The following is a 56168-nucleotide window of genomic DNA, read 5'->3' on the forward strand; positions in this document are numbered from 1 at the left end:
TCGTGTGTGCCCAGTCCATGCGCATCGAACTCGCCGATGCGGTGAAATCTGTCCGTGGCGTCATAGATGCCGATCATGCCACGATTGCCGTCAAAGTCGTTTTCGCTGGCGTAAAGGCGTGAACCATCCGGCGAAAAATGGCCGTGACCGTAAAAGTGCCGGCCTTCCGGGGCGGTGATGATGATCGGCTCGCTTTGAGGCGAGGCATCAAAAGTCATCGCAAACGTGCCGGGGCGGCGTGCGAAGGCGACCGTGCGGCCGGTGGCGGTGCTATGCGCCAGTCCGTGGGCGCGGGCGGGCAGGGCAACACGCTCGATGATTTCGCCGCGTTCGGAAACGGTGGCGATGCCGAAAGAACCGTCGGCTGCGCGAAAACCGGAGGCATAAACCGCATCGGCGCGCTCAAGCGCCCGTAACGAGCCGGGCGTCAGCGTGGCAGTGAAGGCCAAGCCGGCAGCCTTCAGGAATGCCCGTCGGTCGATCGTTTCGCCGCGCCAGACCATGGATCAGTCGCCGTCAGCGAAGGAAAAACCGGAGCTGAGGCCGATCGCGCCACCATAACCGTCGTTCAGCCTGGAGATCACATCCTTGCCCTCGGCCAGCAGCGTGTCGAGCTTTCTGCGCTCGCTCTCATCAGCCACGGCCTTTTCGAGGTCCGGCGTCACACTGCCGGCTGTTGCAGCCATGGCTGTCAGCTGCGCGTCGATCGCAGCCACGACCGGCTTGTCCTTCTCCGGCAGCAGATCGACCATGCTTGAGGTGGAGAGCAATGTTTTTAGCCCCTCGATATTGGCAATGACCGAAGGCCATGTGGTCTGCGATCGCCAGAACAGCGCCTGTTTTGGAAATTTTGCCTTGTCCGGGCCTTTGTAAAACGTCTCGATGCGCTGGTCGCGTACGGCTTCCGCGCCATGCACGAGAATGCCGAGCAGCGCCGTCATCGCCTCGCCGCCGGTGCGGAAGGCGGGGTTGTCCGGTCCCGGCTGCTCCCAGGACTTCTGGATACCATCCGGCGCATCCCAGATGGCGGAGACTTCCTCCGCCACGTTGGCGATATTGCCGGCAACGGCGGCAGCATAACGGCAACGGAAATTGTCTTTCTCCGCGGACGCCAGCATTTGCGCATCCGTGCCGAACAGCAGATATTCGAGTGCGCCAAGCCCCTGTGTCGCCACGCTCTTGGTGCCGAGCGTTTTCGGATCGGTGGCGGTCTCATCGGATTTGGAAAGCACGGCCTGCACCTGTTTCAGGCCGGTGCTCTTGCGGTCGGGGTAAAACAGGATGCGCTCGAAGCGGTTCTGCTCGATGATCGGGCCGGTACGGACTATCTCGATATGCGCCCAGCTTTTTGCCGTGTCGCGAAACGCACTTTGTGCTGCCTTGTAATTGGCCTCGGAGGGTGCATCACACAGCGTGCCGACCACCTTGGTTGTCGATACGGCGGATGTGGCAAAAGCATCGTAACCCGGCTTGATGAACCCATCGACTGCCGCCGCCATCACGGCCTTCACCTTGGCTTCCGGCAGTGTCACCGCCATTGCAGGTTCCTGCGCCCATGTTGTGGCCGGCATCAGAAGGGTAAGGCCGGCGATGAGGATTTTGCACATTTTATAGCGACTCCAGGAAGGTGATGAGGGCTTGTCTGTCGTCTTTCGGCAGGCCGGCAAAAGCATCGCGCGCAGCTTGCGCTTCTCCGCCATGCCAGAGCACCGCCTCGGTCAGATTGCGGGCGCGACCGTCATGCAGGAAGAACGTGTGGTTATTGACGGTTTTCGTCAAGCCGATGCCCCAGAGCGGCTGGGTGCGCCATTCCTGGCCGTCGGCATCGCCCACCTGCTGGCCATCGGCCAGACCTTCGCCCATGTCGTGCAGCAGGAAATCGGAATAGGGCCAGATCAGCTGAAACGCCTGCGCCTTGTTGCCGGCATCGCGCCGCGTCACGAATTTTGGCGTGTGGCAGCTGGTGCAGCCCGATGTGTAGAACATTTCCTTGCCGCGCAGCACGCTCGGATTGTCGATGTCGCGGCGAGCCGGCACGGCCAGATTTTCGGAATAGAAGGTGACGAGATCCATCACCGGATCCGGCGCTTCGGTCGGTCCCAGTCGCTCCTGCACGCCGGTCGGCAGTGACAGGCATTTGGTCTGCGCTGGCGTGCAGTCACCGAAATCGCGCGGCGCATCGGGCGTCGAAATGCCGAGATCGCCGGCGAAGGCGGATGAACTCTGGTCGCGGATCGTCGCATTTTGCGCTTTGAAGCCAAACCGCCCGAGTTTCAGCTCGCCGGTGCGGTGATCACGCACAAAAGCCGGCTTGCCGGAAATGCCGTCCTCGTTTTTGTCGTCCGGATCGGCGTTCGCCAGAATATCGGCCTCGTGGATCGCCTGAACCAGTCCAAGCCCGATCATCGGTGGCGAAACGCGCGGAGACAGCGTCGTGTCGGGATGCATCGGCCCATAACCGAGATCGGAGACGGAATAGGTCGGCTTGCGCAGCGATACCGTTTCGCCGTCTGCCAGCTCTACTGGGACTTCCTCGTAAGTGACCGCCATCCGGCCCTCTATGGGCAAATCCTGTACGGCGAGATCCTGCAGCTGCTCGCCATAAACCGGATCGGGAAAATTCAGCACCTTGCGCTCGGCAATGTCTGCCTTTTCAGCCTCGGTCTTGGCCGGCCGCGCCAGCCGTAGAAACATCGAGGTCGCATCAGGCGCACCTTCGGGTGGATGGCCGCGGCCATCCTTCAGGTGACAGCTCTGACAGCCGCGGGCATTGAACAGCGGCCCCAGTCCATCCGAGGCTTGCGTGGAGGACGGTGCTGCCACCCAGAGCTTTGTGAACAGCGCATTGCCCAGCTTGAAAGTCTCCTCCTCCTGAAAGGTCAGGTTGGTGGAGAAATGCGAAAAGATATTGCCGTTGACGGTGGCCTTGGTGGTCGCCGCTCCACCCTGCATGGTTTCGAATTGTTCAGGCTTGGAAAAATCATCGGTCGGACGCGTCACGCTTTGCACGCGCTTGGCATCTTTTGGGGTGAGATCGGTGCGGTCCTCCGGCATGACGGTGGCCTGGGTCGCGATGGCGACGGCAGGCGTGTCCTGCGCCGAAACGATCGAGGTGATCAGCGGCAATACCAGAACGGGCGCACCCGCCAGAACCGGCAGCACCAGAAGCAATGCCCTCGACGTCTTCATGGAACGAAACTCACATAACGGGGTGGATCGCGTGACAGTGCGCATGGCGGCGAACAATTCGCCTCATGCGGACACGATCCGACATTTTCATGGCATCCGCGACAAGCATCTTGTCGCGGATGCCGGGTTGTTTTCGGCCTATTTGAACACTGCGTCCGGGTTGTCGAGGCTGTCGGAGCCTTCGAGCGAAACCGAGCCGAGGTCGAGTGCGGTGATGACACGCTCGATCGTCTTGGTCTGGTCGATCAAACCGTCGATCGCCTTCTGCACGACGGCGTTGCCTTCCTTGTTGCCGTCGCCGATCATCTGGTCATAGGCCTCGCCCTTCTTGGCGCGGTCTGCCATGGCGTTCATGGCCACCAGTGTCGCGTCCAGCTTGCCGGTCATCTCTGTGTCGAGCTTGGCGTCCTTGGCCTTGACCAGGTCGGAAAGCGACGGGCCGGTCATCTTGGTGCCGTCGGCGCGGGTATAGTTGCCGGTATAGGCGGCTGCGATGCCGACTGCGTCGTTCAGGTGCGAGGCATGGGTGTTGTCGGAGAAGCAGTCATGCTCCTCTTCCGGATCATGCAGCAGCAGGCCGAGCTTCATGCGCTCACCGGCCAGTTCGCCGTAGGACAGCGAGCCCATGCCGGTAAGGATGGCGGTCAGGCCCGCCTTCGGATCGGCTTCCACCGTTTTGGTGGCTTCGGCGCCCGGTGCCCAGGCATCGACCATTTCCTGCAGATCCTTGAGCAGCAGGGTCGAAGCCGCCTTCAGATAGTCGCCGCGACGATCGCAATTGCCATTGGTGCAATTGGCCTTGTCATAGTCGGTATAGGGACGCTCGCCGGCGCCGGCTTCGGTGCCATGCAGGTCCTGGCCCCACAGCAAAAATTCGATGGCGTGGTAGCCGGTCGCCACATTGGCTTCCACCTCGCCGGCTTCCTGCAGGCTTTCCAGCAGTTCCGGCGTGATCTTCTTGGCATCAATGGTCTCACCGTTCACAGTCAGCGTCGGGTGGCCGATGATGTTGGCGGTGTAATAGGCGTTGGAATCGCTTTCGGTACCGTAGGAGGCGTCGACATAGTCGATCAGCCCTTCGTCCAGCGGCCAGGCATTCACCTTGCCTTCCCAATCGTCGACGATCGGGTTGCCGAAACGATAGACTTCGCTCTGCTGGTAAGGCACGCGGGCAGCAATCCATGCCGTCCGTGCGGCCTTCAGCGTGTCGGCGCTCGGCTTGGCCAGCAGGGCGTCGATCGCGGCATCGAGTGCCTTGGCCGTCGTCAGGGAGTCTTCGTATTTCGCATGCGCCACGTCGGCGTAATGCTTGATCACAGCCGCGGGCTCAGTCGCGGCAAAGGCGGCGGAAGCGGAAAGCAGCGCAAAGGTGGCGCCGAACAAGGTCTTGCGGATCATCGTCCCTCCTGGTGCAGCCGTTGTCCTCAAGGCTGCGAGACGGATTTCATCGCGCTTTTGATAACTGGTGTCAAACAATCTAGTTTGGAGTATTTCCAAACAACAGCATGTTCTTGAACGGCCTGTATTATCGGCCGTTCAAGCGATGTTGGAGGGCGAGAAAATCAACCGTTGCGGCGCATGCGGCAGAAGAAGAAACCATCCGTGTCGGTCGAAGCCGGGGTCAGCGTCAGCGTGGCGCCGTCGCGCGAATGCGGGCGCGCTGCGTTGCCGCTGAACAGCGTCTCCCAGGCCGGACCTGCCGGTTCGATGACAAAATCCGGGTGGGTTTGTGCAAACCGTTTGGCCTGGCTGTCGTTTTCTTCCGGCAGAACCGAACAGGTGACATAGACCAGCGTGCCGCCCGGCTTGACGAAGGCTGCTGCCTCGCCAAGAGCCTCTTGCTGCTGCTCCATCCGTTCCTCGATATTCTTCTGGGTCAGCCGCCATTTGGTGTCAGGACGGCGGCGCCATGTGCCCGTGCCCGTGCAGGGCGCATCGACCAGCACGATATCAAGCTTCTCACGGAGGCTTTCCATGCGCCGTATATCGTCATGAACCTGCACGTTGCGTGCACCGGCGCGTTTCAGGCGCTCGATGATCGGCGCCAGCCGTTTGCGGTCGGTGTCAAAGGCGTGGATCTGGCCCTTGTTGTGCATGGCAGCCGACATGGCGAGCGTCTTGCCGCCACCGCCGGCGCAATAGTCCAGCACCTGCGCGCCGTCCGTCGGCATCACCAGATCGGCGACGATCTGCGATCCTTCGTCCTGAACCTCGAACCAGCCCTTCTGGAACGAAAGCTCGGCGGTGACGTTGGGTAGACGTGACGGGCCTTCGCCGGCGGCAATGCGCACACCGTTTCGGGCGATCGGAGATGCGGCAGCTCCAGAGCGATCGAGCGCCTTGACGACCTTGTCGCGTGAGGCCTTCAGCGTGTTGGCACGCAGATCGAGCGTCGGGCGGCCGGCCAATGCCTTGGCCTCGTTAAGCCAGTCCTCGCCGAAACCGGCTTCGAAGGATGGCTGCACCCAGTCGGGGATATCGCCTTGCACATGAAGCGGTGCGTCAGCGAGGTCGCGATTGGCAAAGGCTTCGAAGGAAGGCAGCACCGGCGCGAACTTGTCGTCTTCCAGTTCAGCCGCAAGCGTTTCGGGCGTAAAGCCCCATTGGCGGATCAGAACGGCGAAGGCAAGTGCGGTTGGGCTGTCGTCTTCCATCAGCCAGGCATGCGACAGGCGCATGCGTAGCGCGTCATATACGATGTTGCCGATCGCGGCGCGGTCGCCCGATCCGGCAAACCGATGGGCAAGGCCCCAGTCTTTGAGAGCATCGGCGACAGGACGCCTGCGCGCCTCGATGTCTGCCAGTACCTCGATTGCTCCGGCTACTCGTCCGCCCAGTCGCATCTCAAACTCCGTATCGGTTGAACCCGTATGGCCGGGGTCCTATCGGGGTTTGGGCTGCAGGGCAAGGGGTGGCCGAAAGGGCGTCCGATGGATCAGCCTTCCTTGGCGCCTCTGCCGGCGACCTTCTGGTTGCCGCCATCGACGACCTGGTAGCAGACCTGTGCGGTGCCGGAAGACACCATGCCGATGTTCTTTGCAGCGGCCTTGGAAACGTCGATGATGCGGCCGCGAATGAATGGGCCACGGTCGTTGATGCGCACGACAACGCTTTTGCCGTTGCGCTTGTTGGTCACCAGAACCTTGGTGCCGAAGGGTAGCGAACGATGGGCTGCGGTCATCAGGCTGGCGTTCATCCGTTCACCGGATGCGGTTTTGGACGTGAGCGCATACCAGGATGCGTGGCCACAACCGGGCGCGGCATTTGCCTGCGCGGCACCGAGACAGCTGAAAGCAGCCACGGCAGCTGCGATGGAAAGTGAGCGTCGGACGAAGTTCAAATCGGAGTATCCCCAGTGGTCGAAGAGCCGCTGTTGCGGTGGGCGACGCTAAGGCAGGGGCAAAAAAGGCGAAAAAGTGGGCCTTTTGATCACGGAATGTTACATCGCGTAACATACGTGATGAATCTGCAGGTTGCTAAATCGTTAACAGACACGCAAGAATCGCAGTAAAAACAGTAGGAAAACGGAAAACCATTCCGCCTGTCATGCGGTTGTCACATCGATCACAAAAATCGCGAAAATAATTTTGCGCGGCAGTGATTTTTACTGCCCAATTTGCGGAATTTTTGTGAGACGCTGCCCATATTATTAAGAATTTATGACCTGAGAGATGCCGTTGGTAGGAAATTTCATCCGTTTTTGTGGCTTTTACGGAGTAGTTTCAGGTCTGCCGGATCAGCTTCTCCAGCGTCCAGACGACCAGAGTTCTACCAGCGATGTACGGTAATCTCGATAAGTGAATTGAAATCCAAGGTTGCGTATGGCGGCGTTTGAAATACGCTTGTTATCGCCGTAGAAAGAGCGTGCCATTGGCCGCATTTCTGCGGTCTCGAAGGCCTGTTCCGGCGGTGGCTCCACGCCCATCAGGCAGGCGGCCTCGGTCACCACGTCCTGTGGCGGTGCCGGCTCGTTGTCGGTGATGTTGAAGATGCCGCCGGTGCCGGAAGACGCAAGAAACAGGGTTGCGCCTGCGATATCCTCCACACGGATGCGGTTAAAAACCTGATCCTTCTTGATGATGCGATGCGCCGTGCCGCGCGCGAGATTGACGAAGGCATTGCGGCCGGGACCATAAATGCCGGCCAGCCGCAAAATGGCGACCGGAATGCCGGCCGCTTCTCCCGCCTGCATCCATGCCCGCTCGGCGGCGACGCGCTCCAGCGCGCGCGCCGATTTCGGATGGCACGGCGTCTGCTCATCCACCCAGGCGCCGTCGTGATTGCCATAGACGCCGACAGTCGACAGATAACCGATCCATTCAAGGGCGGGAAACCATTGCCTGAGTTCGCGATTTGTCAGCCGCAAAAGGCTGTCACCTTCAGCACCGGGCGGGATCGACTGGACGAGATGCGTGGTCGTGCTCATTGCACGGCGCAGTTCGGGCGAAAAACTTTCGCCGCTATATATATAAGGAGAGATGCCGCGGCTTCCGAGTTCGGCAAGCTTGTCGGCGCTTCGGGTCGTGCCGGCCACGGCCTTGCCTCTGGCCAGGGTCTCCGTGCCGATCGCCTGCCCGGAATATCCCGCACCAAAGATCAGCACCTGCATCACGCCACTCCTGCCATTGCCCATTCCGCTTCGACCTCGTCATCCTCGTCGATAACGCGGGCGGAGGCAAACCGTTCGAATTCGTCTTTTGTCATCAATCTGGAAAGCGCCCATACCGCCATGCCGCGCACGGCAGCGGACGGATCGGCAGCCAGTCCCTTGCAGGCTTCGATAAAGCCGCGATCTCCCGAATTGCCCACGGCAATCAGCACGTTGCGCACAAACCTGTCGCGGCCGATGCGTTTGACCGGTGAGCCGCTGAAAAAGGTGCGAAACTGTGCATCCTCCAGCGTCAGCAGAAAGGCGAGCGACGGCTCTTTCAGGTCCTCGCGGGCCTGCAGTTTCATCTCGCTGGCGCTTGCCGCAAACTTGTTCCATGGGCAGGCGGCCAGACAATCGTCGCAGCCATAGATGCGGTTGCCGATCAGCGGCCGGAATTCATGGGCGATCGGCCCCTTGTGCTCGATTGTCAGGTAGGAAATGCAGCGCCGCGCATCGATCTGGTAGGGCGCCGGAAAGGCGGACGTCGGACAGGCGTCGAGGCAGGCGCGGCATTTGCCGCAATGATCGCGCTCGGCCTCGTCGAAATCCAGATCGGCAGTGGTGAAAAGGCTGCCGAGAAACAGCCAGGAACCATGCGTGCGGCTGACGAGATTGGTGTGCTTGCCCTGCCAGCCGAGGCCGGCGGCAGCTGCCAGCGGCTTTTCCATCACCGGCGCGGTATCGACGAACACTTTCACATCGACACCGGCGCGGGCTGCAAAACGCGTGGCGATTTCCTTCAGCCGCCCCTTGATAACGTCGTGGTAATCGCGATTGCGGGCATAAACGGAGATGTTGCCCTTGTCCGGCTTGGACAGCAGGCCGCGCGGATCCTCGTCCGGACCATAATTCATGCCGAACATCACGATCGAGCGCACATCGCTCCACAGCACTTTGGGATCGCCACGACGCTCGCGCGTTTCTTCCATCCACGCCATCGTGCCGTGCCGTCCGGCCTCGACAAATTCGATGAGACGGGCAGGGGCGTGCGGAATGCTGTCGGGCGGGGTGATGCGACAGAGATCGAAGCCTTGGGCTTCAGCTTCCGTGCGAATGAGTGCGGTCAGTTTGCTGGCGCGAAGACGGTCCTTTTCCGAGCGGCCATCGTGCCGCGACGGAGCATCTGCCCGCGCAGCCTCGGGCTTTGTCTCAGAAGTCGAGATCCGCATAATGGGACACCGGTGTTAGGCCGCGGACACGTTCCGCCAGAAGCGGCCGGAAAGACGGCCGCGATTTCAGCCTCTGATACCATTCCTTGGCAATCGGTGTCTCCTGCCAATCGATCTCGCCGAGATAGTCGAGCACGGAGATCGAGGCGGCGGCGGCCAGATCGGCGTAGGACAGCCGTTCACCGGCAAGCCATGGCCGGGAGCCGGCAAGCCACGAAAGATATTTCATATGCTGGCGGATGTTGGCGCGCGAGGTGCGCAGAACCTTGCTGTCCGGTGCGCCGCCGCCCTGTGCTGCCGTCATCTGCAGCTTGTAGGCACGTTCGCGCGTCAAGGGCAGCGTCACATCGCGTTCCATTTTCAGCAGGAACCATTCCGTCAGCCGGCGGATTTCGGCCCGCTGAAAGGGATCTTCCGCCAGAAGCCGGCGTTCGCGCTTCAACACGCCATGGGTTTCGTCGAGGAATTCGAGCAGCACGTTGGGGCCGCTCAACACCCGCATATTGTCGTCGACATAGACGGGAAGCGTGCCGGCCGGGTTGAGGGCCAGGAATTCCCGGCGCTTTTCCCAGGTCTGCTCTTCCACGAGATCGGTCTGAAAGCCGTATTCGGCCAGGATGAGCCGCACGAACCGGGAGGCCGAAGACATGGGGTGATGATAGAGCGTGGGCATCGATACTCGATTGTTGGTACTGCAATTATCAGCGGAAGTCGGAGATGACCTCCAAGTCCCGAATGTGGCTGACATAAGGCGATGCAGCCTAATTACCAGACCAAACGGCCAGAACGACAATTCTCGCCATTTTAAGTTAATTTTTCTAACAAATGATCAAGAAAACGGATGCGCCGTTAACGCCCGGAATCTAAGGGCAAAAGAAAAGGGTGAGCGGCATGCCACTCACCCTCAATCTTCAAAAATGGTCTTGTCGGCTCAGCGAGCAATCGAACCCGTGCTGCAGGGGTCGACGCCGTATGCCGGAGCGCAGGAACCCTTGTTGGCAGCAACCGTGCCGGGCGCCAGGAACGAGCCTGCGAGAATGATCAGTGCCGCACACGCAAAAAACAGTGCGATGGACTTGCCCATGGAATTTGGCCTTTCGGAGGAAGGTACGTCTGTCACGGTGGGAATGTCTTTCCTGAAATCCTGTGCCCGCGGTTTATTGGCCGGATTTCAAAGATACAATAGGGAATTCTACTGAATCTGCGGTTAACGCGACGCTATTTCACAATGCGATTTTTGTGTCACACTGTCCCACATCACAAATGTGTAAAGCGCGGGCATTCTTTTCCCGCGCTCATTATTTGGCCGTATTTTTAGAAGTCTCAGGCGGCCTTGCCGGTATTCGTGAACTGACCTTGCGGGCGATAGTGCACGACATAATGCTGCAGCACGTTGGTCAGAAGTGTCGGCTGGATGCCGAGGCCGGAAAGCGTACGATCTTCCTTCGCAGCGTTGTCGGAAACCACGGTGTCGGTCCTCAGCAGTGTCACCTGGTCCGACGTCAGCGGCGGAGTGATCAACGGAACCGACTGCGCGATCTTGCCGATCAGCGAAGCGATGCCGAAGGGCAGAGAAACAAAACTGCGCTTGCGACAGGTCACGCGCAAAATGGTCTCAAGACAGTTGCGGAAGGTCATGACTTCCGGGCCGCCGAGTTCATATGTGGTGCCGGTTGCCACCTTGCCATCGACCGAGCGGGCCACGGCTTCCGCGACATCACCGACGAAAACCGGCTGGAATCTGGTCTTGCCGCCGCCGATCAGCGGCAGGAAGGGAAGGTTACGGGCCATGGCGGCAAATTTGTTGAAGAAATTGTCTTCCTTGCCGAACACGATCGAAGGGCGAAGGATGACCGCATCCGGCAGGGCGGCCAGAATGGCCTGTTCACCGCGGCCCTTGGAACGGGCGTAGGAGGAGGCGGATTTCACATCGGCGCCGATCGCGGAAATATGGGTCAGCTTGGCGCCGGCCGCAGCGGTTGCTTCAGCGATCGCCTTGGCGCCAAGATCCTGCACGGCATCGAACTTGTTCTTGCCGCTCTCGAACAGGATGCCGACGCAGTTGACCACATGCGAAGCACCGGCAACGGCGCGATCGACCGATTGGCGGTTGCGCAGGTTGGCCTGCATCAGTGCGATCTGGCCGGGATAACCGTCGGGACGCAGGAAACCGGCAAGATCAGGCCGGCGAACAGCGACGCGAATGCGGTAGCCGCGCTTGGCCAAAGCCCGCACCACATATCGTCCGACAAACCCAGAACCTCCAAAGACGGTAACGAGCGGCGGAAGATTGGACACGGTCATGGCATGCTCCGGGAATGGGCCTGTGGCGGGTTGTCGCACTCTCTTAGCCGAAACGCGACGATACGTGAAGTGGTTGCGTGGCAATGACGAGCGCAATGTCCGCCACGAAAGAGACGATGCATATAGGATGAGGCTGCGCCTTGATCCTGAACAAAAGCGCCGCTGCGGTGCGCGGCAAAAACCGTTCGGTCAGACGCCTTCGACGACCAGCATGTCGGCATCGGCCACTTCCTGGCGGATTTTGGCAGCGGCCTGGTATTCCGGCGAATTGTAGCAGTCGATGGCCGCCTGAACGGACGGGAACTCGATCACCACATTGCGGCTGCGCGCCTCGCCCTCCAGATGGCTGACAGGGCCGCCGCGGGCCAGGAAATTCGCGCCAAAACGCTCAAAGGCCGGCTTGGCCGTCGCCACATAATCCTTGTAGCGCTCGGCATCGCGCACATCGACGCGCGCAATCCAATATCCTTTTGGCATGTTTTCTCCTCCCCGGTTCGACGCTCAGGCGTCGTTTGCAGGCCACAGTGCCTGTCGCATCTCTTCCAGAATGGCGTCCGCCGCCTGTTTCGGCTCAGCCGCCTTGACGATCGGGCGGGCGACCACGAGATGGGTCGAACCGGCCTTCAGCGCATCGTAGGGTGTGACGACACGTTTCTGGTCGCCGGCGTCAGTGCCTTTGGGGCGAATACCGGGCGTGACGATCGCCATGCCGGAATCGCCGAGTATGTCGCGAACAACAGAGGATTCTTCCGCCGAGCAGACGATGCCGCCCATGCCGGCTTCGCGCGCCTGTGTTGCGCGAATGCGCACCAGTTCTTCCGGCGAGTGGGCATAACCGGCTTCCGTCAGGTCGGCCGCATCCATCGAGGTCAGCACCGTCACGCCGAGAAGGCAGAGGTTGGAGCCCTTCGCGGCTTCCACGGCGGCGCGCATCGCCTTCGGATAGGCATGCAGCGTCAGCATGGTCATGCCCATGCCGGCAATCGCCTCGACGCCCTTCGCCACCGTGTTGTCGATGTCGAGCAGCTTCATGTCGAGGAAGACTTTTTTACCGTCTTTTGCCAGATCGCGCGCCAGTTCCAGGCCGCCGATAAAGGCCAGCTGGTGGCCGATCTTGTAGAAGGAAACGCTGTCGCCGAGTGTGGCAACCATGGCTTCGGCTTCTGCAATGGTGGGAATATCCAGGCCTACGATCAGTCGGTCACGTGCGCTCATGGTTCAAACTCCCTGCCAGATATCGATAGGGGTCCAGTCGCATGAGATGGCGCGGTTCGCAAGATCAAAGCAGAAGAGATTGCCGCCGCCAGCAGGTTGATCGCCATCGCGGGAAATCGGCTTTCCGGCCAGATGGCATTTCAGAAGCGTCCCGACGCCGCCATGGCCAACGAAGGCGATCGGCATGTCGGGATTGTGGTCGGACAGAATACGCTCCACCGCCGAGACGATCCGCGACTGCGCGTCGATGGCGCGTTCCCATCCTTCAAAACTGTCGTGCGGATGGGAAAAGAACCAGTCGGCCGCCTTTTCGAATTCCGGCGGGCTCAAAAATCCGGTCGCCGAGCGGTCGTTTTCATGGCTGTCCGGCGCGATCATGATCGGGATGTCATTGGCGGCCGCCAGTATCTCGGCCGTCTCGATCGCCTTGGTCTCGTCGCTGGAAACGATCCGCCCCAGCTGTTTCGCCCAGCCGGAGAGTGCGGCCTGTTGCGCGCGTGCCCGCCCGATATCGGAAAGGCCCCAAAGCGGCACCGGCGCGGCCGGATCGATCCGCACCTGCGGGTGGGTGATATAAAGACCGCGGCTCACGACCGTCAGCCGCGGGTATAGACCCACAACTGCGCCGGCGGGATATTGCGTACGACAAAATCGTAATGCTTGATCTTGTAACGATCAGGCTTGGCGATCACCGGCGAGATCGGACCATAGGTGATCTGCATGAATGGGCGTCCGGCGGGCATGCGGTCGAGCGCGCTTTCCAGAAGCGCGATGCGGCGCTCCATCGGGAAGCTCAAAAGCGGAATGGCGGAGATCACGCTGTCGAAAATCACGCCGCTCTTGTCGCCAAGCGTCTTGTCGAGATCGAAAGCGTCGCCGTTGACGAAATGGACGCCCGGATAGGCTTTGACGAGGTTCTGGTAGAAGTCGGTGGAATATTCGATCGAGACCAGATTGTCCGGCGCGACGCCGCGCTCAAGAATGGCCTTGGTGATGACACCGGTGCCGGGACCGAGTTCGAGAACCGGCAGGCCGGAAGCCGGATTGATGACGCTGGCCATGCGTTTGGCGGTAATGGACGAGGTCGGGCAGATTGCGCCGACGCTTTTCGGGCCATCCATCCAGCCCTTGAAGAAACGGATCTCCTCGTCAAACTTGCGGCCGAGCCGTTCCTTCAAACGTAGTTCCATCCGTCCGTCTCCTGGTTATTTGGCAGCGTTTTATGTGGGCGCAAATGTCGCCAAAACAAGGCAAAATGTCGCTCATGGAAAATACGATAAAAAAAGGCGGTCATCGCTGACCGCCCTGATCAATCCTAGACGCGCATCGGCATCAGAACATAGAGCGCATCGTCTCCCGCAGTATCGCGAACCAGCGTCGGAGAGCCGGCATCAGCCAGCATGAAGATCGCATCCTCACCCGAAAGCTGGGCGGTGATGTCCAGCAAGTACTTGGCGTTGAAACCGATTTCCATCGGATCGTTCTCGTAGGCGACAGCCACTTCTTCCGTCGCGCTGCCCGAATCCGGGTTGTTGACGGTCAGCGTCAGTTGGCCTTCGGTCAGCGCCAGCTTTACGGCACGGCCACGCTCGGACGAGATGGTCGAAACGCGGTCGACGGCGCGTGTAAAGCTCTGGCAATCGACGCGCATTTCCTTGTCGTTGCCGGTCGGGATGACGCGCTGGTAATCCGGGAACGTGCCGTCGATCAGCTTTGACGTCATGATGATCTCGCCGATCGTCAGGCGGATCTTTGCGTCCGACAGTTCGACGGTCACGACGACTTCCGGGTTGTCGACCAGCTTCTGCAGTTCACCGACCGTCTTGCGCGGGATGATGATGCCCGGCATGCCTTCCGAACCGGACGGTGCTTCCACGTCGGCGCGGGCCAGACGGTGACCGTCGGTGGCGACGGCGCGCAGCTTCAGCGCACCACCGGCTTCGATCGTGTGGAAGAAGATGCCGTTCAGGTAATACCGGGTCTCTTCGGTCGAGATCGCAAACTGGGTGCGCTCGATCAGCATTTTCAGATCAGTCGCCTTCAGCTTGAACGTATGGCTGAACGTGCCGGCGGTGAGGTCCGGGAAATCCGATTCCGGCAGGCACTGCAGCGAGAACTTTGAACGACCGGACTGCACGGTCATGGAGCCGCCATCCGGCGTGGTCGCCAGCATCACTTCCGAACCATCCGGCAGCTTGCGGACGATTTCATAGAGAAGATGGGCCGGAACCGTGGTGGCGCCTGCCTGCTCGACCATGGCCGGAACGCCCTCGGTGATTTCGAGATCGAGGTCGGTTGCCTTCAGTTCGAGGTTGGCGCCGGAAGCGCGCATCAGAACGTTCGACAGGATCGGGATCGTATTCCGGCGCTCGACCACGCGGTGAACGTGGTTCAGCGACTTCAGAAGGTTGGATCGCTCAAGAGTAATACGCATGGACGCTATCGCTTTCGACCGTGCCGGACCGGAGACCGGACCGTATGTTATTGTCGTCCGCCGGTGAGGCGGATGGATGTGGACGGGCAAAATGGCAGACATTTGCTCGCAAACGCAAGAGGGTGAAGGCACCTGCCATACCAATTCGGTCCTGCGCTCCGACAATGCGCACAGAAAAGCGCCGACCCCGAGGCCTTGCTGTGGCTTGCCGAACAGCGGAGCCTCGCCCATAAAGGCGGCCAATGCATGAAAAAGAGAGAATACCAGTGACGGAAGAGACGAAGACGCCCATGCTCGGTTACCGGGTCGCAAACACGTTTGTGCCGGCCCGGCCGCTGGAGCCTGCGCTCTATCTGGTCGCAACCCCGATCGGCAATCTTGGCGATATCACGCTGCGGGCACTGGAAACGCTTGCCGGTGCCGATGTTCTGGCCTGCGAGGACACGCGTGTCACCCGCGTGCTGCTCGACCGTTTCGGTATCGTCAACAAGCCCTATGCCTATCACGAGCACAATGCCGATGAGGTCGGGCCAAAACTGCTGGCGGCGCTGGAAGGCGGCAAGTCGGTGGCACTGGTCTCGGATGCCGGCACGCCTCTGGTGTCGGATCCCGGTTACCGTCTCGGCCAGCTGGCGATTACTGCCGGCTTTCGCGTTGTGCCCATTCCGGGCGCCTCGGCGCCGCTTGCAGCTCTGGTCGGTTCCGGCCAGCCCTCGGATGCGTTTCTGTTTGCCGGTTTCCTGCCGGTCAAGGAAAAGGGACGCCGCGACCGTCTCGCGGAATTGTCCAAGATCCCGTCGACGCTGATCTTTTTCGAAAGCCCGCACCGCATTGCCGCAACGCTCACCTCGGCGGCGGATGTGCTGGGCCGGGAGCGCGAAGCCTGCGTCTGCCGCGAACTCACCAAGACGTTTGAGGAGTTTCGACGTGGCACGCTCGGTGAACTGGCGGATTACTATAATGAGGATGGGCGCACGGTGAAGGGCGAGATCGTCCTTGTTGTCGGCCCGCCGGATTATGATGACGTGCCGGGTGCGGTCGAGGTGGATGTGCTTTTGCGCGAGCTTGCCAGCACCATGCAGACCTCGAAGGCGGCAGCCGAGGCGGCTCGTCTTACCGGCCTGTCTAAAAAGGATCTGTATCAGCGCCTTATTGCCCTGAAGGGAGAGGATGAGCCCGGCCAGCCAGAAAGCTGATCGACGGGAAAGTCGCCGTCGCGCCGAACGCCGGGGCCATTGGTCCGAATATCTGGCGGCGGTCTTTCTGTTGCTGAAGGGCTACCGCATCCTCAGCCTGCGCTACAAAGCAAAGAGCGGCGAGATCGATATCATCGTCCGCAAACGTGATCTGGTTGCCTTTGTCGAGGTCAAGGCGCGGCGGGCGGAAGGGCTTGCGATCGATGCCGTTGGCTACGAAACGCAGAAACGCATCCGTGCCGCTTCCGACCAATGGCTGTCACGCAGGCGTGATGCGCATCTCCTGACGCTTCGATATGATGTCGTCGCGGTGCTGCCGGGCCGTTTTCCCAAGCATTTTCAGGACGCTTTCTGAAGGAATTGCAATGCTGTGCAAAGAGCTTAAGGCCTTGTAATCGTTCTGTCATAAATTCGTAGCTTTACCGTCACACAAGGGCACTATCCCTCCCTCACCATTAACTGGCGGAGAGGGGTCTACTCCCATGATGAAGAAGCTTGTTCTGACTGCTGCCGCAGTCGCGCTGTCTGCAACCACGTCGTTGGCTGCGACCGAAGTCACCTGGTGGCACGCCATGGGTGGCGAGCTTGGCAAGAAGCTCGAGGAAGTTGCTCAGAAGTTCAACGAAAGCCAGAGCGAATACAAGGTCGTTCCGGTCTTCAAGGGTACCTATCCGGAAACCCTGACGGCTGCCATCGCCGCTTTCCGCGCCGGTCAGCAGCCTGCCATCGTGCAGGTCTTCGAAGTCGGTACGGGCACCATGATGGCCGCCAAGGGCGCCGTCTACCCGGTCTATCAGGTCATGAAGGACGCCGGTGAGCCTTGGGATACCAAGGGCTTCCTCGCTCCGGTTACCGGTTATTATTCGGACGCCAGCGGCAACATCCTGTCGATGCCGTTCAATTCGTCGACGCCGATCATGTATTACAACAAGGACGTCTTCAAGAAGGCTGGCCTTGATCCGGAAGTCGCGCCGAAGACCTGGGCTGAACTTGCCACCATGGGCAAGAAGATCGTCGACAGTGGCGCTGCCACCTGCGGCTTCACGCTGAGCTATGCTGCCACCTGGGTTGGTCTCGAAAACTACTCTGCCATTCAGGACCTGCCTTTCGGCACCCTGCAGAACGGTTTTGGCGGCACCAAGACCGAATTCACCTTCAACGGCCCGAACCAGGCCAAGTTCTGGGACGGCCTGAAGAAGGCTCAGGACGACAAGGTCTTCAAGTACGGTGGTCCGGGCGGCGCGGCTGAATCGGCTCCGATGTTCTATTCGCAGCAATGCGCCGTCTATATGGGTTCGTCCGCTTCGCGCGCCGGCGTCATCAACAACGCCAAGGGCTTCCAGGTCGGCTTCGCGCCGATGCCTTACGACGATACCGTCACCAAGGAGCCGAAGAACTCGATCATCGGCGGCGCCACCCTGTGGACGCTGAACGGCCAGAAGGACAAGAACGTCTACAAGGGCGTTGCCAAGTTCTTTACCTACCTGTCGAAGCCGGAAGTCCAGGCCGACTGGCACCAGTTCACCGGTTACCTGCCGATCACCAACGCTGCTTACGAACTCGGCCAGTCCCAGGGCTACTACGCCAAGAACCCGGGTTCCGACATCGCCATCAAGCAGATCATGCGCGGCACGCCGTCCGACAACTCCAAGGGTGTTCGTTTCGGCAACCTGACGCAGATCCGCGATCTGGTCGACCAGCAGTTCGAAGCTGTCCTGTCCGGCAAGAAGACCGGCCAGCAGGCTCTCGATGAAGCAGCCAAGCAGGGCAATGCCATCCTGCGCGAATTCGAAGCTGCAAACTCGAACTAAGCTTCGTCCAACGTCACGAAACCCTCCCCGCCAGCGGGGAGGGTCTTTTATTGGGGCCTGTTTTCGGGCCTGTCTTGATCGGGATCGTCATGCAGACAAAGCGCACTGTCTTCCAGGCTCGGCTGCTGCCCTACGCGCTGCTCGCGCCGCAGCTCATCATCACATTGATCTTCTTCGTCTGGCCGGCCCTGCAGGCCGTTCGACAGTCATTCATGCGTGAAGATCCGTTCGGCCTCAGCGAAAAATTCGTCTGGTTTCAGAATTACACGCGCCTGATCGGCGATGCTTCTTACCTCAATTCGCTCAGCGTCACTTTCGTGTTCGCTGCCGGCGTCACCGCCGTGTCGATGACCGTGTCGCTGCTGTTTGCCGTCTGCGTCAATCGCGCCATCAAGTCGGGCCGTTTCTACACGACCATGCTGGTCTGGCCTTATGCGCTGGCGCCGGCTGCCTCCGGTCTTCTCTGGTGGTTCATGTTCAACCCCAGCGTCGGCCTCATTCCCTATGTGCTGAACATGGTCGGTTATGACTGGAACCATCGCCTGCACGAGGGCGATGCCATGATCCTGATCATCATCGCCGCGTCCTGGAAGCAGATTTCCTACAATTTCCTGTTCTTTGTTGCCGGCCTGCAGTCCGTGCCGCATTCTTTGACGGAAGCGGCCGCGATCGATGGTGCCGGCCCGGTCAAGCGTTTCTGGACGGTGGTTTTCCCGCTTTTGTCGCCGACCGCCTTCTTCCTGGCCGTCATCAACATCACCTATGCGATGTTCGATACGCTGCCGATCATCGATGCCGTCACCACCGGCGGCCCGTCGCAGTCCACCAACATTCTCGTTTACAAGGTTTATGCCGATGGCTTCATCGGTCTCAGCCTCGGCCCGTCCGCCGCGCAATCCGTCGTCCTGATGCTGATCGTGGTCCTTCTCACCGTCGTCCAGTTCCGCTGGGTCGAGCGCAAAGTCCAGTATTGAGGCGCCGCAGATGGTCGAAAATCGTCCCTTCCTTTCCTTCCTCACCCATCTCGTGCTGATCGTCGGCGTGCTGATCGTGGTCTTCCCGGTCTATCTCGCCTTCATCGCCTCGACGCATGGCCCGACCGACTTCATGAGCGGCCTCGTGCCGCTGCTGCCGGGCGATCAGATGGTCGCCAATTACGGCTATCTGCTCGGTTCCGGTGAATCGACGGCCGGTGCGCCGCCGTTTACGCTGATGCTGCTCAACAGCCTGTGGATGGCGCTGCTGATCGCCTTCGGCAAGATTTCCATCTCCATCCTGTCGGCCTTCGCCATCGTCTATTTCCGCTTTCCGCTGAGAACGGTCGCCTTCTGGGTGATCTTCATGACGCTGATGCTGCCGATCGAGGTACGCATCCTGCCGACCTACAAGGTGGTCGCCGATCTGGGCATGCTGAATTCCTATTCCGGCCTCGTCATTCCGGTCATTGCCTCGGCCACCGCAACCTTCCTGTTCCGCCAGTTCTTTCTGACTGTGCCGGAAGAATTGATGGAAGCCGCCCGCGTCGATGGTGCCGGCCCGATGAAATTTTTCCGCGACATCCTGCTTCCGCTGTCGCGCACCAATATCGCCGCTCTCTTCATCATCATGTTCATCTACGGATGGAACCAGTATCTCTGGCCGATGCTGATCACCACGGAGCCGCACTATTACACCGTCGTCATGGGCATCAAGCGTCTCGCCAACGTGCTCGACGGCGACAATCAATGGAACCTCGTGATGACGGGCGTCATCCTGGCGGGCCTGCCGCCGGTTCTCGTCATCATCTTCATGCAGCGCCTTTTCGTCAAAGGCCTGGTTGAAACGGAGAAATGATCATGGCTTCGATCGATATCGAAAGCGTCGGCAAGGTTTATACGGGCGATGTACGCGCCGTCACCGACATCAATCTGACCATCCAGGATGGCGAATTCATCGTTCTGGTTGGCCCATCCGGCTGCGGCAAGTCCACGCTTCTGCGCATGCTTGCCGGCCTCGAAACCATCTCAGAGGGCAACGTCAAGATCGGCCCGCGTGTCGTCAATCAGGTCGAGCCGGCCGATCGCGACATCGCCATGGTGTTCCAGAATTATGCGCTCTATCCGCATATGACCGTGCGCCAGAACCTGGAATACGGTCTGAAAAACCGCAAGACGCCGAAGGCAGAGATCGATACGCGTGTTGCTGAAGCCGCCCGCATGCTGGAAATCACCCAGTATCTCGATCGCAAGCCGCGTGCACTGTCCGGTGGCCAGCGCCAGCGTGTGGCCATGGGGCGTGCCATCGTGCGCAAGCCTTCGGTCTTCCTGTTCGACGAGCCGCTTTCCAACCTCGATGCCAAACTGCGTGTTTCCATGCGCGGCGAGATCAAGCGCCTGCAGCGTCGCCTTGGCACGACCTCGATCTACGTCACCCACGATCAGCTGGAAGCGATGACGCTTGCCGACCGCCTCGTTGTCCTCAATGGCGGCAAGATCGAACAGGTCGGCTCGCCGCTGGAAGTCTACCACACACCGGCATCCACCTTCGTTGCCAGCTTCATCGGCTCGCCGGCCATGAACCTGGTGAAGGCCGAGTGCCAGGGCGACAAGCTGACGATTGGCTCTGCGGTCCTTTCGTTAAATGGCTACATGCCAACCTCGGGTCCCGTCACGGTCGGTCTGCGCGCCGAAGACCTGCATGTCGTTTCGGGCGATGAAGGCATGCAGTTCGCCGTCGATTATGTCGAGGAACTGGGCTCGCAGCGTCTCGTGCACGGTCTCGTCGGTGATCAGTCGATAACCATCGCGCTTGCCGGCGAAAGCGAAATCCCTGCAACCATGCGCATCGGCATCGATCCGGCACGACTGCATTTCTTTGCAGCCGAAGATGGCAAGCGGATCACGACTGCCGATCGCACTGCAGCCGCAATCGATGTGCCGAGCCCGGTGCCGGTCGGCTAAATCGAAACAAAAAACGCGCGGTTGCTGCAATTTTAACGATTGTTGCAACCGTTGCATTACCCTTTCTGGATATCGTTCTCTGCGGTTAGGACAAGGGGATCGATATGGCCTTGCATTATCTCGGGCTTGCAATCGCGGCCGTCGGCATTCGCAACAGGGCTCAGACGCCTTTTGCCAACCAGCTTTCACCATTTATCGGCGGTTGTTCCACGGCTGCCGAGATGAAGTCTCATCCTATCGAACCGACCTGGGTTCTGTCAGGTGATCCGCAGGCGCGTTTTGCCGCCCACTCCGAGGCTGCCGACAAGTTCGCCTCCACGGGTGTGTGGGATTGCACGGCCGGCAGCTTCCGCTGGTTTTTCGGCTGGGACGAAACGGTCGTCATCCTTGAAGGTGAAGTACATGTGACCGCAGAGGACGGCAGCGAACGCACGCTGCGCGCCGGCGATGTCGGTTATTTCCGCGGCGGCACCTGGGCCACCTGGCATATCGACAACTACGTCAAGAAGATCGCCTTCATCCGCAAGCCGCTGCCCATGCCGCTGTCTTATGCGTTTCGCGCCTGGGCGAAGTTCGGCCCCAAGCGCAAGGGTGGTCTCGCAGCCTGAAAAGGCAGTAACGATAAGCCTGCCGAAGCAGTTGCCATTGAGCGCCCGCCGTCCTACATCAGGCGGGCATTTTCAAAGGGTGGCTTATGGCGAAGATCAAGACAGTCGCGTTCCAGATGGATCATGTTTCCGGCATTAATATTGCCGGAGATTCAACCTTTGCCATGGCGTTGGAAGCGCAGACCCGCGGCTACCAGGTCTTTCATTACACGCCCGACCGGCTGACCATGCGTGACGGCAGGATATTTGCCGGTCTCGAGCCCATGGAACTGCGCGACGTCAAAGGCGATCACTATACGCTTGGCGAAAAGGAACGTGTCGACCTCTCCACCATCGACGTCGTCCACCTGCGTCAGGATCCGCCCTTCGACATGGGCTACATCACCTCGACGCATCTTCTCGAGCGCATTCATCCCAAAACGCTGGTCGTCAATGATCCGGCCTGGGTGCGCAACTCACCGGAAAAGATCTTTGTCACCGAATTCGCGGACCTGATGCCGCCGACGCTGATCTCGCGCGATCCTGCTGAAATTGCCGCTTTCCGTCAGGAACTCGGCGATATCATCCTCAAGCCGCTTTACGGCAATGGCGGCGCCGGCGTGTTCCACTCGGCCCGCGACGACCGCAACTTCACCTCGCTTCTGGAAATGTTCGGACAGCTTTATCGCGGCGAGCCCTATATTGCCCAAGGCTACCTGAAAGAGGTGCGCAAAGGCGACAAGCGCATCCTGCTGGTCGATGGCGAGCCCGTGGGTGCCATCAACCGCGTGCCGGCCGAAACCGACAGCCGTTCCAACATGCATGTCGGCGGTCGCGCCGAACCGACCGAACTGACGGCGCGGGAACGGGAAATCTGCGCCCGCATCGGCCCCGCCTTGCGCGAGCGCGGTTTCCTGTTCGTCGGCATCGACGTCATCGGCGATTACATGACGGAGATCAACGTCACCTCGCCGACCGGCATTCGCGAAGTCAAGAAATTCGGCGGTGCCGATGTCGCCAGCCTGCTCTGGGACGCGATCGAAGCCAAGCGCAACGCCTGAACACATCACCAAAGCTGATGGACGGCCCGCTCTTGACCAGCGGGCCGTGCTCGTTCGTTCCCGTCCCTTTTAGCCTTTGTTCTCCGATTGCAACCGGCCTCAACTGAAATGAACGTTATGCGCGAATTTGTTCTGCAATCGTTCTTGTTTGGCGTGCGTTTCTGTGCTTGATTGCAATCCGGGGTGGCGCATGGCGTGTATTTGCCCCGCATCTGCAGGTTGGGGGCGGTGGCAATGGTGGCGCGTGTCAGTACGGTTGCATTCCAGGGCATAGAGGGCGTTCCGGTCGATGTGCAGGTCATGATCGGGCCGGGCAAGATAAACATGCATATCGTCGGCCTGCCGGACAAGGCGGTGGCCGAAAGCCGCGAGCGGGTGCAGGCAGCATTGCACGCTTCGGGCCTTGCTCTACCGGCCAAGAAGATCACCATCAATCTGGCGCCGGCCGACCTGCCCAAGGAAGGCTCGCATTTCGACCTGCCGATCGCGCTCGGGCTGATGGCGGTGCTCGGCGCCATTCCCGCCGATGCGCTTGCCGGTTATGTCGTCCTCGGAGAACTCAATCTCGATGGCACGCTGGCGCCTGTTGCCGGAGCCTTGCCGGCTGCAATCGGTGCCAGCGGTCTGGGCAAGGGGCTAATCTGCCCGGCAGATAGTGGTACCGAAGCCGCGTGGGCCGGCAATGATCTCGATATTCTGGCGCCCCGCAGCCTGATCGCGCTCGCCAACCATTTTCGCGGTACGCAGGTTCTGTCGCGGCCGCAGCCGGCCATCCGCGCGCCGGTGGGTGACCTGCCGGACCTCGCCGATATCAAGGGCCAGGAAAGCGCCAAACGGGCACTGGAAGTGGCAGCGGCCGGTGGCCATAACTTGCTGATGATCGGGCCACCCGGTTCGGGAAAATCCATGCTGGCCGCGCGTCTTCCGTCCATCCTGCCACCGTTGACGGCGCCGGAACTGCTGGAAGTATCGATGATCCATTCGATCGCCGGCCAGTTGTCCGGCGGCAAACTGTCGGATCGCCGGCCATATCGTGCGCCGCATCACTCCGCCACCATGGCGGCTTTGGTCGGTGGTGGCCTGCGTGCCAAACCGGGGGAGGCGTCGCTTGCTCATCATGGCGTGCTTTTTCTCGACGAGTTTCCCGAATTTTCGCCGCAGGTTCTGGATGCGCTGCGCCAGCCGCTGGAAACTGCCGAATGTGTGATCGCCCGGGCCAATCACCGCGTCTCCTATCCGGCCGGCATCCAGCTTGTTGCCGCCATGAACCCGTGCCGCTGCGGCATGGCGGGCGAACCCGGCCATACCTGCGCTCGCGGTCCACGCTGTGCGGCCGACTATCAGGCGCGCATTTCCGGCCCGCTGATGGATCGGATCGATATCCGCATCGAGGTGCCTGCCGTCTCGGCGGTTGATCTGATCCGCCCGGCTGCCTCTGAAACCAGTGCCGATGTCGCTCGCCGTGTTGCCCGCGCCCGTGCGCGTCAGCAGGAGCGTTTCGAGGCGGCCGGGCAGCGCGGCATCACCACCAATGCTCGTTGCTCCACGTCGATGATCGAGGCCTTTGCCGCGCCGGATGCAAGCGGACTGCAATTGCTGCGGGATGCGGCGGAGAAACTGAGATTTTCCGCGCGCGGTTACCATCGGGTGCTGAAGGTTGCCCGCACCCTGGCCGATCTGGATGACAAGGATATGGTCGGCCGTATCCATCTGGCCGAGGCTATTTCCTACCGGATGGCCGGGGAGAGAACGGCGATGGCGCCTGCCTGAACATCCGTATTCCTCTCTTTCGAAGAGGCGGATATGCTTGACCGTCCTGGGATGAGAGACGGCACGGCACGGATCGCCATGGGAGGTCGCGATGGATGATGCGAAGACAAACCCGAAAGTGGACGCCTATTTCGACCGGCAAAAGAACTGGCGGGCGGAATCGCAGGCACTGCGTGCGATCGTGCTGGCCTGCGGGCTGACGGAGGAGCTGAAATGGGGAGAACCCTGCTACACGGTCGATAATGCCAATGCGATCATCATCCACGGTTTCAAGGAATATTGTGCCCTGCTGTTCTTCAAGGGGGCCTTGATGAAGGACCCGGATGGCATCCTCATTCGCCAGACGGAAAACGTGCAGGGTGCGCGACAGATACGGTTCACCGATGCGGCCGAGATCGAGCGGATGAAGGACGTTCTGGCTGCTTATGTTCTGGATGCGGTTGCGATCGAAAAAGCCGGGCTGAAGGTCGAATACCGCAAGACCGAGGAATTTCCGGTTCCGCAAGAGTTTCAGGACAGGCTGAACGCGGAAGCCGCACTGAAATCCGCCTTCGAGGCACTGACGCCCGGTCGGCAGCGCGCCTACCTTCTTTATTTCGCAGCGCCCAAACAGGTGAAAACGCGCGAGGCAAGGATCGAAAAATGCGTGCCACGCATTCTGGAGGCCAAAGGCCTCAACGACTGAAAGGTAGCGATGGGGACGCGATTTTCACCGCGCCCCGCTTTGTCTCTTGTGTGGCGAGCTTAGCCGCCAAGCCCTTCGAACAGCGCGGTGGAAAGATAACGCTCTGCGAAGGAAGGGATGATCACCACGATGTTTTTGCCGGCATTTTCCGGCCGGCTGCCTATCTCGATGGCTGCCTTCAGCGCGGCACCGGAAGAAATGCCGACTGGCACGCCTTCCAGCCGCGCCACATGGCGGGCGGTTTCCAGAGCGTCGGCGCTGGCAACGGTGATGATCTCGTCATAGATTTCCGTATCGAGAATTTTCGGGGCAAAACCGGCGCCGATGCCCTGGATCTTGTGCGGGCCGGGTTCGCCGCCGGAAAGCACCGGCGATTCCTTCGGCTCGACAGCGATCACCTTGACGTTCGGATTGCGTGCCTTCAGCACCTGGCCGACGCCGGTAATCGTGCCGCCGGTGCCGATGCCGGCAACAAAGATGTCGACCTTGCCCTCGGTGTCGTTCCAGATCTCTTCCGCCGTCGTCTTGCGGTGGATTTCCGGGTTGGCCGGGTTTTCGAATTGTTGGGGAATGACGGCATCCGGCGTGGAGGCCGCCAGCTCCTCGGCCTTGGCGATGGCGCCCTTCATGCCCTTGGCGCCTTCGGTCAGCACCAGTTCGGCGCCCAGAAGCGCCAGCATCTTGCGGCGCTCGATCGACATCGTTTCCGGCATGGTGAGGATCAGCCGGTAACCCTTGGCGGCGGCGGCAAAGGCGAGCGCAATGCCGGTATTGCCCGATGTCGGCTCGATCAGCGTCGTCTTGCCGGGCGCGATGCGGCCAGCGGCTTCGGCCGCTTCCAGCATGGCAACGCCGATACGGTCCTTCACGGAAGCGATCGGGTTGAAAAATTCCAGCTTGCCCAGAATATTGGCTTTGACGCCCTTTTCGCGTGCCAGCTTGTCGAGCCGCACCAGCGGCGTATCGCCGATCGTCTCTGTAATGGAGGAATAGATGCGGCCGCGGCCGGGCTTCTTGTCGGACATTGTTTTCTCCGTTCAGGCGTATGAAGGCAAAATAGGATTTCTTGAAGGCCTATGCGAGAACAGTCTGTCGGTCGCCATGGGTTGGCGGAGAAAAAAACTCTGTTTTTGCGTTGTTCTGGATTAAACCTTTCGCCGCAGCAAAGCACATTGACAAACAACAGCTTGACCACCGGAGTTGCCAGTGACCACAGCCCTCGTGATTATCGATGTTCAAAACGCCATCCTGTCAGGGCTCGGCACGCCGGATCGCCAGCCGGCAATCGATGATGCACTGGATGCGCTTTGCGCGCGTCTTGGCAAACTCAAGCAGGCGGCGCATGTCGCCGACATCCCGGTCGTTCTCGTGCAGCATGACGGCAGCGAAAAGCATAGGCTGGCGGAAGGATCACAGGGTTGGGAGTTACGGCCGGAAATTGCTGCCGGCGACGGTGATGTGATCGTTCGAAAACGCGCCTGCGACAGCTTTTTCGAAACCGATCTCGACGAGCGCCTGCGCGAGCGCGGCATCACTAGGCTGGTCGTTGGCGGCTGCATGACGCAGTTCTGCGTCGATACCACCGTGCGCCGCGCCGTCTCCATGGGTTATGACGTGACGCTGTTGGCCGATGGCCACATGACGGCGGATATGGGCCGCCTGTGCTTCGAGGATGTCATTGCCCACCACAATATGGTGCTGGACGATTTCGATGCGGGTGACCATGCCGTCACAGTGCGTGCGGCATCCGAAATCCGTTTCTGAAAGTCAGAAATGTGCCAGTTCCGGCAGCCGGATCGGCCCTGCGGGTCGCAGATGCGCCGGTCCGCGCATCATCAGCACCAGAGGGTCGTCATCCATTGCCGCCGTAGCATTGCAGGCAAGCAGGTCTGGCACGAAATCGACGGCGATACGGCCCGTTGTGAGGTTGAGCCCGGCCTGGATGTCGCCAAGCGTCGGTATCGTTGTTGCAACGATATCGAGAAGCTCGACCATGTCGCCTTCACCCTGCCGCCAGGCAATGATGGCATCCAGCGTTTGAAGGTAGTCGAGGCGCACGTCGTCTGAAAGCCAGGTGTTGAGCAGGAACATCTCGCTTTGCCTTGCTACCGCAAATCGGTCGGAAACCGGTTTTCGCCTCGCCAGCATTTTTTTGATCAGCGCAAGATCGTCGGGGTCGCCGAAATCCATCCGCCGCGGCGGTGGAATGGCGCTGCCGGCCACGCAGGTTTCGGCCAGAAAACGACTTTGCGGCAACACCACAAATCCGTGCTTCTCATAAAGCCCTGGCTTGTCGGTATAGAGCAGGACGGCTTCGAAGCCTTGATCATCGTACCATGTCAAAGCTTTTTCTATCAAATCGCGAAACAGTCCGAGCCCACGAAACTCCGGCCGCACCGCCCCGGATTGCAGTCCCGCTGCACGTACCGCCCGGCCATCGATTGCCATTGGCAGAGCAAAAGCGGTCAGATTTGCTGCAAGCCAGCTATCCTTGCCGAACCAGCTGAATGCCATGCTGCTGGGGTCCGGGCCGCCCATGCGGTCCAGCGCCGTAACATCGAAATCGAAAATGTCGGCAAGCAGCTTTGAGATGGCCGCCCAGGAGGGAGGATGGCTGAGATCGCCCTGCCGGAATGTCAGGCCTTTGGGCTGCAAAGCGTCCGTTTCCTTGTTGCTCGGCTTAGACGCCGGTCGAGCCAAACCCGCCAGCGCCGCGTCCCGTCTCGGATGTTTCGGAAATCTCGGCGATACGCACCTGCGTCACCGGCGCCACCACCATCTGGGCGATGCGCATGCCGCGGGTGATGACAAAGTCCTCTTCGCCGAGGTTCACCAGCAGCACCTTCACTTCACCGCGGTAATCGCTGTCGATCGTGCCGGGTGTGTTGAGGCAGGTGATGCCGTTCTTGAAGGCAAGGCCTGAACGCGGGCGGATCTGGGCCTCGAAACCCTGCGGGATTTCGAAAATGAAGCCGGTTGGCACAAGCGTGCGTTTGCCGGGCGCGAGCGTCATGGCATCGCCATCGGCCACGGCGGCGCGCAGGTCCATGCCGGCAGCACCGGCTGTTTCATAGGAAGGCAGGTCCAGTCCGTCGCCGTTCGGCAGGCGGATAAGGTTGAGTTTGGGCGAGGAGGGGGCGTGAACGTTCATAAGGCATTACTTTGCCGTGCCGACCCGCAGGTCAATTGCAATGAGATGCTTTAGCCGCTAGAACCCGCGGCAATTCACAGGATTCCAAAAAATGGCCGAAACACTGGCAGAGGCGGTTTCCCGCCGCCGCACTTTTGCGATCATCGCCCACCCGGACGCCGGCAAGACCACGCTCACCGAAAAGCTGCTGCTGTTCGGCGGTGCCATTCAGCTTGCCGGTGAGGTCAAGGCCAAGAAGGATCGCATCCAGACGCGCTCCGACTGGATGAAGATCGAGCGCGAACGCGGCATCTCGGTCGTCACCTCGGTGATGACCTTCGAATATGCCGACAAGGTCTTCAACATCCTCGATACGCCCGGTCACGAAGACTTTGCCGACGATACTTATCGCACGCTGACGGCGGTGGATGCGGCGATCATGGTCATCGATGCCGCCAAAGGTATCGAGCCGCGGACGCTAAAGCTGTTCGAAGTCTGCCGTATGCGCGACATTCCGATCATCACCTTCATCAACAAGATGGACCGCGAAAGCCGCGACATTTTCGAAATTCTCGATGAAGTCGAGGAAAAGCTGGCGCTCGACACCGCTCCGATCACCTGGCCGATCGGCCGTTCCAAAAGTTTTTGCGGGTCTTATCAGCTGGCGACAAACAAGGTGCGCGGTCCGGATAGCGAAGAGGCTGTGGCCGTCAACGGCCCGCAGGCCGTGGCCGACCGTCTGCCGGAAAACGAACGCGCCGCTTTCGTGGATGAAGTGGAACTGGCAAGGGAAGCTTGCCGTCCTTTCGACAGGCAGGCCTTTCTCGAAGGCCATATGACACCGGTGTTTTTTGGCTCGGCTTTGCGCAATTTCGGTGTGCGCGACCTAATCAATGCGCTCGCCGACTTTGCGCCTCCGCCGCGCGATCAGGTGGCCGATATTCGCACGGTGCATGCCGCCGAGGAAAAGATGACCGCCTTCGTCTTCAAGATTCAGGCGAACATGGACCCCAACCACCGCGACCGCATCGCCTTTGCCCGCATCTGCTCCGGCAAGCTGGAGCGTGGCATGAAGGCGCGTCTGGCGCGCACCGGCAAACAGCTCGGCCTCACTGCGCCGCAGTTCTTCTTCGCCTCGCAGCGTCATATCGCAGATACGGCCTTTGCCGGTGATGTCGTCGGCATCCCGAACCACGGGACCTTGCGCATCGGTGACACGCTGACCGAAGGCGAAGCGCTGGTGTTTCAGGGCGTTCCGAACTTCTCGCCGGAAATTTTGCGCCGCGTGCGTCTCGAAGATGCGATGAAGGCGAAGAAACTCAAGGAAGCGCTGCAGCAGATGGCCGAAGAGGGTGTCGTGCAGCTGTTTTCGCCGGAAGATGGCTCGCCCGCCATCGTCGGCGTTGTCGGCGCGCTGCAGCTCGATGTCTTGAAGGAGCGCCTGTCGGCCGAATATTCGCTGCCGGTCTCGTTCGAAATGTCGCGCTTCTCCGTCTGCCGCTGGGTATCGTGTGACGACAAGGTGGAATTGGAAAAGTTCGTCACCGTCAAACGCGGCGATATCGCCCGCGATCTGGATGGCGATCCGGTGTTTCTGGCGCAGGATTCATTCTCGCTGCGTTATGAATCGGAGCGTTACCCGGCCATCAAGATGGCCGCCATCAAGGAATATCACGTCGCCAAGGTGGCGTGATGTCGTTCAGGCCTAGGCGAGCTTCAGCTCGGCCCGGCCGCTGGTGAGATCGGAGATCAGCCGTGAAACTGTTTCGATCTCCGCCTCCGGCACACGCAGAACAAGGTCGGCGCCGGTCGCGGTGAACTGCTCTTCGGTTATGGCGAGTTCGTTGACGGCCAGAAGCCGCGCCTTCATGCGGGCAAGATCGGAAAATTCAAAACTGACCCTGGCCGCAATGGTCGGCTTCACCTCCACCATGGTCGCCGCCCGCAAACACGCCGCCGCCGTGCCGCCATAAGCGCGCACCAGTCCGCCGCTGCCCAAGAGAATGCCGCCGAACCAGCGGGTGACGATCACCAGAGCCTGATCCAGCGACTGCCCGTCGATCGCCGCAAGGATAGGTTTTCCGGCCGTGCCGCTCGGCTCGCCATCATCGGAAAACCGATAGGTCGCGCCGATCCGCCATGCCCAGCAATTGTGGTTGGCATCTGCAAACCCGTGCTCGGTTATGGCGGATTTCGCCTCTTCTTCGCTGGCAACGGACAAGGCGATGGCCGCAAAACGGCTGTTCTTGATGACCTGCTCGAAGGTGACGGATTGCTCTAGCTGGAACATGCTGCAGCATTAATGCCGCCATGGCATGATTGGAAGAGCCCGTGCCCCGGTCAGTCGATCGCGACCATCACGTCCGACGCTTTGATCACAGCATAAGCGTCGGAACCGACAGTCAGGCCGAGTTCCTCCACGGCTTCATTGGTGATGGACGAAGTGACGACCAGACCATTGCCGAGGTCGATGCGGACATGCGCTGTCGTTGCACCTTTCGTCACCTCGACGACCTTGCCCTTAAAACGGTTGCGTGCACTGATCTTCATGGCTTTTCTCTCCTGACAGTTTTCAGGTGGTCAGCCAACCCGCGAAGGATAAGGCCGTCAAGCGGCGAACATCGCTCAATCGGCCGTCAGATCCTTGAGGAAATCGTCGCACCAGCGATTGATGTCATATTCCAGCAGATGGTTCATCATCGTTTCCCAGCGCTGCTTGCGCTCTTCCAGCGACATGGTCAGGCCACGGGCAATGGCGTGTGCCGTGCCTTCGATGTCATAGGGGTTCACCAGCAGAGCGCCGGTCAGTTCGCGGGCAGCACCAGCAAACCGCGAAAGCACCAGCACGCCGGGATCTTCCGGGTCCTGTGCCGCCACATATTCCTTGGCAACGAGGTTCATGCCGTCGCGCAGCGGCGTGACGAGGCCGATCTTGGCCAGCCGGTAGAGACCGGCCAGCAGCGGCCTTGCGATCGAGCGGTTGACATAACGGATCGGTGTCCAGTCCACCTGCCCGAGCGCGCCGTTCACGCGGCCGGCCTGTTCCGCCACCGTGCGCTGCATCTGTTCGTATTCCGGCACTTCCGAGCGTGATTTCGGGGTTACCTGAAGGTAGGTGACCTTGTTCTGATAGGCCGGGTTCAGTTTTACGAACTGCTCGAACGCGTCGATACGCTGGGTGATGCCCTTGGAATAATCCAGCCGGTCGACGCCGATGATCAGATCGCGGCCCTCGATACTGTCATGCGCCTTTTTCACCATCACATTGCGCGCAGCCTTCACCGCATACTGGGCAAAGGCCTTGGTTTCGATGGAGATCGGATAGGCGCCGCCCTTGAAGGTGCGGCCATAGGTGGAGAATTTCTTGCCACCGTCCAGCCGCTCACCGATGCCTTCGCGCACCAGTCCGCCGCCAAAATTGTCGAGGTCGTAGTCAGTATGGAAGCCGACAAGATCGTATTGCGACAGTCCGCGCATGATCTGTTCATGCACCGGCATGGCAAACAGCACGTCTGCAGGCGGCCACGGGATGTGCAGGAAAAAGCCGATCTTGTTCTTGAAGCCCATTTGCCGCAGTTCGGCGGCAAGCGGGATCAGGTGATAGTCATGCACCCAGATGATGTCGTCTTCTTTCAGAAGCGGCGCCAGCTTGTGGGCGAAGAAGCGGTTAACGCGGAAATATCCGGCCATTTCCTTGCGGCCGTATTCGGCCAGATCCAGCCGGTAATGACAGATCGGCCAGAGAACCCGGTTGGCAAAACCGTGGTAATATTCCTCCACATCGGTATCGGTGAGGTCAGTCAGTGCATAGGTGATGTTGCCGCGTTCGATGATGTCGAGCTTTTCCGGCTCGCGTTCGCCGCTGGAATTGCCCGACCAGCCCATCCAGATGCCGCCGCGTTCCTCCAGTGCCGCCTGCAGGGCAACAGCAAGCCCGCCGGCTGGCGCATCGCCTGCCTTTTTCGGGATGGTGACACGGTTCGAAACGACCACAAGGCGGCTCAATGCAAATTCCTTTCAAATATTATCGGTAGGGCCGGCGCTTATCGTGCCAGCCCGCTGAGAATGTCGCGAAGTTCCTGCGCGGATGACAGAAGCATGGTCGCTGCCGTCGCGCTGCCATCGGGCAGTGTCGCATCGCCGATGCGGATCGAATGGCCGCCGAGTTGGTTGGCTGCCTTGAACATCGCTTCGTCAGTCAGATCGTCGCCGATGGTGATGGGCAGGCGTCCTGTAAAAGGCGGCTCGTCCAGAAAGCGCTTGATAGCTTCGCCCTTGCTGGCGCGGGCAGGGCGCAGCTCGATCACCATCTTGCCACGCTGCAGCGCAAATTCACCGCCGGCTTTTGTCGCTGCCGCCTGCATCAGGTTTTCCAGATCGGCTTGACGCTCCGGCGCCTGGCGGTAATGAGCGCCGACGGCAGCGCCCTTGTCCTCGATCAGCACACCGTGCCACCGGGAAGCCTCTGCGGCAATCTGCGCCTTCAGGGCCTCGAATTCCGGCGTCACCGTTACACGGTCCACCGTGCCATCGGCCATTCGGCGTTCGGCGCCGTGCAGGCCGGCAATCGGGAAACGCTGTGGCTCGAACAGTCTGTCGGCATAGGCAAGCGCGCGGCCTGTTACCAGGGCCAATGCGCCACCGAGTTTCTGTGACACCGCAGCGATATCCGTCGGCAATTCCGGCGGCACCACGATGCCATCGGGCGTCGCGGCGAGATCGATCAGTGTGCCATCGATATCGAGGAAAAGGGCAAAACGGTCGAGATCGCCGAGAAGGTCGAAAACGGCTGCTGCGGACGGTGAAAAACCGCCAGCATGAGTGGCTTCACGAGACTTTTCTTGTTGAGACATAGGGTTATACTTAGGCCGGGTGAGCGAACCGGCAACCCCGCTTGCCCGGAAATGGCCGCATATGCGGCAATCTGTACGCTGTCGTCCCATCGTTGCGAAAACGCCACAGTGTTTAGGTGCGTTGCAAAACGTGAAGCTTTCGCCGTCGTAATTCCGTCACGAATGCTGCTAGGTTAATCTTTCATTATCCAAATGCGTCGACCCTTGCAGTCATATGCCGCGACCCACTCGCGGTCTCGATCGGAGCAGTGAACCCCATGTGCCGTTGGGCAGCCTACCGTGGTAACCCTCTTTATCTCGAGGATCTGGTATCCTCGCCTGCACATTCGCTGATCGAACAGTCGCATTGCGCCAACCGCGCCAAGACCGCCACCAATGGCGATGGTTTTGGAATTGCCTGGTATGGCGATCACCCCGAACCCGGCCGTTATCGTGACATTCTGCCGGCATGGTCGGACTGCAATCTGCGTAGCCTCGCGCGCCAGATCCGTTCGCCGCTCTTTCTTGCGCATGTGCGCGCCGCCACCAATGGCGGTACGCGTCGCGACAACTGTCATCCCTTCGTGCATGGCCGCTGGTCCTTCATGCACAATGGCCAGATTTCCGGTTTCGAGCGCATCCGCCGCCGCATGGAAGCGCTGCTGCCGGACACGCTGTTCGATGCCCGCACCGGCACGACCGATTCCGAACTTCTGTTCTTGCTGGCACTGCATTTTGGTCTGGAAAACGATCCGTTCGGCGCCATGGCGGAAGCCATCGCCACGGTCGAGGATATTTCCATGCGCCATGGCAACGAGGCACTGGTGCGCTTCACCGCCGCCTTTTCCGATGGCCAGCAGCTGTATGCCGTGCGTTATGCGACGGACCACAAGCCGCCGACGCTCTACGCCGCACCGATGGGTGGAAAATGCGGAAAGACATCGGGTTATTGCCTCGTCTCCGAGCCGCTCAACGATGATGTCGATGCCTGGATGGAAATCCCGGATGGCAGCGCCATCACGCTGTGCGACGATGGCATGAGACGTGAAATTTTTGAGCCGAAACTTCTGTCGGTCGCTGCCTGATTATTTGCCAGACAGGATGATGCCCAGTTCCGCCCTGAGCTTTTTCGTCAGCCCGGCGGCCACCAGCTCGTAGGATCGGGTCATGTAATGCGCGACCTCGTCTTCGGATAGCGGCGCGCTTGATCCGATCTCCACCCATTTGCGCTTGGCAAAATAGGGTGCCTGACCAATGCCTTCGAGCGCGGTCAGGATTTCAAAACTCTCTTCCGAACATTTGACGACGATACGCGCCTCATCGTCGCCTAAAAGCGCAAACGCCTTGTCGCCCACCTTGGCGACATGGCTGTCCCACTGGTCCACGAAATTTGTGCCGGCCAGCTTTTTCACAAAGCCATCAAACCCCTTTTGCGTGAACAGGCTCATGCGCGCACCTCCTGCATCAGATCGACGTAAGACGTTCGGCAATCAGCGCCGCCAGCCGCTCCGCCACCGCGTCCTTGGAAAGGTCCGGCCACGTATCGATGCCGTTGGCGGAAATGATCCTGACCTGATTGCGATTGCCGCCCATCACGCCGGTTTCGGGTGAAACGTCGTTGGCAACGATCATGTCGGCGCCCTTGCGTTCCAGCTTGGCGCGGCCATTGGTCTCGACATTTTGTGTCTCGGCGGCAAACCCCACCACCAGCGCCGGTCGTCGGGCATTATGGCCGACGGTTTTCAGAATATCCGGATTTTCCGTCAGCATCAGCGGGGCAGGGGCCTTGCCCGGCTGTTTCTTGATCTTCTGGTCGGCAGATGCCGCGACGCGCCAGTCCGCCACCGCCGCCACCATCACGGCAATATCGGCCGGCAATTGTGCCTCCACGGTGGCCAGCATCTCGGCTGCCGTCTCCACATGCACGGTCGTCACACCGGCCGGATCGGCAACCGTCACCGGGCCGGACACCAGTGTCACCTCGGCGCCGAGCCTTGCCAGGGCGGCGGCAATCGCATGACCCTGGTTGCCGGAGGAGCGGTTGGCAATGTAGCGCACCGGGTCGATCGGTTCATGTGTCGGTCCCGACGTGACGATCGCCTTGCGACCCTTCAGCGGCTTTGGCCCATCGTCCAGCCGGCCGACCACCGCATCGACGATCTGCAGCGGCTCGGCCATGCGACCAACACCCGCCTCGTTGCTTTCCGCCATCTCGCCGGCCATCGGGCCGATGAAGGAAATGCCGTCTACCTTCAGCGTTTCGACATTGCGTCGTGTCGCCTTTGCCTGCCACATTTTTGGGTTCATCGCCGGCGCCAGCAGAACAGGCCGGTCGGTAGCGAGCAGCACGGCGCTGGCGAGATCATCGGCCAGACCATGCGCCATCTTTGCCATCAGATTGGCCGTGGCCGGCGCCACCAGAACGAGGTCGCAATCCCGTGCCAGCCTGATATGGCCGACATCCTGTTCGTCCTCGCGCGAAAACAGCTCGGTATAGACATGCCCGGACGACAGCGCGCCGACGGCCAGCGGTGTCACGAATTCCTGCGCCGCCTTTGTCATCACCGGCCGCACCTCGGCACCGCGCTCGCGCAGGCGGCGGATCAGGTCGAGGCTTTTATAGGCGGCAATGCCGCCGCTGATGATGAGAAGAATACGCTTGCCCGAAAGGTCCATGGCTCTGCCCGTAATGATTTCGGCGGGAAGCTAAGCCTTTGGGGCAGAAGTTGCAATCGTACGAACTGTACGGTGCGGCGATCGAACCTCAGGGACGCCTCGCGGGTGCCGCAGCGGCTGCCGGCATCACTCCCGGCGTGGTCAGCTTGAAGTCCGCCAGTTCCTTCGGCGTCAGGTAATAAAGCCGGTCGGGCGGCGTCTCCAATGCCTTCAGCCACACGCCGGCGCCAACACCCATCTCTTCGAGATGCCGGGCAATGCGTGCGGTGGTCGATTGGGCCGCCGACATCGCCTCCTCCGGCGATGGCCGTTCGCGGCTGCCGTTGAAAACCTGATGCACGCCGATCACCGCATCCTTTTCCGCAATACGCATCACACCGCCGGCAAACACGATTGGGCAGGAGGAGGCGCAAAGCGCCTTTTCCCTGACGCGTGTGACCAGTTTCTTTTCGCGGATCAGCTTTGACATGGCGATGGCATCTTCCACCGAGCCACCGGGGGAATTCAGCGCCACCACTTTCACATATTCGCCGCGTGCCTCGATCTCAGTTTTGAACCGTTCGGCCGCACCAGGATCGATCGCCCCTTCCGCCAACAGCACACCGCCGCCGGTTAGGTTGAAGGTAATCGGCTTGCGCAGCACCTCGGCCGGGCTTGCCGGTGTCACCGGCGGTGCATGCGGCACACCTTCGGTTAGCGCTGGCGGCAGAACCGGTGCGTCGGTCGTCAGCGGATCATGGCCGGGCAGGCGCGTATCGGTTTTTACTGTGGCAACCTCATAGAGATCGACGGCCAGAAAGGTCACCGCCGCGCCCAGCAGCATGTAGAAGGCCGTGCGCATGATCGCGCCGTCGTCGATCGATACCAGAACCTGTTTCAGGCTGCGGCGCGGTTTTGGTTCGGCCGTGATATTGGTGGCGACAGATCGGCTGATGGGGTTCACCATCAGGGACCCTTGCGCGGGTTCTTGCCCGGATCGAAACTGGCGACATTGGTGGCTTGGTGGGTGTCGTCGCTCTCCGCCGTGCGGTGGTGAAGATCGTCGCGCATGAAAGGTTCGGCCTCACGCTCGTCCGCTACCTGTTCCTCGCGCGCCCGCGGTTCGGCAGCGGCAAGGGCCACCTCTTCGGCGCTCGGTGCTCCGGCCACGGTCGTCTGTGCCGCCTTTTCCGAGATCGCCTTCTGCAGCGCCAGCGTTTCCAGAAGTTCGGCCACGGTGATCCGCTCGGCAAACGGCATGCCTTCTTCCTGACGGCGGATGGCGCCGTGCACGACGGCCAGAATGAACACCATCACGCCCGGCAGAAGGTCGATCGAGATGGCGCCAGCCCAGGCGGGAATGAAGTCGGACGCATATTCCAGCACGGCTTCGGCCGGAGAAAGCGGCACGAAACGACGCTCGGCTACCGGCGGGCGCACCAGAATTTCGTCCGCCGCCTTGGCCAGCGCCTTGGATTGCGCGGTGACCGATGCCTTCACCGTCTCCATCACCTGGTTCTGGCGGTTGACGAGATCGGGCGCCATGCCATCCGGCACCGGTGCAATGAAACCGAGCGACAGGTCATCGGCAGCGCGGCGGATCGAGGGGGCAACGGAGGTCTGCGAAAGCTGCGCCATCACATTGGTCAGCGCCACGGCTTCGGTGGAAAACTGGTCGGCGCGTGGACCGATCGGGCCGGGGGTGGAGAGCAGCGTGCGCATCGTCTCAAGCCGCTTCTGGCCCTGTTCCACCAGTTCCGTCACCTGCTCGCGCGAGGCATTGATATTGCCTTCCAGCGATTTCATCTGTGACGACATCTGGGTCAGCAGTTGCACGACGCTGCCCGATCCGGTCGTGCCGGTCAGCGAGCCGGACTGCCGTTCGACGGCGGCCAGCTGCGAAAACCGTTCGGAGGCGCGCTGGATATCCGGAAGCAGGCTCTGGGCGGCAAGTGCGTTCTGGTAGGTGCGATCGAGATCGGCGGTGTAACCCTCGACCGATTGCGCCAGATGCTGCTCGACGGCGGCGGAGCCGGCAAGCGCTGCCGCATTCAGCCAGCTCGACATGGCGAGGATCATTGCGCAGCCGGCGGCCATCACGGCAAGAAGGCCAGTGCGCCCGCTGCGGCTGGTCACATGCGGGTAGAACCGCATCATGTAGGACCAGAAGGCATAGATGCCGACCGAGACCGAGAAGGAATAGATGATGGCGGCGAAAAACACCGCCGTCGGCGAACCGTCGAGGATCGTGCGCGCCCCGAGATAGGTGTAGACGCCGGAAGCCAGCGCCAGCACGGCCAGCGCAAAACGGGTCATGGTTTCGACGGCAGCGACGCCGTCGGTCAAGCGGTGCGAAGCGCCAAGCGCCATGAAGCCTCCAGAAGGCAACGATAAAAGGAATGTATTCCTTTAACAAAGAATGAAGAACAGGGCGGAATGATGACGGCAGGTTTTGCTGGCCGTCAATGGTCGTCGTAGGTTTTTGGCCGTGGCAGCAGGCTTTCGAGATTTTCGGTTAACGGCGAGCGCTTGCCCCGCAGGCTTGCCAGCGCCAGTCGCGCCACAAGCGGTTCACCCTCTATCGGCCGGTAGGTGACGCCCTCCAGCCGCACCTGCGCCATCGAGGCGGGCACGATGGAGACACCGAGGTCTGCCGCCACGAGATTGACGACGGCGGTCATCTGCGGCGCTTCCTGCGTCACGTTGAGCTCGAAACCGGCCGCGCGGCACGCGCCCACGATATCATTGTAGAGGCTCAGCCCCACCGTGCGCGGGAACACGACAAAAGGTTCGCCCGCAAGCGCGGAGAGCGGCAGCCGCGCATGCGCCGCCAGCCGGTGTCGTGCCGGCAAGGCGATCAGCATTGGTTCGTCGGGCAGGCGCCGCATGCGCACGTTCTTCGGATCTTCCAGTCCGGGACGGATGAACACGGCATCCAGTTCGCCGCGCATCAGCCGGTCCAGCAGCAGGTTGCTGTTCATCTCGGTCAGCGACAGATCGACATCCGGCCAGCGCGCCCGAAACCGCCGGATCGTGCCGCTGACGGCCGGGTTGAAGGCGCCTGATGCGGTAAAGCCAAGCGTGAGGCGTCCCGTCTCGCCCTGGCTTGCGCGCCTCGCGGCAAGTTTCGCACGCTCGGCTGCAGCAATCGCGCCCTTGGCCTCGTCGCGAAAGGCAATGCCTGCCGCCGTCAGCTCGGCCCCATGCGGCACGCGGTGAAACAGCTGTACGCCGATCTCGTTCTCAAGGTCGCGGATCTGCTGGCTGAGCGGTGGTTGCCCGATGCCGAGCGTCTGCGCGGCGCGGGTAAAATTGCCGGCTTCCGCCACGGCCAGAAAATAACGGATGTGCCGCAATTCCATCTTTTCCGGTATCTCCAAAAGCTATCGAGATCGACAGTATCATATATTGGACTAATAGCGAGGTGAGGCGTAAATCCAGCTGCGGGAGGCATAACAAGGCATGGAAAAATGTTTCGCGCAGCGGAAAATACGCTCGATCAACCCCTCCCTCTCGTCACGCCGCAACCGGCACCGCCATCCGAAACGGACTATCTGAAAAAGGGCCAGCCAGCCTTTCGCCGTGCCAGCATCGCGCTTTTCCTCTCCGGTTTTTCCACGTTTTCGCTGCTTTATTGCGTGCAGCCGCTGATGCCGCTGTTCTCGCACGACTTTGGCGTCACCCCGGCGCAAAGCTCGCTGTCGCTGTCTCTCGCCACCGGTTTTCTCGCCTTTTCCATCTTCTGCGCCGCCGCGATTTCGGAACGTTTCGGGCGCCGCAGTCTGATGTTCGCATCACTGCTCGGCTCGGCGCTCTGCACCATTGCCTGCGCGCTGGTGCCTGACTGGCACATGTTGCTGATCCTCCGGGCGCTGCAGGGTTTTCTGCTCGGCGGTGTGCCGGCTGTCGCCATGGCCTATCTGGCGGAAGAGGTCGATCCGAAGGGACTTGGCGCGTCGATGGGCCTTTATATCGCCGGCAACGCTTTTGGCGGCATGTCCGGCCGCGTCGTCACCGGCACGCTGACCGAATTCATGTCCTGGCGTCCGGCGCTTGCGGTCATCGGCCTGCTTGGTCTTGCCGCTGCGATCGGTTTCGTGCGCCTGCTGCCGCCATCCCGGCATTTTACGCCGCATGGCGGTTTCAACCCAAAATTCCACCTGTCGGCCTGGCTGGGCCATATCCGCAATCCGGCGTTGCCCTTCCTGTTCGCCATCAGCTTTCTGGTCATGGGCGCCTTCGTCACGGTCTATAATTATATCGGCTACCGCCTTGTCGCCGATCCTTACAATCTCAGCCAGACGACACTCAGCCTGATCTTTACGGTCTACGTGTTCGGCATCGCGGCATCCTGGGCGGCGGGCCGCATGGGCGATCGGTTCGGCGCCTTCAACGTGCTGCCATTCAGCCTGCTCTCCGGCGCAATCGGCTGCGCTCTTACCTTGTCCGCATCGTTGCCGCTGATCGTCCTCGGTATCGTGCTGCTGACGATCAGCTTCTTCATGAGCCATTCGCTGGCAAGCGCGCTGGTCGGCCGGCTGGCGCGGGGCACCAAGGGCCATGCCTCGGCGCTTTACCTGCTCACCTATTATCTCGGCTCCAGCGTTGCCGGTTCGATCGGCGGCATGTTCTTTGCCGCTGCCGGCTGGCCAGCCGTCGTCGCCTTCACCTCGGGCATGCTGGTTCTGGCCATCATCGCCGGCATGAGCGCCAAGGTTTTGGCGAAACGCTGAATATAAAGGGCGCTCAGCTCAGCCTTATATGCGGCACGCCCTTCGTCTCCACCTCGTCCAGCGCCTCTTCATACCCGGCATCGGCATAACGGATGACGCCGAGCGCCGTGTCATTGGTGAGCGCATTGTCCAGCCGCTCATCGGCCTCGTCTGTGCCGTCGGCCACCACGGTGACGCCGCAACTGGTCATGTAACCCGCATAACCGCCACCGCCGGAATGCACGACGACGAGATCGGCCATGGACGCGCACAACATCATCGCGTCGAGCAGCGGCCAGTCGGCAATGGCGTCCGATCCGTCCTTCATGCGTTCCGTCATGATATTGGGATGCGCCATGGCGCCGGCATCGAGATGATCGCGGGAAAAGGCGATCGGTCCGGCCAGTTCGCCGGCCGCCACCAGCTCATTGACCTTGCGTGCGAGGGCCGTGCGCTCACCATGTCCGAGCCATGCAATGCGGGCCGGAAGCCCCTCGAACGGAATGTTGTCACGGGCCAGCCGCACCCAGTTGGTGATGATTTTATTGTCGGGAAACATCTCTATCAGCAGGTCGTCAATGCGGGAAATATCGCTTGCCTCTCCCGACAGCGCCATCCAGCGGAACGGCCCGATGGCGCGGGCAAACAATGGCCGCAGATAGGCTTCGGTGAAGATCGGAATGTCGAAGGCGTTTGCCACGCCGCCCTCGCGCGCCTGCGTGCGGATCAGGTTGCCGTTGTCAAAAACTTCCGCGCCGGCCTTTTGGAAATCCAGCATGGCCTGCACATGGTCGACGATCGAGGCACGGCTTGCCGCCATCAGTTGCCCCTGGCCATCCTTGCGCAGGCTTTTGACAGTGGCGAGATCCATGCCCTTCGGCACATAGCCGTAAACGAGGTCATGTGCGGACGTCTGGTCCGTAACAATATCCGGCACGATGCCGCGTCGATAAATCTCCGGGTAAAGCGCCGCCGCATTGCCGACGAGACCGACCGACAATGCCCGCTTTTCCTTCACCGCCGCGTCGATCATCGCCAGCGCCGCATCGAGATCGGGGGCAATCTCGTCCAGATAACCGATCGCCTTGCGTTTGGTGGCGCGCTCCGGGTCGATATCGATACACAGGATCGCTGCTCCCGCCATGCGACCCGCCAGCGGCTGCGCACCACCCATGCCGCCGAGCCCTGCGGTGAGAATGAAGCGGCCCGCCAGATCACCGCCAAAGCGTCTCTCGGCAATGCGCATGAAAATTTCGTAGGTGCCCTGAATGACACCCTGGCTGCCGATATATTGCCAGGCGCCGGCGGTCAGTCCGCCCCAGCAGATCAGCCCCTTACGCTCCAGTTCGTAAAAATATTCGGCCTTCGCCCATTGGCCGACGATGTTGCAATTGGCCATGATGACCAGCGGCGCCTTCGCATGGGTCTTCATCAGCCCCACCGGCTTGCCGGACTGGATCAGCAGCGTCTGGTCCTCGTCCATCGTCTTGAGCGTTTCGATGATCGCCTTGTGAGAAGCCCAGTTGCGCGCCGCCTTGCCGAGTGCGGCATAGACCACGAGATTGTCCGGGTCTTCGCCTACCGAGAGCACATTTTCCAGAAGCCGCAATAGCGCTTCCTGCCGCCAGCCCTTTGCCCGGAGTTCCGGGCCGCCGGGAATGGGGAAATTGGGGTGACGCGGATTTGGTTTTGGCATGCGGGTCTCCTCCGTGGTTCGTTGCGGCAACGGTTTCCCCTCACCCACAGCGCGGCTTGCTGCGCGGCACCTCTGCCCGCAGGCGGGGAAAGGGGACGTGCCCCGCTATTCCTCAGCTCTTGGCGCAGGGTGGTTCGGCATATCCCTTCTCCCCGTCACAACGGGAAGAAGGTGGCGGCAGCCGGATGAGGGGCCGTCGCAAGCTCCCAGTCTGCTAGCTCCGCCCTTTCAGCGCATATTTCGCAATCTCGATCCCCATCGCCTTTTCCACGTAAGGGTAAACCGTCGGGTCGAGCACGCTGGAAGACAGCGGCAAAATGTCCATCGGCACATGCAGCACGAACACCTTCATGCCGACCGACAACTGACCCACGCTCAAAGGCTCGCCTTCCGGCGACAGCGTGCTGATGACGGAGGGGAAGGTGGCGACACGGTTGCCGCCGGCATCCTCCACCGCCATGTATTCGTTCATCACATGCAGCACCGCCGAATTATCGCCGGTGCCGATGGTGATCGTGCCGATATCGAAAGCGTCCTGCGTATAAACGACATCCTTGGCGGTGATCTCACCTTCGGCAATGATGGCGCCGCCGGTGGTCTTGCAGATCGCATCGATCACTGCCGAACCGCCGCGCTTTTCCGCCTCGATGATCGCTTCGCCGAGCGTCAGCGCCAGCGAAATGCCGCCGAGTGCCGCATGGTTGCGCACATAAGAGGCGCGTAGCGGATTGCGGCAGGAGGCGATGAACCCGCCCGATTGATCGGCTGCCGTCCGCAGCACCGGCGAAATTTTTGCCGTCGCGCCGCGCACGACGAGTTCAATATAACGGTGTTCTTCCCGGTTGCCGCCGACGGCGGTCTGGATCATCGGCTCGGGTGAACCGGCCATGCCGATTGAACCCATGTCGCCGGTCGGATGGGCGCGCACGTCGCCCACCGCATCCACCACCTTGGTGCCCAGCACGGCGGAGGGAAGCCAGGCATTCAGCGTGGAGGATTTACCGTTCTGGCCAATGATCAGGCCCGACAGTTTTTCACCCAGCGTTTCCTGCAGGATTTGTACGGCACGGATATAATCGACACCGCGCATTTCCCAGGGCGTGGTGGAGGCGGGAGCGCCGATCGCGGCTGCCGTCGCCACCCAGTCGTCATCCTTCAGTTCGTCGATCGACACCAGTTCGGGCTTGCCCACCGCAACAGCCGCATAACCCAGCATGCGCCCATGATCAGCCCATCCGCCACCGCCTGCGGCATAAACCGAGCCGCCTTTTACCGCTGCTTCAACGTCCTTTTCGACCAGTATGCGTCCCATGCGTCAGCTCTCCTGCGTCAAACTCCGGTCCATGTCCTGCACGGCCTGAAACAGCACGGCCGTTCCAAGCGCGATATCGTTGGTCTCCGCCCATTCCTCGGCGCAGTGGCTGCGGCCATCCTTGCAGGGCACAAAAATCATCGCCGCCGGCGCCACTTTCGCCATCCAGCCGGTATCGTGGCCAGCGCCGGATGCCATGCGGCGATGGCTGATGCCCGAACCGTCGGCAGCCTTTTCGAGAATTTCCAGTACGTGCGGGTCACAAGGCGTTGCCACAACGTCCGAAATCCGGATCGGCGGCGCGATCGTTACGCCCCAGCGTTCGGCGGTGCGGGTCGCGATGGCGTCCAGATGCGCGCAAAACACCTCCATATCCTCGCGCAATTCCGCCCGCGCATCGATCAGCATGCGCACCCGTGAGGGAATGACATTGGCGGCATTCGGCTCGATTTCGAATTCACCCACCGTTGCAGTAAAATGTCCCGGTGTCTTTGAGAGTTCCAGTCCGGCCTCGCGAATGGCCAGCACGATCTCGGAGGCTGCCACCAGCGCATCCTTGCGGAACGGCATGACGGTCGTGCCGGCATGGTCGGCACGACCCTCGACGATGATCTCGATGCGGGTGATCCCGGAAATCGCCGTCACCACGCCGATATTGATGTTTTCGCGCTCCAGCACCGTGCCCTGTTCGATATGCAGCTCGAGAAACCCCTTGATGTCGTCGCGGGCGGTTGCCGCCGTCACGTCGCCGCCCACTTCTGCGATGCCTTCGGCCAGGCTGCGGCCATCGGCCATCCGCTCCAGCCACGCGTCCGGCCGCTGCCCGGTCATGCCGCGGCTGCCGATGCAGGAGACGCCGAACGGGCTGACTTCCTCGGCCAGAAAATCGACGATCTCCAGATCATGATCGAGCTCGATCCCCTTGTCTGCGAGCGAGCGCGCCACTTCCAGCGCGGCGATCAGCCCGGCAATGCCATCGAACCGTCCGCCTTCCGGCACGGTGTCGGAATGCGAGCCCAGTATCAGCGTGCCACCACCTTTTCTTCCGGGTCTGCGCCCGATCAGATTGCCGGCATGGTCGATGCGGGTTTCAAGTCCGGCATCCTTCATGCGGCGCTCCACATAGGCTCGGCCTTCCAGAAACAGCGGCGAAAATGCCCGGCGTGTCCAGGGGCGGCCGGGTTCGGTAATGTCGGCCAGCGCCTTGATATCGGCAGCAATACGGGCGGCATCGACCGGCAGATTTGAATTCATAAAATATCTCCCTGCAGCACGGGCGCGCCATCGGCCGGGAGGTTATCTCCCGCCTTACGCATCCGCCTGCGCTCCAAAAGCACCAAGCGCGAAAAATCCATCGATAGCATGGATCGGCGAGATGGCGATAAGCTCGGTGAGGAAGGTTTCGGACGCCAGTTCCTCCTCGATTGCCTCCACCTCGGCCGAAAGCGGCCGGTCGACGGTATAAAATTCCGCATGCCGGCGCACCACGTCATACACCAGCTTGGCAGCTCCACCCGGCCGATCGCCGCAGATATCCATCGCCTGCGCCGCCAGCAGCGCTTCCAGCGCCGCCAGACGTTTCAGCGCCTGTGTCTGCCTCTCGAACCGCTCAATCACCAGCGGTAGAAACGCCGCCTCATCCTCCATGCCGCCGGAAACCACCAACGACTGCGCGGATACCGGATTGGTCATCGACAAGACGCGCGAGAAGATTTCGCCGGCCAGCTTGATGATCGGCCCGAAACCGGTGGCAATGCGTCCGTGCGGCACGAGGTTCACCGGCAGGTCACGACGCTGGCCGTTGCCGAGAAGCACACAGCGGTTGAAGGCATTGCGGGCCGCATGCGCCATGGTCAGCGAGGCGGATTCCAGCAGCACCGTCACATCGAGGGGAAGCGAGCCGCCCGAGGTCAGCACCCGGCCGTCGACGATAACGGGATTGTCGTCGGATCGACCGGTTGCCGCCAGCACCTTGTGTCCGGCGGTCAGCACGGCTTCGAAGACGGAGCCAAAAACCTGCGCGATCATGCGCAGGCTGAGCGGGTCCTGCACATGTGTGGCGCTCGGCCATTCCTGGCCGCCGTCCGCCCAGCCATCGGAGGCATTGCATAGCCATTTGCCGATCATCGCCTCGCGCGGCGTGCCGACATGGGTGACGGCAATCCACGGATCACGTGAGCCACCCATGGCCGCCGATGCGGCAAGGCCCGTCGCCAGCAGGGTGCGGTTTGCGCCCGCAGCCGCACGTGTCGCCTCGGCAGTTGCGGCAAAACTCACGGAATTGACGCTGAGCGAGGCAAGACTGTCGCGCGGCGCCATCTTGAACGGTTTCAGGCCCGCCTCTTCGAAAGCCTGCGCGGCCGGCAGCCGCCGACCCTGGTAATGGGCCTCGCCGACACCGGTCAGTACCGCGCCTATCTGTCCCATCAGGCCGATATCGGCGCATCCGATCGAGCCGGTGCGCCGCACGACGGGAATGACATCGGCGGCAAGCAGCGCAAGATAGGCTTCGACCAGATCAGTCGAGCAGCCGACATAACCGGTCAGCGCCGTGTTGACGCGCAGCGCCATGGCATTGCGCACGACGGAAATGGGAAACGGTTCGCCGGTGCCAAAATGGTGGGCGCGCACAAGGCCGAGGTTAAAGGCATCGAGTTCTTCCGGCGACCATGCCACATCCTTCATGGCGCCGACGCCGGTGGTGGCGCCATAAACGGGAATGCCGTCGTCGATGGCTTTTTCCAGAATGGTGCGGGCATAACGGACGCGGTCCAATCCGTCGGGATCAGCCGTCACCTGAACGGTGCCTTGTCCAATGCGGATCAGTTCGGGAAATCCGAGCGGCTGGCCGGTCAGTTCAATGATGGCATGCGGGTCTGCGACATCCTCGGCCGGACCCTGCTTTTCGGAATTCTTCATGTCATGCACGCTGTCGGATTTTATCATCCTGTCTCCTCGTGCGCGGATCCTACCTGATCCGCGGCCTGTCGCAACCTTGTCTGGTTGCGACAGGCCATGTCGTTCCTTCTTGTGGCGACCGTCAGGCCAGCATAATCGCAATTGCCATCAGCGCGATGGCGATTACCCAAAGCGCCAACCGGCCCGAACGGGTATGCCGCGCCTCGGCCTTGCCGATCGCTTCCGCCGTCTGGGTGTCGAAACGCAGGCCGTGTTCGCTCATCTGCAACAGCTGGCCGTGGAATTTTTCGGTCTTGGCGGCAATTTCCGGCAGGGCTTCTGCCAGTTTCACCGCAGCCGTCATGCCGTCCTTGAGGTCGGTCATGATCCGCTTGGGGCCGAGATTGTCGCGGATCCACTGGCCGACAACCGGTTCGGATGCCTTCCACATGTTAAAGCGCGGGTTGAGCATGCGCGACACGCCCTCGACCACGACCATGGTCTTCTGCAGCATGATCAGCTCGGGCCGCGTTTCCATCTCGAACAGGTCGGTCACTTCGAACAGCAGCGCCAGCAGGCGCGCCATCGAGATGGTTTCTGCCGGCTGTCCGTGGATCGGCTCGCCGATCGCCCGGATCGCCTGCGCAAAACTGGCTATATCATGGTGGCCCGGCACGTAACCGGCCTCGAAATGCACCTGCGCGACGCGCATGTAATCGCGGGTGATGAAACCATAGAGGATTTCGGCAAGGAACCGCCGTTCCTTTTTGCCCAACCGTCCGACAATGCCCATGTCGACGGCGACAATGATGCCGGCCGGATCGACGAACAGATTGCCGGGATGCATGTCGGCATGGAAAAAGCCGTCGCGCAGCGTGTGGCGCAGGAAGGACTGGATCAGCGTCTCGGCGAGAAGATCGAGGTCATGGCCTGCAGCCTTGAGGCTCGTCACGTCCGACATCTTGATGCCGTCGATCCACTCCATGGTGATGACGTCGCGGCCGGTGCGCTCCCAGTCCACGTTCGGCACGCGGAAGCCGGGATCATCCTTGGTGTTTTCGCCGATTTCCGAAAGCGCTGCCGCTTCCAGCCGCAGGTCCATTTCCAGCTTGGTGGTCTGTTCCAGCGTGCGGGTCACCTCGACCGGGCGCAGGCGGCGCGAGGAGCGCATGAAACGCTCCTGCATATGGGCAACCAGATACATGCCTTCGATATCGTTGGCGAACCGCTGGCGCACGCCGGGGCGCACGACCTTTACGGCAACCTTCTTGCCCGCCACTTCGGCCGGATGCACCTGCGCGATAGATGCGGCGGCAATCGGCTCGCCAAAGCCCGTATAAAGATCGTCTATCGTCCGTCCGAGTGAGGTCTCGATCTGGTCCTTGGCAATGGCAGTCGGGAAAAACGCCATCCGGTCCTGCAGCAGCGCCAGATCGGCGGACCAGTCGACACCGACGACATCGGGACGTGTTGCCAGAAACTGGCCGATCTTGACGTAGGAAGGCCCAAGCCGCGAGACGGCACGGCCCAGACGCTCGGCACGGCTTTCCTTGATCGAACGTGGTTTGACAAAGATACGGGTCAGCGATTTGGCAAGCGCCAGTGCCGGCGGCATGCCTTGCGTCGGCAGCGCCGAAACGACACCTTCGCGCACCAGAACCCAGCCCACACGGGTCAGGCGAAAATAGGCGCCGATCGTGCTCATGCGTTCATGCCTGTCTCAAAACCTGCCTTCACCATACCCTTACAGCTTCCAGCCGGAATGCAGCGCGGCAATGCCGCCGGTATAGTTGGTGAAGCCGACGCGCGAAAAACCGGCGGTGCGGATCATCGTCGCAAAATTTGCCTGGTTGGGGAATTTGCGGATCGATTCCACCAGATACTGGTAGGGCTCGGCATCGCCGGTGATCATCTTGCCGAACTGCGGGATCGCCTTGAAAGACCATTCCTCGTAAACGCGCTCCAGAAGCGGCAGGTCGACTTCCGAAAATTCCAGAACCAGCAGACGACCGCCGCGCTTCAGCACGCGATAGGCTTCCGACAGCGCCACGTCGATGCGCGGCACGTTGCGAATGCCGAAGGCGATCGTATAGGCGTCGAAGGAATTGTTCTCGAAGGGCAGTTCTTCCGCATTGGCCTCGACGAAGGTCAGGTTGTCGGCCAGCTTCTTTTTGGTCGCACGCTCGGCGCCCACACCCAGCATCGAACCGTTGATATCGAGAACCGTGCCCTTGGCCTGTTTGTCGGAGGCTTCAACGATGCGGAAGGCGATGTCGCCGGTGCCGCCGGCAACGTCGAGAAAGCGGTAATCGGGATCCTTGCGCGGGTTCAGCGCATTGATCATCGCATCCTTCCAGATGCGGTGCATGCCGACCGACATGACGTCGTTCATGACGTCATAGCGCTTGGCGACCTTGTGAAAGACTTCGTTGACGAGGCCCTGCTTCTCGCCATTGCCGACCTCGCGGAAACCGTAGGAGGTTTCCATGCCGCCGTCTGCCTGGGTTCGGGTGTCAGCCATGGAACTATCCTCTTCTGTGATCCTGCATATCGGTCGATCGGCCGTAGCGAATGGGCAAGGCCCGCACTATGTTTTCCATCAAATGCGGGCGCCTCGGCGCAAGGCCATGTTGCTTGGTCTATAGAGCAGTCCGCCGGACGTTGAAACAGGAAGTTAGGAAAGCCATGCCCGAATTGCCAGAGGTCGAAACCGTCCGTCGAGGCCTCTCGCCGGTCATGGAAGGCGCAACCGTTACAAAGCTGGAGCTTCGTCGCCCCGACCTGCGTTTTCCCTTTCCGGAAAACTTCGCCGCCAGGGTGTCCGGCCAGCGGATCGCGTCCCTTGGCCGTCGCGCCAAATATCTGCTGATTGACCTTGAGAGCGGCATGAGCGTCATTGCCCATCTAGGCATGTCCGGCTCGTTCCGGATCGAGGAAGGCGCGGGAGAGCAGGTGCCGGGCAATTTCCATCATGCCCGCTCGAAGGACGAGAAACACGATCACGTCATCTTCCATCTGCAAACGGCGAAGGGGCCGATGCGTGTCATCTATAACGATCCCCGTCGTTTCGGCTTCATGCATTTATGGGCGCGCACGGAACTCGATGCCTATCCCGCCTTTGCCGAGCTTGGCCCGGAACCGACCGGCAATATTCTGGGCGCCGACCATTTGGCAAAAAGGTTTGGCGGAAAAATCCAGCCGCTGAAAAGCGCGCTGCTCGACCAGAGCAATATTGCCGGCCTCGGCAATATCTACGTCTGCGAAGCGCTTTGGCGTTCGCACCTGTCGCCGCTCAGGGCATCCGGCACCACGGTTACGCCCACCGGCAAGCCGAAGAAGGAGCTGCTGGTGCTGACGCAAGCGATCCGCGACGTGATTGCCGAAGCGATCGCCGCCGGCGGCTCATCGCTTCGGGACCATATCCAGACGGATGGTACGCTCGGTTATTTCCAGCACTCCTTCTCGGTCTATGATAGGGAAGGGGCCGCATGCCGGACGCCGGAATGTGCAGGCACGATCCACCGCATCACCCAGGCCGGGCGCTCGTCTTTTTATTGCCCGCAATGCCAAAGGTGATGTTTGAGCGGTTCGCCTGGCGAAAAGACTCGCAATCCGGGCAGAACCGGCGAAATTGCGCGTTGACGACTGCGCCCATTAAGGCTATACGCCGCCCCACAGTTGGGAAAGCCTGATCACGGCTTCCTCTATTGCTCCCGAATTGCTGGATGGTAAGGTCGCAACGACCCTGCGCGGCGATGGTGGAGTTTTGGTTCGAATTCGTAGAGAGGCATGAGATGGCCAATACAACTTCGGCGAAAAAGGCGACCCGCAAGATCGCTCGCCGTACCGCAGTCAACAAGGCTCGTCGTTCGCGCGTCCGTGGCTTCATCCGCAAGGTCGAAGAAGCTATCGCAACGGGTGATCTGACGGTCGCAGCAGCAGCCCTCAAGGCCGCTCAGCCGGAAATCCAGCGCGCCGCCACCAAGGGCGTTATGCATGGCAATACTGCAGACCGTAAGGTCTCGCGTCTTGCCAAGCGCGTTAAGGCTCTTTCGGCCTAATACATTCTGCATTAGCAGTTGCGAACAAAGCCTGGTCTTAGACCGGGCTTTTTTGCGTTTCCCTCATGACGAGAATCCTTGTCCGGCTATTTGACGAATTGATAACAAGTCGGTGACATAAAAATTCGTTGAAAATCAAATGCTTATAGAAGGAAAGGTTGCATTGCATCGATTTTTGGGGTGGGTGACCTGTCCGATTTTGAGTCAAGCGAATTTTTATTTTTTCGCTTCTGACGCGTCCAGTAATCCCATCATTTTTGAATCCCGTTGATTCAAAAGAGATTCTCGAACAAGGACTTAAATCGATGCCGACTGGACCAAAAGAGTCAACGGCTGCCGTTTAATTTTGCGTAAAATTCACTGTTGATCTTGGCATGTGATCCTGCCTAAATGGCTCTCAACAAGAGGCGTGGGCAATTGTCGGGAACACTGACGAACGCCGAGTATAGAGCAGGGGCAAACCCGTTCTAGACTCTTGTGACGGAAAGTTCAGTTTCCGTTTTTTCATATAACCAACGGTTGTGTACCGGTAATCCTTACGGATTCCGGCGCGGTCGGTTGTTGTCGAATGAGTGGGGCCGCATTCCGGCCCCATGGAGAAGGGGACTTTCGATACTCCATGACGAGGATGGGGTATTTCGGTCGTGTCGCGTATCAGATGCGATCTGGAGCCGGGGACAAGGGGCTTCTGGTAAGTCGTGTTCGGGTTTCGACCCAAGCGACATTTAAATAATTGCTGCGGGACGCTGCCTCTTACGAGGAGAGGCAAGCTGATCGCAATTTAACGAGTTCGACCTGGCGGTACGAAATGTACGGCCGCCGGGCGTGAGTAATATTGGAAGGCGGCACAGCAATGCAGATGAACACGGCTCCGATCCGGGCTTTTGGCGAAAGCGATACGGTACCGCAGACGTTGGATTCAGTTTGCTCCCAGGCGGCAGGGGAAAAATCTGAAATGCAGAATGATGCTCTTTTCGAGCGGTTCAGCGCGCGCCTCAAAGCGCAGGTTGGCCTTGAAGTCTATACGAGCTGGTTCGGACGTCTTAAACTTCATTCCGTCTCCAAGAGCGTTGTCCGGCTGAGCGTGCCGACCACCTTTCTGAAGTCGTGGATCAACAACCGTTACCTTGATCTGATCACCACCATCATGCAGGCCGAGGATTCCGAAATCCTCAAGGTCGAAATCCTGGTGCGCACTGCCGGTCGTCCGGTTCGTGCCGGCGCCGAAGAACGTCCGTCGACTGCTGATGCGGCACCGGCCGTTCAGCCTGCCCGTCGCCAGCCGCCGCGTGAAATCGGCCAGATCGCCTCTTTCCCGACCCCGATGCAGGCCGCATCCTCGTCGACGCAGCGTCAGCCGTCTGCAGCCGGTCCTTTGTTCGGTTCGCCGCTCGATAGCCGTTACACGTTCGATACCTTTGTCGACGGCCCGTCCAACCGCGTTGCTCTTGCCGCTGCCCGCACCATCGCGGATGCCGGTGCCAATGCCGTACGCTTCAACCCGCTGTTCATTCATTCGGGCGTCGGCCTCGGCAAGACCCACCTTTTGCAGGCGATCGCCAATGCTGCCGTCAACAGCGACCGCAACCCGCGCGTCGTTTACCTGACCGCCGAATATTTCATGTGGCGTTTCGCCACCGCCATCCGCGACAACGACGCCCTGACGCTGAAGGAGTCGCTGCGCAATATCGATCTGCTGATCATCGACGACATGCAGTTCCTGCAGGGAAAGATGATCCAGAACGAGTTCTGTCATCTTCTCAACATGCTGCTCGACAGCGCCAAACAGGTGGTTGTTGCTGCCGACCGTGCGCCGTGGGAACTGGAATCGCTTGATACCCGCGTCCGTTCGCGTTTGCAGGGCGGCGTCAATATCGAGATGGAATCGCCGGACTACGAGATGCGCTTCGAAATGCTCAAGCGCCGCCTCGAAATTTCCCGCCAGGACGATCCTTCGCTCGATATTCCGGAAGAAATCCTCAGCCACGTTGCGCGCAATGTTGCCAATAGCGGTCGCGAGATTGAAGGTGCGTTCAACCAGCTGATCTTCCGCCGCTCGTTCGAGCCATCCTTGTCGCTCGAGCGCGTCGATGAACTGCTGGCGCATCTGGTCGGCACCGGCGAAGCCAAGCGTGTGCGCATCGAGGACATCCAGCGCATCGTTGCCCGTCATTACAACGTTTCGCGCCAGGAACTGGTGTCGAACCGCCGTACCCGCGTCATCGTCAAGCCGCGCCAGATCGCCATGTATCTGGCAAAGACCCTGACGCCGCGTTCCTTCCCGGAAATCGGCCGTCGTTTCGGTGGTCGTGACCACACCACGGTTCTGCATGCCGTGCGCAAGATCGAGGATCTGATCGGCGGCGACACCAAGCTCGGCCAGGAGATCGAACTCCTGAAGCGCCTGATCAACGACAACAACGCCTGATGGCGGCGCGGCCGCCAGCCGCGCCATGATCCATGCCTGCATGACGGAACAACGCGGCGGAGCATTTGCTCGCGCCGCGTTTCGTTGTGCGAGCAGCACCTCTTGACCCAGGCCGTTTCCAGGGCGCATGTCTTGTCAAAACAAGACATGCCTGAAGGGGCCGAAAAAGTGTTTCTGATTTCCGTTGCCACCATCTGGGCGGTTGCCTGTATCACACCGGGGCCGAGCACGCTGCTGGTCATGCGTTATGCCCTGACCGCACCGCGCAGGGTTGCCGTCGTCGCAGCCGCCGGCACGATCACCGGCACGTTTCTCTGGGGCCTTGCCGGCTGGCTCGGCATCAATGCACTGTTTCAGGCGGCTCCCTTCGCCTATCTGGCACTGAAAATCGTCGGTGGGCTTTATCTCGTCTATCTCGGTTTCAAGATTTTGCGCGATCTGCGCCGCTCGGGTCCGGTTGCCGAACTTGGTACCGCCAAGATCGACGTGCCGCTGAAAGCGGCCTACCGCATGGGGATTGCCACCAATCTCGCCAATCCGAAATCGGCGCTGTTCGTGGCCTCGCTGTTTGCCGCCACCATGCCGGCCGGCACGCCGTTTCTCTATGGTCTTGCCGCCATCGCCGTGATGATCATGGTCTCGACGGTCTATTACACCATTCTCGTCGGCCTCATCACTCATCCCCGTGTTGCCGCTGCCTATCTCAAGGCCAAGAAGAAGATCGATCTCGGTGTCGGTTTGGTGTTTCTGGGTTTCGGCACCAAGCTGATGTTGTCGCGATAGGAGAAGGTGATGGCCGCACCGCAGGATCCCACCAGCCGGTTCTATGCGGACAATGCCAAGACCTATGTCGAGCATGCGCAGGCGCCCAGCCGCGAGCGCCTCGATCCCTTTCTCGCGCTTCTGCCACAGGGTGCGAAAGTTCTGGAGCTCGGCTGCGGCAACGGCCGCGACAGTGCCGAAATGCTGTCACGCGGCTTTCGGGTGACGCCGACGGACGGTATCGCCGAAATTGCCGCCGAAGCCTCTCGCCGCCTGAAAATGCCGGTCTCGGTACTGTCTTTCTCGGAGATCGCCGCGGTATCGGCCTTTGATGGCATCTGGGCCAATGCCTGCCTTCTGCATGTGCCCCGCGTCGATCTGGGCGTCATCCTTGCACGCATCCACCGCGCACTTCGTCCCGGCGGCGCCTTTTACGCCAGCTTCAAGGCAGGAGAGGCGGAAGGGCATGATGGCCTTGGCCGTTATTACAATTATCCGTCGCAGACGTGGTTGAAGGACGTTTGCAGCGTGCTGCCATGGCGAACTATGGCGCTGGATATCACCCATGGCGGCGCCTATGACGGCCAGTCGACCGACTGGCTGCATCTTCTTGCCGTGAAGGCATGAGTGTCAGCGGGCTTTGTGGGCGACCACAATGATCTCACGGCTTTCCGGTGCAAATGCCGAACCATCCCAGTAGCCGATCCAGTCGATGCCGTCAAAACCGGCTTGCGCAAGAAGCGCCGCAATCGTGTCTTGTGATGGAAAGCGCAAGGTGCTGCGGCTTGTCTCCAGACGTCCTGCGTCGATAAAATCGAAGACAGTTTCAAACGTGACCTGTTCGCCGTCCACCGCCAGAAGCTGATGGTGAACGCAGACGGTCCCTGAGCCGCCGAGCTCGATATGCCGAAGCGTCTTTTCCGCAGTCCAGCCATCAAAGGCCCGCGCCAGAGGGTTGCGACTATCGAACGCCAGCCGGCCGCCGGGTTTCAGGTGGCTGCGGATGTTTTTCAGGACAGCCAGCGTCGCGGCGTCGTTCAGGAATACCTGAAAGACGTGGCCTGTCATGACTGCAAGGTCGAAGCGATTGTCGCTGATAAAATCGGCACCGGTCGCAGCCAGCCAATGCACCAAGGCGGTGACATCATTTTGCCGCGCCATGGCCAGCATACCTTCTGCCGGTTCCACGCCGGTCACGTCATGTCCACCCTGCGCGTAAAGGAGCGTCAGCAGGCCGGTGCCGCAGCCGACATCGACAATACTGCATGGCTGCGTGGCAAGCCGCAGGTAAAATTCGCTATCCGCACCGGCCGGGTTGAGTGCATCGTACAGTCGGGCAAGGTCGGCGCGGGAGAAGGCGTCATCGACCGGCATGGCAAAACCTCAAAACGCCAGATCGGCCACCACGGCATCCAGGATCAGCATGCCCGAAGGCGTGCAGCGCAGGCGGGAATTGCCGATGCGTTCGATAAACCCGTGTTCCAGTAAAGTCTGCTCGCGCTCCGGGTTGGGGTCGCGGCCGGACAATTGCTGCCAGCGGGCCAGGTCGACACCCTCGGTCAGCCGCAGCCCCATCAACAGCAGTTCGTCTGCCATCTCGTCATAACCGAGCATTTCCTGCTCCACCATGCCGTGGCCATGCGCCTCTACGAGGTCGAGCCAGGCTTCCGGTTTGCGTTCGGTGGCGGTGGCAACCTTGTAGGAGCCGCGTGTCAGCCGCCCATGCGCGCCGGGGCCGATGCCCGCATAATCGCCATAACGCCAGTAGGTCAGGTTATGGCGGCTTTCAGCGCCCGGCTGTGCGTGGTTGGACACTTCATAAGCCGGCATGCCGAAACGTGCGGTAATCTCCTGCGTCGCCTCGTAGAGGTCTGCTGACTGGTCACCATCGGGAACGATTAGCTTGCCGGCCTTGTGCAGGCCGTAGAAGGGCGTGCCTTCCTCGATCGTCAGCTGGTAGAGCGACAGATGGTCGACGGCAAAGCCGATTGCCTGATGCAGCTCGGCTTCCCATTCGGCAACAGTCTGCTTCGGCCGTGCGTAAATAAGGTCGAAGGACATGCGCGGAAAAATGTCGCGCGCCAGCTTGATCGCCTTCAGCGCGTCTTCCACGTCATGCAGACGGCCGAGAAATTTCAGATCACGGTCGTTCAGCGCCTGCACGCCGAGCGACACGCGGTTGACACCACCGGCCCGGTATCCGCGAAAACGATCGGCTTCGACGCTGGAAGGATTGGCTTCCATGGTGATCTCGATGCCATCGGGCATGTGCCAATTCTTGGCTATGCCGTCGAGAATGGCGGACACCGTGTTCGGATGCATCAGCGACGGCGTGCCGCCACCCAGAAACACGCTGGTCACGGTTTTCGGGCCGCTCATCTGCCGCATCCATTCCATTTCCTTCAGGAAGGCGGCGGTAAACCGCTCCTGATCGACGGGCTGATGGCGGACATGGCTGTTGAAGTCGCAATAGGGACACTTGGCGGCACAGAACGGCCAATGCACATAGACCCCGAAACCGGGTTCGCCGGTATCGGGCAGCAATTTGGCATGGCGGTCGAGTACGGTGTCCATGAGGTGTTGTTTACGCTTCCAGGCAGGTTTCGACAAAGATCTTGAAGGCACGGGCACGGTGGGAAAGCGCTTGCGCATCACCGGGCTGCCACCCATG

General features: G+C 60.7%; 56 protein-coding genes (2 of these 56 only partly in view). 19 read left to right on the forward strand and 37 right to left on the reverse strand.

The window, feature by feature from the left end; translation table 11 throughout:
- The 16 genes from AAIH70_RS17800 to dnaN all read right to left on the reverse strand — a co-directional run.
- A protein-coding gene (locus AAIH70_RS17800) for a DUF1513 domain-containing protein (protein WP_132276326.1) crosses the window boundary here: on the reverse strand, positions 1-503 show its beginning. The gene continues 583 nt to the left of window position 1, outside the view; 503 of the gene's 1086 nt are visible here — the first part of the coding sequence; its start codon is at positions 501-503; its stop codon lies off the left edge, out of view.
- Positions 504-506: 3 nt separating this feature from the next.
- On the reverse strand, positions 507-1607 hold the full coding sequence (locus AAIH70_RS17805; protein WP_132276328.1) for an imelysin family protein: 1101 nt from the start codon (positions 1605-1607) through the stop codon (positions 507-509).
- A gap of 1 nt (position 1608) precedes the next feature.
- Positions 1609-3054: a di-heme oxidoredictase family protein gene (locus AAIH70_RS17810; protein ID WP_245519240.1), complete on the reverse strand. Its 1446-nt coding sequence runs from the start codon at positions 3052-3054 to the stop codon at positions 1609-1611.
- A gap of 273 nt (positions 3055-3327) precedes the next feature.
- Positions 3328-4587: an imelysin family protein gene (locus tag AAIH70_RS17815; protein ID WP_132276332.1), complete on the reverse strand. Its 1260-nt coding sequence runs from the start codon at positions 4585-4587 to the stop codon at positions 3328-3330.
- A 164-nt stretch (positions 4588-4751) separates the two neighbouring features.
- Positions 4752-6032: an RsmB/NOP family class I SAM-dependent RNA methyltransferase gene (locus tag AAIH70_RS17820; RefSeq protein WP_132276334.1), complete on the reverse strand. Its 1281-nt coding sequence runs from the start codon at positions 6030-6032 to the stop codon at positions 4752-4754.
- A 92-nt stretch (positions 6033-6124) separates the two neighbouring features.
- A complete protein-coding gene (locus AAIH70_RS17825; protein ID WP_132276336.1) occupies positions 6125-6529 on the reverse strand; it encodes a septal ring lytic transglycosylase RlpA family protein in 405 nt (134 codons plus the stop codon).
- A 396-nt stretch (positions 6530-6925) separates the two neighbouring features.
- The gene (locus AAIH70_RS17830; RefSeq protein ID WP_165932059.1) at positions 6926-7798 is read right to left on the reverse strand and encodes an SDR family oxidoreductase; all 873 of its coding nucleotides are present in this window, start codon (positions 7796-7798) and stop codon (positions 6926-6928) included.
- Positions 7798-9009 carry a tRNA epoxyqueuosine(34) reductase QueG gene (gene queG / locus AAIH70_RS17835; protein ID WP_132276340.1) on the reverse strand — a complete coding sequence of 404 codons (1212 nt, stop codon included), beginning with the start codon at positions 9007-9009 and terminating at the stop codon, positions 7798-7800. The genes AAIH70_RS17830 and queG overlap by 1 nt, the downstream gene beginning before the upstream one ends.
- Positions 8990-9682 carry a glutathione S-transferase family protein gene (locus AAIH70_RS17840; protein ID WP_132276342.1) on the reverse strand — a complete coding sequence of 231 codons (693 nt, stop codon included), beginning with the start codon at positions 9680-9682 and terminating at the stop codon, positions 8990-8992. The genes queG and AAIH70_RS17840 overlap by 20 nt, the downstream gene beginning before the upstream one ends.
- A gap of 258 nt (positions 9683-9940) precedes the next feature.
- A complete protein-coding gene (locus AAIH70_RS17845; protein ID WP_165932060.1) occupies positions 9941-10093 on the reverse strand; it encodes a hypothetical protein in 153 nt (50 codons plus the stop codon).
- 239 nt (positions 10094-10332) lie between these two features.
- Complete coding sequence (locus AAIH70_RS17850) at positions 10333-11313, reverse strand: complex I NDUFA9 subunit family protein (RefSeq protein WP_132276344.1); 981 nt, start codon at positions 11311-11313, stop codon at positions 10333-10335.
- A 189-nt stretch (positions 11314-11502) separates the two neighbouring features.
- On the reverse strand, positions 11503-11790 hold the full coding sequence (locus tag AAIH70_RS17855) for a DUF1330 domain-containing protein (RefSeq protein ID WP_132276346.1): 288 nt from the start codon (positions 11788-11790) through the stop codon (positions 11503-11505).
- 24 nt (positions 11791-11814) lie between these two features.
- Entirely contained in the window at positions 11815-12528 is a 714-nt protein-coding gene (pyrF, locus tag AAIH70_RS17860; RefSeq protein ID WP_132276348.1) for an orotidine-5'-phosphate decarboxylase, read from the reverse strand.
- 3 nt (positions 12529-12531) lie between these two features.
- Positions 12532-13119 (reverse strand): histidine phosphatase family protein, encoded by a 588-nt coding sequence (locus AAIH70_RS17865; protein ID WP_132276350.1) that lies wholly within the window; start codon positions 13117-13119, stop codon positions 12532-12534.
- Positions 13120-13124: 5 nt separating this feature from the next.
- Complete coding sequence (gene pmtA, locus AAIH70_RS17870) at positions 13125-13718, reverse strand: phospholipid N-methyltransferase PmtA (RefSeq protein ID WP_132276352.1); 594 nt, start codon at positions 13716-13718, stop codon at positions 13125-13127.
- 125 nt (positions 13719-13843) lie between these two features.
- Positions 13844-14962, reverse strand: a complete 1119-nt coding sequence (gene dnaN / locus AAIH70_RS17875) for a DNA polymerase III subunit beta (RefSeq protein WP_132276354.1) — start codon at positions 14960-14962, stop codon at positions 13844-13846.
- Between the two features lie 290 nt (positions 14963-15252).
- Between dnaN and rsmI the strand changes: the two genes are divergently transcribed.
- From rsmI to AAIH70_RS17925, 10 genes are all read left to right on the forward strand, one after another.
- A complete protein-coding gene (gene rsmI, locus AAIH70_RS17880) occupies positions 15253-16158 on the forward strand; it encodes a 16S rRNA (cytidine(1402)-2'-O)-methyltransferase (protein ID WP_245519241.1) in 906 nt (301 codons plus the stop codon).
- Entirely contained in the window at positions 16133-16513 is a 381-nt protein-coding gene (locus AAIH70_RS17885) for a YraN family protein (protein ID WP_132276358.1), read from the forward strand. Before rsmI ends, AAIH70_RS17885 begins: the two co-directional genes overlap by 26 nt.
- Positions 16514-16640: 127 nt before the next feature.
- On the forward strand, positions 16641-17969 hold the full coding sequence (gene ugpB, locus AAIH70_RS17890) for a sn-glycerol-3-phosphate ABC transporter substrate-binding protein UgpB (protein WP_132276360.1): 1329 nt from the start codon (positions 16641-16643) through the stop codon (positions 17967-17969).
- Positions 17970-18058: 89 nt separating this feature from the next.
- A complete protein-coding gene (gene ugpA, locus AAIH70_RS17895; RefSeq protein WP_132276362.1) occupies positions 18059-18943 on the forward strand; it encodes a sn-glycerol-3-phosphate ABC transporter permease UgpA in 885 nt (294 codons plus the stop codon).
- A gap of 10 nt (positions 18944-18953) precedes the next feature.
- Positions 18954-19802, forward strand: coding sequence for a sn-glycerol-3-phosphate ABC transporter permease UgpE (gene ugpE / locus AAIH70_RS17900; protein WP_132276364.1), 849 nt, complete (start codon positions 18954-18956; stop codon positions 19800-19802).
- A gap of 2 nt (positions 19803-19804) precedes the next feature.
- Positions 19805-20908 carry a sn-glycerol-3-phosphate ABC transporter ATP-binding protein UgpC gene (gene ugpC / locus AAIH70_RS17905; protein WP_132276366.1) on the forward strand — a complete coding sequence of 368 codons (1104 nt, stop codon included), beginning with the start codon at positions 19805-19807 and terminating at the stop codon, positions 20906-20908.
- Between the two features lie 104 nt (positions 20909-21012).
- Entirely contained in the window at positions 21013-21516 is a 504-nt protein-coding gene (locus AAIH70_RS17910; protein WP_132276368.1) for a cupin domain-containing protein, read from the forward strand.
- A gap of 86 nt (positions 21517-21602) precedes the next feature.
- On the forward strand, positions 21603-22556 hold the full coding sequence (gene gshB, locus AAIH70_RS17915) for a glutathione synthase (protein WP_132276370.1): 954 nt from the start codon (positions 21603-21605) through the stop codon (positions 22554-22556).
- 234 nt (positions 22557-22790) lie between these two features.
- Positions 22791-24326 carry a YifB family Mg chelatase-like AAA ATPase gene (locus AAIH70_RS17920; RefSeq protein ID WP_132276372.1) on the forward strand — a complete coding sequence of 512 codons (1536 nt, stop codon included), beginning with the start codon at positions 22791-22793 and terminating at the stop codon, positions 24324-24326.
- A gap of 91 nt (positions 24327-24417) precedes the next feature.
- Positions 24418-25011: a YdeI/OmpD-associated family protein gene (locus tag AAIH70_RS17925; RefSeq protein ID WP_132276374.1), complete on the forward strand. Its 594-nt coding sequence runs from the start codon at positions 24418-24420 to the stop codon at positions 25009-25011.
- A 59-nt stretch (positions 25012-25070) separates the two neighbouring features.
- Here AAIH70_RS17925 and cysK read toward each other — a convergent pair whose 3' ends face one another.
- Entirely contained in the window at positions 25071-26036 is a 966-nt protein-coding gene (cysK, locus tag AAIH70_RS17930; protein WP_132276376.1) for a cysteine synthase A, read from the reverse strand.
- Positions 26037-26217: 181 nt separating this feature from the next.
- On the opposite strand from cysK, the gene AAIH70_RS17935 reads away from it, so the two are divergent.
- Positions 26218-26775 (forward strand): cysteine hydrolase family protein, encoded by a 558-nt coding sequence (locus AAIH70_RS17935; protein WP_132276378.1) that lies wholly within the window; start codon positions 26218-26220, stop codon positions 26773-26775.
- Between the two features lie 3 nt (positions 26776-26778).
- On the opposite strand, the gene AAIH70_RS17940 is transcribed toward AAIH70_RS17935, so the two are convergent.
- Complete coding sequence (locus AAIH70_RS17940; RefSeq protein WP_132276380.1) at positions 26779-27666, reverse strand: GNAT family N-acetyltransferase; 888 nt, start codon at positions 27664-27666, stop codon at positions 26779-26781.
- 25 nt (positions 27667-27691) lie between these two features.
- Positions 27692-28162 carry a dUTP diphosphatase gene (gene dut / locus AAIH70_RS17945; RefSeq protein ID WP_132276382.1) on the reverse strand — a complete coding sequence of 157 codons (471 nt, stop codon included), beginning with the start codon at positions 28160-28162 and terminating at the stop codon, positions 27692-27694.
- A 91-nt stretch (positions 28163-28253) separates the two neighbouring features.
- On the opposite strand from dut, the gene AAIH70_RS17950 reads away from it, so the two are divergent.
- Positions 28254-29834, forward strand: coding sequence for a peptide chain release factor 3 (locus tag AAIH70_RS17950; protein WP_132276384.1), 1581 nt, complete (start codon positions 28254-28256; stop codon positions 29832-29834).
- A 12-nt stretch (positions 29835-29846) separates the two neighbouring features.
- On the opposite strand, the gene AAIH70_RS17955 is transcribed toward AAIH70_RS17950, so the two are convergent.
- The 4 genes from AAIH70_RS17955 to otsB form a co-directional block, all read right to left on the reverse strand.
- A complete protein-coding gene (locus tag AAIH70_RS17955) occupies positions 29847-30431 on the reverse strand; it encodes an IMPACT family protein (RefSeq protein ID WP_132276386.1) in 585 nt (194 codons plus the stop codon).
- A gap of 50 nt (positions 30432-30481) precedes the next feature.
- A complete protein-coding gene (locus AAIH70_RS17960; RefSeq protein WP_132276388.1) occupies positions 30482-30691 on the reverse strand; it encodes a TOBE domain-containing protein in 210 nt (69 codons plus the stop codon).
- 75 nt (positions 30692-30766) lie between these two features.
- Positions 30767-32146, reverse strand: a complete 1380-nt coding sequence (gene otsA / locus AAIH70_RS17965; RefSeq protein ID WP_132276390.1) for an alpha,alpha-trehalose-phosphate synthase (UDP-forming) — start codon at positions 32144-32146, stop codon at positions 30767-30769.
- 38 nt (positions 32147-32184) lie between these two features.
- Positions 32185-32994 carry a trehalose-phosphatase gene (gene otsB, locus AAIH70_RS17970; protein WP_132276392.1) on the reverse strand — a complete coding sequence of 270 codons (810 nt, stop codon included), beginning with the start codon at positions 32992-32994 and terminating at the stop codon, positions 32185-32187.
- Positions 32995-33251: 257 nt separating this feature from the next.
- Here otsB and AAIH70_RS17975 point away from each other — a divergent pair, with 257 nt between their 5' ends.
- A complete protein-coding gene (locus AAIH70_RS17975; protein ID WP_132276394.1) occupies positions 33252-34058 on the forward strand; it encodes a class II glutamine amidotransferase in 807 nt (268 codons plus the stop codon).
- Here AAIH70_RS17975 and AAIH70_RS17980 read toward each other — a convergent pair whose 3' ends face one another.
- From AAIH70_RS17980 to AAIH70_RS18000, 5 genes are all read right to left on the reverse strand, one after another.
- Positions 34059-34421 carry an MmcQ/YjbR family DNA-binding protein gene (locus AAIH70_RS17980; RefSeq protein ID WP_132276396.1) on the reverse strand — a complete coding sequence of 121 codons (363 nt, stop codon included), beginning with the start codon at positions 34419-34421 and terminating at the stop codon, positions 34059-34061.
- A gap of 16 nt (positions 34422-34437) precedes the next feature.
- Positions 34438-35649 carry a bifunctional phosphopantothenoylcysteine decarboxylase/phosphopantothenate--cysteine ligase CoaBC gene (gene coaBC / locus AAIH70_RS17985; RefSeq protein ID WP_132276398.1) on the reverse strand — a complete coding sequence of 404 codons (1212 nt, stop codon included), beginning with the start codon at positions 35647-35649 and terminating at the stop codon, positions 34438-34440.
- 88 nt (positions 35650-35737) lie between these two features.
- Positions 35738-36490: a hypothetical protein gene (locus tag AAIH70_RS17990; RefSeq protein WP_132276835.1), complete on the reverse strand. Its 753-nt coding sequence runs from the start codon at positions 36488-36490 to the stop codon at positions 35738-35740.
- 104 nt (positions 36491-36594) lie between these two features.
- Positions 36595-37998, reverse strand: coding sequence for a hypothetical protein (locus AAIH70_RS17995; protein WP_245519228.1), 1404 nt, complete (start codon positions 37996-37998; stop codon positions 36595-36597).
- Between the two features lie 92 nt (positions 37999-38090).
- Positions 38091-38990, reverse strand: coding sequence for a LysR family transcriptional regulator (locus AAIH70_RS18000; RefSeq protein WP_132276400.1), 900 nt, complete (start codon positions 38988-38990; stop codon positions 38091-38093).
- A 108-nt stretch (positions 38991-39098) separates the two neighbouring features.
- Here AAIH70_RS18000 and AAIH70_RS18005 point away from each other — a divergent pair, with 108 nt between their 5' ends.
- On the forward strand, positions 39099-40361 hold the full coding sequence (locus AAIH70_RS18005) for an MFS transporter (RefSeq protein WP_132276402.1): 1263 nt from the start codon (positions 39099-39101) through the stop codon (positions 40359-40361).
- 13 nt (positions 40362-40374) lie between these two features.
- Here AAIH70_RS18005 and AAIH70_RS18010 read toward each other — a convergent pair whose 3' ends face one another.
- From AAIH70_RS18010 to ubiE, 6 genes are all read right to left on the reverse strand, one after another.
- Positions 40375-42036: a urocanate hydratase gene (locus tag AAIH70_RS18010; RefSeq protein ID WP_132276404.1), complete on the reverse strand. Its 1662-nt coding sequence runs from the start codon at positions 42034-42036 to the stop codon at positions 40375-40377.
- 214 nt (positions 42037-42250) lie between these two features.
- The gene (locus AAIH70_RS18015) at positions 42251-43348 is read right to left on the reverse strand and encodes a DUF917 domain-containing protein (protein WP_132276406.1); all 1098 of its coding nucleotides are present in this window, start codon (positions 43346-43348) and stop codon (positions 42251-42253) included.
- A gap of 3 nt (positions 43349-43351) precedes the next feature.
- Positions 43352-44602 carry a Zn-dependent hydrolase gene (locus tag AAIH70_RS18020; protein ID WP_132276408.1) on the reverse strand — a complete coding sequence of 417 codons (1251 nt, stop codon included), beginning with the start codon at positions 44600-44602 and terminating at the stop codon, positions 43352-43354.
- A gap of 54 nt (positions 44603-44656) precedes the next feature.
- Positions 44657-46267: an aromatic amino acid ammonia-lyase gene (locus AAIH70_RS18025; protein ID WP_430035136.1), complete on the reverse strand. Its 1611-nt coding sequence runs from the start codon at positions 46265-46267 to the stop codon at positions 44657-44659.
- A gap of 121 nt (positions 46268-46388) precedes the next feature.
- A complete protein-coding gene (gene ubiB / locus AAIH70_RS18030; protein WP_132276410.1) occupies positions 46389-47951 on the reverse strand; it encodes a 2-polyprenylphenol 6-hydroxylase in 1563 nt (520 codons plus the stop codon).
- A gap of 39 nt (positions 47952-47990) precedes the next feature.
- Positions 47991-48767: a bifunctional demethylmenaquinone methyltransferase/2-methoxy-6-polyprenyl-1,4-benzoquinol methylase UbiE gene (gene ubiE, locus AAIH70_RS18035; protein WP_132276412.1), complete on the reverse strand. Its 777-nt coding sequence runs from the start codon at positions 48765-48767 to the stop codon at positions 47991-47993.
- A gap of 164 nt (positions 48768-48931) precedes the next feature.
- Between ubiE and mutM the strand changes: the two genes are divergently transcribed.
- The 5 genes from mutM (at position 48932) to AAIH70_RS18060 (ending at position 54124) form a co-directional block, all read left to right on the forward strand.
- On the forward strand, positions 48932-49822 hold the full coding sequence (gene mutM / locus AAIH70_RS18040; RefSeq protein WP_132276414.1) for a bifunctional DNA-formamidopyrimidine glycosylase/DNA-(apurinic or apyrimidinic site) lyase: 891 nt from the start codon (positions 48932-48934) through the stop codon (positions 49820-49822).
- A gap of 218 nt (positions 49823-50040) precedes the next feature.
- Entirely contained in the window at positions 50041-50307 is a 267-nt protein-coding gene (rpsT, locus tag AAIH70_RS18045) for a 30S ribosomal protein S20 (RefSeq protein ID WP_132276416.1), read from the forward strand.
- An 853-nt stretch (positions 50308-51160) separates the two neighbouring features.
- Positions 51161-52735 carry a chromosomal replication initiator protein DnaA gene (gene dnaA, locus AAIH70_RS18050; protein ID WP_132276418.1) on the forward strand — a complete coding sequence of 525 codons (1575 nt, stop codon included), beginning with the start codon at positions 51161-51163 and terminating at the stop codon, positions 52733-52735.
- A 132-nt stretch (positions 52736-52867) separates the two neighbouring features.
- Entirely contained in the window at positions 52868-53518 is a 651-nt protein-coding gene (locus AAIH70_RS18055) for a LysE family translocator (RefSeq protein ID WP_245519229.1), read from the forward strand.
- 9 nt (positions 53519-53527) lie between these two features.
- Positions 53528-54124 carry a class I SAM-dependent methyltransferase gene (locus AAIH70_RS18060; RefSeq protein ID WP_132276420.1) on the forward strand — a complete coding sequence of 199 codons (597 nt, stop codon included), beginning with the start codon at positions 53528-53530 and terminating at the stop codon, positions 54122-54124.
- A 3-nt stretch (positions 54125-54127) separates the two neighbouring features.
- On the opposite strand, the gene AAIH70_RS18065 is transcribed toward AAIH70_RS18060, so the two are convergent.
- The 3 genes in view from AAIH70_RS18065 to rdgB are tightly spaced (at most 10 nt apart) and all read right to left on the reverse strand, a layout consistent with a single transcriptional unit that may run on beyond the window.
- Positions 54128-54871, reverse strand: a complete 744-nt coding sequence (locus AAIH70_RS18065; protein ID WP_132276422.1) for a class I SAM-dependent methyltransferase — start codon at positions 54869-54871, stop codon at positions 54128-54130.
- A gap of 9 nt (positions 54872-54880) precedes the next feature.
- A complete protein-coding gene (gene hemW, locus AAIH70_RS18070; RefSeq protein WP_132276424.1) occupies positions 54881-56071 on the reverse strand; it encodes a radical SAM family heme chaperone HemW in 1191 nt (396 codons plus the stop codon).
- Between the two features lie 10 nt (positions 56072-56081).
- Positions 56082-56168 carry the 3' portion of an RdgB/HAM1 family non-canonical purine NTP pyrophosphatase gene (gene rdgB, locus AAIH70_RS18075; protein ID WP_132276426.1) on the reverse strand. The gene runs 558 nt beyond the window's last position, so the window shows 87 of its 645 coding nt (coding positions 559-645); its start codon lies beyond the right edge, outside the window; the stop codon is at positions 56082-56084.

Origin of the sequence: Neorhizobium sp. BT27B (assembly GCF_050455485.1) — a bacterium.
In the GTDB taxonomy this organism is placed as follows: Bacteria; Pseudomonadota; Alphaproteobacteria; order Rhizobiales; family Rhizobiaceae; genus Neorhizobium.

Coding starts and splice junctions, on each gene's coding strand:
- AAIH70_RS17805 (WP_132276328.1), bottom strand. CDS start 1,607: ATGTGCAAAATCCTCATCGCCGGCCTTACCCTTCTGATGCCGGCCACA.
- AAIH70_RS17810 (WP_245519240.1), bottom strand. CDS start 3,054: ATGCCGGAGGACCGCACCGATCTCACCCCAAAAGATGCCAAGCGCGTG.
- AAIH70_RS17815 (WP_132276332.1), bottom strand. CDS start 4,587: ATGATCCGCAAGACCTTGTTCGGCGCCACCTTTGCGCTGCTTTCCGCT.
- AAIH70_RS17820 (WP_132276334.1), bottom strand. CDS start 6,032: ATGCGACTGGGCGGACGAGTAGCCGGAGCAATCGAGGTACTGGCAGAC.
- AAIH70_RS17830 (WP_165932059.1), bottom strand. CDS start 7,798: ATGCAGGTGCTGATCTTTGGTGCGGGATATTCCGGGCAGGCGATCGGC.
- queG (WP_132276340.1), bottom strand. CDS start 9,009: ATGCGGATCTCGACTTCTGAGACAAAGCCCGAGGCTGCGCGGGCAGAT.
- AAIH70_RS17840 (WP_132276342.1), bottom strand. CDS start 9,682: ATGCCCACGCTCTATCATCACCCCATGTCTTCGGCCTCCCGGTTCGTG.
- AAIH70_RS17845 (WP_165932060.1), bottom strand. CDS start 10,093: ATGGGCAAGTCCATCGCACTGTTTTTTGCGTGTGCGGCACTGATCATT.
- AAIH70_RS17850 (WP_132276344.1), bottom strand. CDS start 11,313: ATGACCGTGTCCAATCTTCCGCCGCTCGTTACCGTCTTTGGAGGTTCT.
- AAIH70_RS17855 (WP_132276346.1), bottom strand. CDS start 11,790: ATGCCAAAAGGATATTGGATTGCGCGCGTCGATGTGCGCGATGCCGAG.
- pyrF (WP_132276348.1), bottom strand. CDS start 12,528: ATGAGCGCACGTGACCGACTGATCGTAGGCCTGGATATTCCCACCATT.
- pmtA (WP_132276352.1), bottom strand. CDS start 13,718: ATGGAACTACGTTTGAAGGAACGGCTCGGCCGCAAGTTTGACGAGGAG.
- dnaN (WP_132276354.1), bottom strand. CDS start 14,962: ATGCGTATTACTCTTGAGCGATCCAACCTTCTGAAGTCGCTGAACCAC.
- rsmI (WP_245519241.1), top strand. CDS start 15,253: ATGCTCGGTTACCGGGTCGCAAACACGTTTGTGCCGGCCCGGCCGCTG.
- AAIH70_RS17885 (WP_132276358.1), top strand. CDS start 16,133: ATGAGCCCGGCCAGCCAGAAAGCTGATCGACGGGAAAGTCGCCGTCGC.
- ugpB (WP_132276360.1), top strand. CDS start 16,641: ATGATGAAGAAGCTTGTTCTGACTGCTGCCGCAGTCGCGCTGTCTGCA.
- ugpA (WP_132276362.1), top strand. CDS start 18,059: ATGCAGACAAAGCGCACTGTCTTCCAGGCTCGGCTGCTGCCCTACGCG.
- ugpE (WP_132276364.1), top strand. CDS start 18,954: ATGGTCGAAAATCGTCCCTTCCTTTCCTTCCTCACCCATCTCGTGCTG.
- ugpC (WP_132276366.1), top strand. CDS start 19,805: ATGGCTTCGATCGATATCGAAAGCGTCGGCAAGGTTTATACGGGCGAT.
- AAIH70_RS17910 (WP_132276368.1), top strand. CDS start 21,013: ATGGCCTTGCATTATCTCGGGCTTGCAATCGCGGCCGTCGGCATTCGC.
- gshB (WP_132276370.1), top strand. CDS start 21,603: ATGGCGAAGATCAAGACAGTCGCGTTCCAGATGGATCATGTTTCCGGC.
- AAIH70_RS17920 (WP_132276372.1), top strand. CDS start 22,791: ATGGTGGCGCGTGTCAGTACGGTTGCATTCCAGGGCATAGAGGGCGTT.
- AAIH70_RS17925 (WP_132276374.1), top strand. CDS start 24,418: ATGGATGATGCGAAGACAAACCCGAAAGTGGACGCCTATTTCGACCGG.
- cysK (WP_132276376.1), bottom strand. CDS start 26,036: ATGTCCGACAAGAAGCCCGGCCGCGGCCGCATCTATTCCTCCATTACA.
- dut (WP_132276382.1), bottom strand. CDS start 28,162: ATGAACGTTCACGCCCCCTCCTCGCCCAAACTCAACCTTATCCGCCTG.
- AAIH70_RS17950 (WP_132276384.1), top strand. CDS start 28,254: ATGGCCGAAACACTGGCAGAGGCGGTTTCCCGCCGCCGCACTTTTGCG.
- AAIH70_RS17955 (WP_132276386.1), bottom strand. CDS start 30,431: ATGTTCCAGCTAGAGCAATCCGTCACCTTCGAGCAGGTCATCAAGAAC.
- AAIH70_RS17960 (WP_132276388.1), bottom strand. CDS start 30,691: ATGAAGATCAGTGCACGCAACCGTTTTAAGGGCAAGGTCGTCGAGGTG.
- otsB (WP_132276392.1), bottom strand. CDS start 32,994: ATGTCTCAACAAGAAAAGTCTCGTGAAGCCACTCATGCTGGCGGTTTT.
- AAIH70_RS17975 (WP_132276394.1), top strand. CDS start 33,252: ATGTGCCGTTGGGCAGCCTACCGTGGTAACCCTCTTTATCTCGAGGAT.
- AAIH70_RS17980 (WP_132276396.1), bottom strand. CDS start 34,421: ATGAGCCTGTTCACGCAAAAGGGGTTTGATGGCTTTGTGAAAAAGCTG.
- coaBC (WP_132276398.1), bottom strand. CDS start 35,649: ATGGACCTTTCGGGCAAGCGTATTCTTCTCATCATCAGCGGCGGCATT.
- AAIH70_RS17990 (WP_132276835.1), bottom strand. CDS start 36,490: ATGCGCACGGCCTTCTACATGCTGCTGGGCGCGGCGGTGACCTTTCTG.
- AAIH70_RS17995 (WP_245519228.1), bottom strand. CDS start 37,998: ATGGCGCTTGGCGCTTCGCACCGCTTGACCGACGGCGTCGCTGCCGTC.
- AAIH70_RS18000 (WP_132276400.1), bottom strand. CDS start 38,990: ATGGAATTGCGGCACATCCGTTATTTTCTGGCCGTGGCGGAAGCCGGC.
- AAIH70_RS18005 (WP_132276402.1), top strand. CDS start 39,099: ATGTTTCGCGCAGCGGAAAATACGCTCGATCAACCCCTCCCTCTCGTC.
- AAIH70_RS18010 (WP_132276404.1), bottom strand. CDS start 42,036: ATGCCAAAACCAAATCCGCGTCACCCCAATTTCCCCATTCCCGGCGGC.
- AAIH70_RS18015 (WP_132276406.1), bottom strand. CDS start 43,348: ATGGGACGCATACTGGTCGAAAAGGACGTTGAAGCAGCGGTAAAAGGC.
- AAIH70_RS18020 (WP_132276408.1), bottom strand. CDS start 44,602: ATGAATTCAAATCTGCCGGTCGATGCCGCCCGTATTGCTGCCGATATC.
- AAIH70_RS18025 (WP_430035136.1), bottom strand. CDS start 46,267: ATGAAGAATTCCGAAAAGCAGGGTCCGGCCGAGGATGTCGCAGACCCG.
- ubiB (WP_132276410.1), bottom strand. CDS start 47,951: ATGAGCACGATCGGCGCCTATTTTCGCCTGACCCGTGTGGGCTGGGTT.
- ubiE (WP_132276412.1), bottom strand. CDS start 48,767: ATGGCTGACACCCGAACCCAGGCAGACGGCGGCATGGAAACCTCCTAC.
- mutM (WP_132276414.1), top strand. CDS start 48,932: ATGCCCGAATTGCCAGAGGTCGAAACCGTCCGTCGAGGCCTCTCGCCG.
- rpsT (WP_132276416.1), top strand. CDS start 50,041: ATGGCCAATACAACTTCGGCGAAAAAGGCGACCCGCAAGATCGCTCGC.
- dnaA (WP_132276418.1), top strand. CDS start 51,161: ATGCAGATGAACACGGCTCCGATCCGGGCTTTTGGCGAAAGCGATACG.
- AAIH70_RS18060 (WP_132276420.1), top strand. CDS start 53,528: ATGGCCGCACCGCAGGATCCCACCAGCCGGTTCTATGCGGACAATGCC.
- AAIH70_RS18065 (WP_132276422.1), bottom strand. CDS start 54,871: ATGCCGGTCGATGACGCCTTCTCCCGCGCCGACCTTGCCCGACTGTAC.
- hemW (WP_132276424.1), bottom strand. CDS start 56,071: ATGGACACCGTACTCGACCGCCATGCCAAATTGCTGCCCGATACCGGC.